Annotated in this window: 55 protein-coding genes and 1 pseudogene (1 of these 56 only partly in view); 23 read left to right on the forward strand and 33 right to left on the reverse strand. The window is 63.9% G+C overall.

Annotated elements, in window-relative coordinates; translation table 11 throughout:
- The 4 genes from ACYSM9_RS12450 to ACYSM9_RS12465 form a co-directional block, all read right to left on the reverse strand.
- Positions 1-808, reverse strand: an 808-nt coding sequence (locus tag ACYSM9_RS12450; RefSeq protein WP_461857277.1) for a DDE-type integrase/transposase/recombinase, incomplete at its 3' end; no start/stop codon positions are given.
- Between the two features lie 363 nt (positions 809-1,171).
- On the reverse strand, positions 1,172-1,570 hold the full coding sequence (locus tag ACYSM9_RS12455; RefSeq protein ID WP_461857278.1) for a hypothetical protein: 399 nt from the start codon (positions 1,568-1,570) through the stop codon (positions 1,172-1,174).
- Positions 1,567-2,808, reverse strand: a complete 1,242-nt coding sequence (locus tag ACYSM9_RS12460; RefSeq protein ID WP_461857279.1) for a serine/threonine-protein kinase — start codon at positions 2,806-2,808, stop codon at positions 1,567-1,569. The genes ACYSM9_RS12455 and ACYSM9_RS12460 overlap by 4 nt, the downstream gene beginning before the upstream one ends.
- Positions 2,809-2,889: 81 nt before the next feature.
- Positions 2,890-4,125, reverse strand: a complete 1,236-nt coding sequence (locus tag ACYSM9_RS12465; RefSeq protein WP_461857280.1) for a MinD/ParA family ATP-binding protein — start codon at positions 4,123-4,125, stop codon at positions 2,890-2,892.
- Between the two features lie 694 nt (positions 4,126-4,819).
- On the opposite strand from ACYSM9_RS12465, the gene ACYSM9_RS12470 reads away from it, so the two are divergent.
- Positions 4,820-5,131, forward strand: coding sequence for a hypothetical protein (locus ACYSM9_RS12470; protein ID WP_461857281.1), 312 nt, complete (start codon positions 4,820-4,822; stop codon positions 5,129-5,131).
- A gap of 435 nt (positions 5,132-5,566) precedes the next feature.
- On the opposite strand, the pseudogene ACYSM9_RS12475 reads toward ACYSM9_RS12470, so the two are convergent.
- The 3 genes and pseudogenes from ACYSM9_RS12475 to ACYSM9_RS12485 all read right to left on the reverse strand — a co-directional run.
- A pseudogene (locus ACYSM9_RS12475) lies at positions 5,567-5,704 on the reverse strand (MBL fold metallo-hydrolase); the annotation flags it as partial.
- An 81-nt stretch (positions 5,705-5,785) separates the two neighbouring features.
- Entirely contained in the window at positions 5,786-7,240 is a 1,455-nt protein-coding gene (locus tag ACYSM9_RS12480; protein ID WP_461857282.1) for an O-antigen ligase family protein, read from the reverse strand.
- Positions 7,241-7,364: 124 nt separating this feature from the next.
- Positions 7,365-8,201 carry an MBL fold metallo-hydrolase gene (locus ACYSM9_RS12485; RefSeq protein ID WP_461857283.1) on the reverse strand — a complete coding sequence of 279 codons (837 nt, stop codon included), beginning with the start codon at positions 8,199-8,201 and terminating at the stop codon, positions 7,365-7,367.
- 429 nt (positions 8,202-8,630) lie between these two features.
- Between ACYSM9_RS12485 and ACYSM9_RS12490 the strand changes: the two genes are divergently transcribed.
- The 3 genes from ACYSM9_RS12490 (at position 8,631) to ACYSM9_RS12500 (ending at position 12,524) form a co-directional block, all read left to right on the forward strand.
- The gene (locus ACYSM9_RS12490) at positions 8,631-10,145 is read left to right on the forward strand and encodes a tyrosine-protein kinase domain-containing protein (protein WP_461857284.1); all 1,515 of its coding nucleotides are present in this window, start codon (positions 8,631-8,633) and stop codon (positions 10,143-10,145) included.
- A gap of 368 nt (positions 10,146-10,513) precedes the next feature.
- Positions 10,514-11,239: a glycosyltransferase family protein gene (locus ACYSM9_RS12495; RefSeq protein WP_461857285.1), complete on the forward strand. Its 726-nt coding sequence runs from the start codon at positions 10,514-10,516 to the stop codon at positions 11,237-11,239.
- Between the two features lie 262 nt (positions 11,240-11,501).
- A complete protein-coding gene (locus ACYSM9_RS12500; protein WP_461857286.1) occupies positions 11,502-12,524 on the forward strand; it encodes an MATE family efflux transporter in 1,023 nt (340 codons plus the stop codon).
- Positions 12,525-12,921: 397 nt separating this feature from the next.
- Here the strand turns inward: ACYSM9_RS12500 and ACYSM9_RS12505 are convergent, their stop codons facing one another.
- Together ACYSM9_RS12505 and ACYSM9_RS12510 are read right to left on the reverse strand one after the other, a co-directional pair.
- On the reverse strand, positions 12,922-13,578 hold the full coding sequence (locus tag ACYSM9_RS12505; RefSeq protein ID WP_461857287.1) for an acyltransferase: 657 nt from the start codon (positions 13,576-13,578) through the stop codon (positions 12,922-12,924).
- Positions 13,472-14,185, reverse strand: a complete 714-nt coding sequence (locus tag ACYSM9_RS12510) for a glycosyltransferase (RefSeq protein WP_461857357.1) — start codon at positions 14,183-14,185, stop codon at positions 13,472-13,474. Before ACYSM9_RS12510 ends, ACYSM9_RS12505 begins: the two co-directional genes overlap by 107 nt.
- A gap of 1,079 nt (positions 14,186-15,264) precedes the next feature.
- Here ACYSM9_RS12510 and ACYSM9_RS12515 point away from each other — a divergent pair.
- The 8 genes from ACYSM9_RS12515 to ACYSM9_RS12550 all read left to right on the forward strand — a co-directional run bounded on the left by ACYSM9_RS12515 (position 15,265) and on the right by ACYSM9_RS12550 (position 24,771).
- Entirely contained in the window at positions 15,265-16,509 is a 1,245-nt protein-coding gene (locus tag ACYSM9_RS12515; RefSeq protein WP_461857288.1) for a glycosyltransferase family 4 protein, read from the forward strand.
- A 42-nt stretch (positions 16,510-16,551) separates the two neighbouring features.
- Positions 16,552-17,577: a GDP-mannose 4,6-dehydratase gene (gmd, locus tag ACYSM9_RS12520; RefSeq protein WP_461857289.1), complete on the forward strand. Its 1,026-nt coding sequence runs from the start codon at positions 16,552-16,554 to the stop codon at positions 17,575-17,577.
- An 8-nt stretch (positions 17,578-17,585) separates the two neighbouring features.
- Positions 17,586-18,548 carry a GDP-L-fucose synthase family protein gene (locus ACYSM9_RS12525; protein ID WP_461857290.1) on the forward strand — a complete coding sequence of 321 codons (963 nt, stop codon included), beginning with the start codon at positions 17,586-17,588 and terminating at the stop codon, positions 18,546-18,548.
- Positions 18,549-18,667: 119 nt separating this feature from the next.
- Positions 18,668-20,041: a sugar transferase gene (locus ACYSM9_RS12530; protein ID WP_461857291.1), complete on the forward strand. Its 1,374-nt coding sequence runs from the start codon at positions 18,668-18,670 to the stop codon at positions 20,039-20,041.
- A 64-nt stretch (positions 20,042-20,105) separates the two neighbouring features.
- Positions 20,106-21,419: a UDP-glucose dehydrogenase family protein gene (locus ACYSM9_RS12535; protein WP_461857292.1), complete on the forward strand. Its 1,314-nt coding sequence runs from the start codon at positions 20,106-20,108 to the stop codon at positions 21,417-21,419.
- A 1-nt stretch (position 21,420) separates the two neighbouring features.
- Positions 21,421-23,298: a DUF4012 domain-containing protein gene (locus ACYSM9_RS12540; protein WP_461857293.1), complete on the forward strand. Its 1,878-nt coding sequence runs from the start codon at positions 21,421-21,423 to the stop codon at positions 23,296-23,298.
- A 171-nt stretch (positions 23,299-23,469) separates the two neighbouring features.
- Positions 23,470-24,063 (forward strand): LPXTG cell wall anchor domain-containing protein, encoded by a 594-nt coding sequence (locus ACYSM9_RS12545; RefSeq protein ID WP_461857294.1) that lies wholly within the window; start codon positions 23,470-23,472, stop codon positions 24,061-24,063.
- Between the two features lie 354 nt (positions 24,064-24,417).
- Entirely contained in the window at positions 24,418-24,771 is a 354-nt protein-coding gene (locus tag ACYSM9_RS12550; RefSeq protein WP_461857295.1) for a VanZ family protein, read from the forward strand.
- 6 nt (positions 24,772-24,777) lie between these two features.
- Here the strand turns inward: ACYSM9_RS12550 and galU are convergent, their stop codons facing one another.
- From galU to paaA, 13 genes are all read right to left on the reverse strand, one after another.
- The gene (gene galU / locus ACYSM9_RS12555) at positions 24,778-25,668 is read right to left on the reverse strand and encodes a UTP--glucose-1-phosphate uridylyltransferase GalU (RefSeq protein WP_461857296.1); all 891 of its coding nucleotides are present in this window, start codon (positions 25,666-25,668) and stop codon (positions 24,778-24,780) included.
- Between the two features lie 116 nt (positions 25,669-25,784).
- Positions 25,785-26,684 (reverse strand): nucleotidyltransferase family protein, encoded by a 900-nt coding sequence (locus tag ACYSM9_RS12560; RefSeq protein ID WP_461857297.1) that lies wholly within the window; start codon positions 26,682-26,684, stop codon positions 25,785-25,787.
- An 8-nt stretch (positions 26,685-26,692) separates the two neighbouring features.
- On the reverse strand, positions 26,693-28,234 hold the full coding sequence (locus tag ACYSM9_RS12565) for a tyrosine-protein kinase domain-containing protein (RefSeq protein ID WP_461857298.1): 1,542 nt from the start codon (positions 28,232-28,234) through the stop codon (positions 26,693-26,695).
- Positions 28,235-28,271: 37 nt separating this feature from the next.
- A complete protein-coding gene (locus tag ACYSM9_RS12570; protein ID WP_461857299.1) occupies positions 28,272-29,483 on the reverse strand; it encodes a PqqD family protein in 1,212 nt (403 codons plus the stop codon).
- A gap of 3 nt (positions 29,484-29,486) precedes the next feature.
- Positions 29,487-29,747: a PqqD family protein gene (locus ACYSM9_RS12575; protein ID WP_461857300.1), complete on the reverse strand. Its 261-nt coding sequence runs from the start codon at positions 29,745-29,747 to the stop codon at positions 29,487-29,489.
- A gap of 23 nt (positions 29,748-29,770) precedes the next feature.
- Entirely contained in the window at positions 29,771-30,364 is a 594-nt protein-coding gene (locus ACYSM9_RS12580) for a hypothetical protein (protein WP_461857301.1), read from the reverse strand.
- Between the two features lie 232 nt (positions 30,365-30,596).
- Positions 30,597-32,714, reverse strand: a complete 2,118-nt coding sequence (locus tag ACYSM9_RS12585; protein ID WP_461857302.1) for an excalibur calcium-binding domain-containing protein — start codon at positions 32,712-32,714, stop codon at positions 30,597-30,599.
- A 269-nt stretch (positions 32,715-32,983) separates the two neighbouring features.
- Positions 32,984-33,775 carry an enoyl-CoA hydratase/isomerase family protein gene (locus ACYSM9_RS12590; protein WP_461857303.1) on the reverse strand — a complete coding sequence of 264 codons (792 nt, stop codon included), beginning with the start codon at positions 33,773-33,775 and terminating at the stop codon, positions 32,984-32,986.
- A gap of 24 nt (positions 33,776-33,799) precedes the next feature.
- The gene (gene paaE, locus ACYSM9_RS12595) at positions 33,800-35,026 is read right to left on the reverse strand and encodes a 1,2-phenylacetyl-CoA epoxidase subunit PaaE (RefSeq protein WP_461857304.1); all 1,227 of its coding nucleotides are present in this window, start codon (positions 35,024-35,026) and stop codon (positions 33,800-33,802) included.
- 10 nt (positions 35,027-35,036) lie between these two features.
- Positions 35,037-35,543 carry a 1,2-phenylacetyl-CoA epoxidase subunit PaaD gene (gene paaD / locus ACYSM9_RS12600; protein ID WP_461857305.1) on the reverse strand — a complete coding sequence of 169 codons (507 nt, stop codon included), beginning with the start codon at positions 35,541-35,543 and terminating at the stop codon, positions 35,037-35,039.
- A gap of 5 nt (positions 35,544-35,548) precedes the next feature.
- Positions 35,549-36,445, reverse strand: a complete 897-nt coding sequence (gene paaC / locus ACYSM9_RS12605) for a 1,2-phenylacetyl-CoA epoxidase subunit PaaC (protein WP_461857306.1) — start codon at positions 36,443-36,445, stop codon at positions 35,549-35,551.
- Entirely contained in the window at positions 36,442-36,750 is a 309-nt protein-coding gene (gene paaB / locus ACYSM9_RS12610) for a 1,2-phenylacetyl-CoA epoxidase subunit PaaB (RefSeq protein ID WP_461857307.1), read from the reverse strand. The genes paaC and paaB overlap by 4 nt, the downstream gene beginning before the upstream one ends.
- On the reverse strand, positions 36,747-37,742 hold the full coding sequence (gene paaA / locus ACYSM9_RS12615) for a 1,2-phenylacetyl-CoA epoxidase subunit PaaA (protein ID WP_461857308.1): 996 nt from the start codon (positions 37,740-37,742) through the stop codon (positions 36,747-36,749). Before paaA ends, paaB begins: the two co-directional genes overlap by 4 nt.
- Positions 37,743-38,109: 367 nt before the next feature.
- On the opposite strand from paaA, the gene ACYSM9_RS12620 reads away from it, so the two are divergent.
- The gene (locus ACYSM9_RS12620; protein WP_461857309.1) at positions 38,110-38,805 is read left to right on the forward strand and encodes an SGNH/GDSL hydrolase family protein; all 696 of its coding nucleotides are present in this window, start codon (positions 38,110-38,112) and stop codon (positions 38,803-38,805) included.
- 183 nt (positions 38,806-38,988) lie between these two features.
- Positions 38,989-39,987 (forward strand): metallophosphoesterase, encoded by a 999-nt coding sequence (locus tag ACYSM9_RS12625; RefSeq protein ID WP_461857310.1) that lies wholly within the window; start codon positions 38,989-38,991, stop codon positions 39,985-39,987.
- Positions 39,988-40,007: 20 nt separating this feature from the next.
- Here ACYSM9_RS12625 and ACYSM9_RS12630 read toward each other — a convergent pair whose 3' ends face one another.
- Positions 40,008-41,207 carry a Fic family protein gene (locus ACYSM9_RS12630; protein ID WP_461857311.1) on the reverse strand — a complete coding sequence of 400 codons (1,200 nt, stop codon included), beginning with the start codon at positions 41,205-41,207 and terminating at the stop codon, positions 40,008-40,010.
- Positions 41,208-41,475: 268 nt separating this feature from the next.
- Complete coding sequence (locus tag ACYSM9_RS12635) at positions 41,476-42,366, reverse strand: helix-turn-helix transcriptional regulator (protein WP_461857312.1); 891 nt, start codon at positions 42,364-42,366, stop codon at positions 41,476-41,478.
- 86 nt (positions 42,367-42,452) lie between these two features.
- Between ACYSM9_RS12635 and ACYSM9_RS12640 the strand changes: the two genes are divergently transcribed.
- The 4 genes from ACYSM9_RS12640 to ACYSM9_RS12655 all read left to right on the forward strand — a co-directional run bounded on the left by ACYSM9_RS12640 (position 42,453) and on the right by ACYSM9_RS12655 (position 45,871).
- Entirely contained in the window at positions 42,453-43,343 is an 891-nt protein-coding gene (locus ACYSM9_RS12640; protein ID WP_461857313.1) for an aldo/keto reductase, read from the forward strand.
- 2 nt (positions 43,344-43,345) lie between these two features.
- Positions 43,346-44,374 (forward strand): aldo/keto reductase, encoded by a 1,029-nt coding sequence (locus tag ACYSM9_RS12645; protein ID WP_461857314.1) that lies wholly within the window; start codon positions 43,346-43,348, stop codon positions 44,372-44,374.
- Between the two features lie 47 nt (positions 44,375-44,421).
- On the forward strand, positions 44,422-45,252 hold the full coding sequence (locus ACYSM9_RS12650; protein WP_461857315.1) for an oxidoreductase: 831 nt from the start codon (positions 44,422-44,424) through the stop codon (positions 45,250-45,252).
- Positions 45,253-45,436: 184 nt separating this feature from the next.
- Positions 45,437-45,871: a hypothetical protein gene (locus tag ACYSM9_RS12655; RefSeq protein ID WP_461857316.1), complete on the forward strand. Its 435-nt coding sequence runs from the start codon at positions 45,437-45,439 to the stop codon at positions 45,869-45,871.
- A 142-nt stretch (positions 45,872-46,013) separates the two neighbouring features.
- Here ACYSM9_RS12655 and ACYSM9_RS12660 read toward each other — a convergent pair whose 3' ends face one another.
- From ACYSM9_RS12660 to ACYSM9_RS12680, 5 genes are read right to left on the reverse strand one after another with little or no spacing between them, the layout of a single operon-like run.
- Entirely contained in the window at positions 46,014-46,547 is a 534-nt protein-coding gene (locus tag ACYSM9_RS12660; RefSeq protein ID WP_461857317.1) for a DinB family protein, read from the reverse strand.
- Between the two features lie 34 nt (positions 46,548-46,581).
- The gene (locus tag ACYSM9_RS12665; RefSeq protein ID WP_461857318.1) at positions 46,582-47,934 is read right to left on the reverse strand and encodes an FAD-dependent oxidoreductase; all 1,353 of its coding nucleotides are present in this window, start codon (positions 47,932-47,934) and stop codon (positions 46,582-46,584) included.
- A 12-nt stretch (positions 47,935-47,946) separates the two neighbouring features.
- Positions 47,947-48,357, reverse strand: a complete 411-nt coding sequence (locus ACYSM9_RS12670; protein ID WP_461857319.1) for an arsenate reductase ArsC — start codon at positions 48,355-48,357, stop codon at positions 47,947-47,949.
- Entirely contained in the window at positions 48,354-49,055 is a 702-nt protein-coding gene (locus ACYSM9_RS12675; RefSeq protein WP_461857320.1) for an aquaporin, read from the reverse strand. Before ACYSM9_RS12675 ends, ACYSM9_RS12670 begins: the two co-directional genes overlap by 4 nt.
- Positions 49,052-49,402 carry a metalloregulator ArsR/SmtB family transcription factor gene (locus ACYSM9_RS12680; RefSeq protein ID WP_461857358.1) on the reverse strand — a complete coding sequence of 117 codons (351 nt, stop codon included), beginning with the start codon at positions 49,400-49,402 and terminating at the stop codon, positions 49,052-49,054. The genes ACYSM9_RS12675 and ACYSM9_RS12680 overlap by 4 nt, the downstream gene beginning before the upstream one ends.
- Positions 49,403-49,520: 118 nt before the next feature.
- On the opposite strand from ACYSM9_RS12680, the gene map reads away from it, so the two are divergent.
- The gene (gene map, locus ACYSM9_RS12685) at positions 49,521-50,294 is read left to right on the forward strand and encodes a type I methionyl aminopeptidase (RefSeq protein ID WP_461857321.1); all 774 of its coding nucleotides are present in this window, start codon (positions 49,521-49,523) and stop codon (positions 50,292-50,294) included.
- 4 nt (positions 50,295-50,298) lie between these two features.
- Here the strand turns inward: map and ACYSM9_RS12690 are convergent, their stop codons facing one another.
- Positions 50,299-50,814 carry a GNAT family N-acetyltransferase gene (locus tag ACYSM9_RS12690; RefSeq protein WP_461857322.1) on the reverse strand — a complete coding sequence of 172 codons (516 nt, stop codon included), beginning with the start codon at positions 50,812-50,814 and terminating at the stop codon, positions 50,299-50,301.
- Positions 50,815-51,004: 190 nt separating this feature from the next.
- Here ACYSM9_RS12690 and ACYSM9_RS12695 point away from each other — a divergent pair, with 190 nt between their 5' ends.
- Complete coding sequence (locus ACYSM9_RS12695; RefSeq protein ID WP_461857323.1) at positions 51,005-51,439, forward strand: hypothetical protein; 435 nt, start codon at positions 51,005-51,007, stop codon at positions 51,437-51,439.
- On the opposite strand, the gene ACYSM9_RS12700 is transcribed toward ACYSM9_RS12695, so the two are convergent.
- On the reverse strand, positions 51,408-53,384 hold the full coding sequence (locus tag ACYSM9_RS12700) for an APC family permease (protein ID WP_461857324.1): 1,977 nt from the start codon (positions 53,382-53,384) through the stop codon (positions 51,408-51,410). The two genes, ACYSM9_RS12695 and ACYSM9_RS12700, sit on opposite strands and share 32 nt — an antisense overlap.
- Before the next feature lie 178 nt (positions 53,385-53,562).
- Between ACYSM9_RS12700 and ACYSM9_RS12705 the strand changes: the two genes are divergently transcribed.
- The 3 genes from ACYSM9_RS12705 to ACYSM9_RS12715 all read left to right on the forward strand — a co-directional run bounded on the left by ACYSM9_RS12705 (position 53,563) and on the right by ACYSM9_RS12715 (position 55,059).
- The gene (locus ACYSM9_RS12705; protein ID WP_461857325.1) at positions 53,563-54,315 is read left to right on the forward strand and encodes a DUF4386 family protein; all 753 of its coding nucleotides are present in this window, start codon (positions 53,563-53,565) and stop codon (positions 54,313-54,315) included.
- Positions 54,312-54,764, forward strand: coding sequence for an SRPBCC family protein (locus tag ACYSM9_RS12710; RefSeq protein WP_461857326.1), 453 nt, complete (start codon positions 54,312-54,314; stop codon positions 54,762-54,764). Before ACYSM9_RS12705 ends, ACYSM9_RS12710 begins: the two co-directional genes overlap by 4 nt.
- Positions 54,765-54,840: 76 nt before the next feature.
- Complete coding sequence (locus ACYSM9_RS12715; protein WP_461857327.1) at positions 54,841-55,059, forward strand: hypothetical protein; 219 nt, start codon at positions 54,841-54,843, stop codon at positions 55,057-55,059.
- 4 nt (positions 55,060-55,063) lie between these two features.
- On the opposite strand, the gene ACYSM9_RS12720 is transcribed toward ACYSM9_RS12715, so the two are convergent.
- Positions 55,064-55,747, reverse strand: a complete 684-nt coding sequence (locus ACYSM9_RS12720; protein WP_461857328.1) for a response regulator — start codon at positions 55,745-55,747, stop codon at positions 55,064-55,066.
- Positions 55,744-56,598: the 3' portion of a DUF4118 domain-containing protein gene (locus ACYSM9_RS12725; protein ID WP_461857329.1), read on the reverse strand. The gene runs 1,719 nt beyond the window's last position; only the last 855 of its 2,574 coding nucleotides appear in the window; its start codon lies off the right edge, out of view; its stop codon occupies positions 55,744-55,746. The genes ACYSM9_RS12720 and ACYSM9_RS12725 overlap by 4 nt, the downstream gene beginning before the upstream one ends.

Raw genomic sequence — 56,598 nt, forward strand, 5'->3', positions numbered from 1 at the left:
GTTCCGCAAAAGAATGCGGCCAGAAACCCGGGATAACGGAATCCTCGGAATAATCGCGGGGTCGTTTCGCCCGGGCCGGCACGATCCCCGTCGAATAGTGCTCGGCCAGCTGCTGGTACCGGGTGTTCAGGACCCGGGCCGGCTCGCCCCGCTTGGGCCGGTGGGTCGAGGTCGCTGGATTGTCCGGGACCACCAGCTGCGGGACTCCGCCATAGAACGAGAAGGCCGCCACGTGGGCGGCTATCCAGGACGCCGATGTCATGTCCGTGTACCCATGGCAGAACACCGCCCCGGAATAGGGCAGCACCGCCACGAACAGATAAACCCCGGTCACCTCGCCAGTGACCGCGTCCACCACGTCCAGGGTGTCGCCGGCCCAGTCCACCAGCATCGCCCGGCCCGGCTCGTGGTGCAGCGTCGCCACGACATCGGTCACTCGGGCATGGTCGGCGAACAGGGCGCAGTACTGTGAATACCCGTACTTCTTCGCGCCGTTCGCGGTGCTCGAGGCCAAGTATCTGCTCCAGGCCTGCTGAAGGGTGAAGTGTCGGTTCTCCCTCATCGAAGCCAGCACCCGATCAAAATCCGGGCGTTCGTATAACTCCGTGACCCTCTTACGGCCATCGGGAAACAATCGGGCGATCTCCTGCGGGGACATCGCCCCGATCTGCCCGGCCGTGAATCCGTAAGCCGCGATCGTTTTCTTCGCCGCGGCCACATCACGGCGTGAACACCCCACCACCGCGACGATCTCGTCATAGCTACGACCAGCAACGGCCAGGGTCATGATGGCCTTGAAATCGGCCATGCTGCCTCCTCACATAGGAAGAGGCGGCGCCCAGTGCACCGCCTCACCCACAGGGCAGCACCCAAAGGCCACGGCAGTACCAACTCACCGGAACAGCAATACCAACAACCCGGAACACGAGTACCAACTCACGCTATCTGCCAGTCAGGACATTTGCGACGCCGCCGCGGACGGTTCCAGGTCGGCGAGCGTGAGTGGGTGGGCAGGCTGTCCGGGGAAGGGAAAGGTGGACGTCACCGCCAGGTCCGGGCCAACGCGCACCAGCTCACCTGGCGTGCTATGGGACGCCTCGGCGGCCACCCAGCCACCAGCGCGAAAGCCACGCTGTGGGTCTTCCCTCTCGACGGCGGGTGGCGCTGACGTTCAGTCGTCTTTGTCCTTTCCTTTGCCCTTGGCAGGCGGTTTGGGTGCTGCGGGGGCGGGCGTCTGAAGAGTCGGGGTGGGGCTGGGGGTCGGCGTCATGGCAGCGAGGTCGGCGTTGACGAGGTCGATCGCCGCCTGGATGTCCTGGCGGCGTGCCGGTGAGATGTTCCCGTTTGCGGCGGCAGCGGAGACGTCGCTGGCGAGCAGGTCCAGTTCGGCCTTGGCGGCAGCCGGGTTTTTGTCGGCGGCGGCCTGGGCCACTGTCTGGAGCCGGGCATTGAGCTTCTCCGCGGCACCGGGTTGCAGATCGGGAGGAGTGGTGGCGCACCCGCTGAGAATGCCTGCCGTCAGCAGGGCCGCGGCCGCGATGCTGGAGAACGTGGTTGGTGTCTTGATCATGGTGTGATGCTTCGCTTCAGCTGCTCGATGTGCAGGCCCAGGTCCCCTGAAATGCTTGGCAAGGGTTGCGGAGCCCGCGGCGACGGGGCTTGGACATTGAGAACGGCAACAACCACGAACGCAAGCACGGCCAGTGCGACCCCTCCGGCGGCGAACACTTTTGCTTTGCGCGATACGCGAGTCAATAGCTTCTGCGGCCCTTGGCGCCCGACCGGCGGACCTGGCGCTGCCGCCACGCTGGAGTACTCATCGGTGTCGCCGGGGAGGCTGGGGATCAGGACGCGGGTGCGGCCCGGGGATGCTCCGATACGGGGCGAACGGTCCGGCATGCCGGGCATTCTCTGTGTCCCCTGCCCGGGGGTGACGGGCAGCACCCCGGGCGTGCCGGATCCGGCTGCGGCCCGAAGCGCTGTTTCGACTTCGCCCGCCGTGGGGCGGGCGGAGGGTACGGTTGCGGTCATGGCGGTGAGGAGGGCACCCCACCGCGGGCCGAGGCTGGCGGGAACCCGGGGCGCGCGGTTCATGCGTGCAACAGCTGATTCGATGCCGGTCCCGGGGTACTCAACCGCCCCGGTGAGGCACTCGAGCAGGACGAGTCCGAGGGAGTAGATGTCGCTTTCCACCCCGAGGCGGGTCCCGGAGACTTGTTCCGGACTCAGGTAGGCGGCGGTGCCGACGGTAGTTCCCGTGGCGGTGAGCCGGGAGCCTTCGAGCAGGCGCGCGATCCCGAAATCCGTGAGTTTGGCGTGGGCAGGGCCGCCCGGCATGGACCCCGGCAAGAGGATGTTGGCCGGTTTGATATCCCGGTGGACGACTCCGCGCCCGTGGATGTAGTCCAGGGCCGAGGCCAGCTCCGCCCCGATCCTGGCAACATTGGCGGCGGGCAGGGGGCCACGGCCCAGCCTGGTGTGCAGGTCGGGTCCGTCGATCAACTCCATGGACAGGAAGGTCCGGGGCATGCCAGGCGCCGTGGTGTCCGTCCCGGCGTCGTACAGCGTTACCAGGGCCGGGTGGTTGAAAGTGGCCAGGAGGCGCATTTCCGCCTCGACCCGCTCCCGGCCGCCGACGGCGCCGGGCTGGGCTCGGAACAGTTTGAGCGCCACCTCACGGCCCAGCTGCTCATCCCGCGCCCGGTACACCGCTGCTGTTGCCCCCTGCCCGATCAGGTCAAGGAGCCGATACCTTCCAGCAATTGGAAGATCCGCTTGTCCAGGAAAGGAATGCTCCGACGTTGCCACTCTCACCTCCTGTTCCTGGACCCGGGCAAAAACCCCGGGCACGGCTTCGCCCAGGTTTTCACAGCTTCTGCTTTGCGTGGTCTATTGGTACCCGTCCACAATAGCGGCGGCGATCTCTTTGTAGGCCCGCCGCGTCTCCGGCTTCAGCACATCAAGGGTCACCAAATCCCCGTCGGCGACACCCCGGTCGTGGGGAACGGCGATCAGTTCGCGGCAGATTCCGGAAAGGTGCTCCTCGATGGCGTCCTTATCCACCCGGGAGGACACCTCGTCCTTGTCCGTGATCACCACAATGGCGTTGCGGGCCAAATCCTCGTAGCCGTGGCTGGCCAGCCACTGCAAGGTGCTGCGGGCGCGCTTGGCGCCGGACACCGCGTAGCCTGCGGCAATCACCAGGTTGTCAGCCGACTGCAGGATCCCGCTCATCGCGTTGTGGGTCACGCCGGTGCCGCAATCGGTCAGCGCAACAGAGTAGTAGCTGGAGATGAGCTTGCGGATGCGCAGGTACTCCTCCGCGGTCAGCGAGTCCGAGACCTCCGGGTCCTGCTCCCCCGCAATCAGGTGCAGCCGGCCCGCGTGGTGCATGTACCGGGCCAGCGAGGTCAGGGAGTCGATGGAGTCGATATTCTCCAGCAGGTCCGTGATGGTCCGCGGGCTGGCCTGCTGGTAGATGCCCTCGCCCAGGGCGCGCTCCACCAGGTCCCCCGAGTCGGGGTTCGCGTCGATGGCGCACGGCGCATCGCCACGGTATTCGGCCAGGGTCAGGCCGACACCCACCGTGGTGGAGGTCTTGCCGATACCGCCCTTGAGGCTCAGGATGGCAGTGTTGTAGCTTCCCTGGAGCTGCCGCGAGATGCGGCGGGCGAGCTCGTCCTCCTGGCGCTGCTTGGGCCCGGGCCCCAGGTTCCACGCGCCGCCGGTCAGGTTGTACAGCGCGCCCCGGAAGCCGCCCACCGGACGGGGCTTCTGTTCCTTGACGAACAGTCCGGGCGAGCTGATGAAGTCCGGCATGGGGCTTTCGGAGATCGCCTCGGCCACGGTGGGGCGGCTGCGGCGGAAGGACGGCGCCTGTGCGGAAGCGTCCGACGGCGGTGCGGTATCGGTGCCGGCAACTTGTCCAGTCCCGGAGGCTGGCACGGAAGCATCAGAGTCCAGGGCCGGACCGAAGCCAGGTTGCCTAGCGGGTTGCGCCGGGGCCGGCGCGCGGGACGGCTTGGTCGCGTCGGCTGCGGCAGCCGCCTCCGCCCAGGACGTGCGGCGGGTAACTGGCGCTCCGATGTCAGACTGGCTGTTCGTGTCAGGGGTTACTGCTGGCATGGTTCCTGTCCAGGCATCGTCCACTGAGCCGTCGGCACGACGAAGGTCGCGGCGTCGGCGCAGTTGCGGCTGCCCTGCATCTTCTGCTGAGGCGCCTGCATTCTGATCCGCCGGTTCTGGCATGTCTGTCCCCCCGGACGCTCGGCAAACGGTTCTGCGGCACTTGGTTCAGACAGTAAGTCTAGGCGCTGGAACCGGGTTGCCCAGCCAGGCTGTCTACTTAGTGGTGCGTGAGGGCGGCGGCTACTACGGCGACAGTGAGGACCAGAAGGACGGTCAGAACGGCGTAGCCCACCCACTTGGGGCGGCCTTTGTGGGGGTTGATGTCGACATAGGGCATGATCAGCGCTGGTTACCTCGGGTTACGGGCCGGAGGGGGATCCGGAGAGCGCGGCGCTTGAGCCGCAGCATCTGATACAGGACAACAAAGGGAACCAGCAGGGTGCCCAGAAGAGCGCAAAGCGCCAGGGCGTACTCAGAAAAAGCCACAACAGCCTCCGTCGATCATGGTGATCCCCATCGCAATGACCTAATCACGAGTCAACGAAATTGACAAATTGCGTCAAAGACTCAAGGTTTCCTCAAGAAGCCGCCCTCCCACCTAACCCTCGGCGGCCTGGTTCCGAAGTCTAGGATGGGAAACAAAACCGCAGGCCACAGGTGTTCCGCTGAAGACAAATCCACGGACAATTCCGTGTCCCGCCGCGACGAGGTTGCGGACCGGGTCAAGTCCTGGGCGCTTCCCGTGGCGGCTGCGGTGCTGGCCGTGGGGTTCGGGGTGGCCAGCATCTCCAACGGACTGGCCCAGCGGGACCGCACCAGCCCGGCCTCGGACCAGAGCATGGCAGCAGGCCAGGGCCCCGCAGCCGGACAAAGCCCGACGGCGGGGCAGGGCACCTGCGCGGCGCCGGACCGCGCCGGCCTGGTGCCGGCGCAGGGCACCTTGTTCGGAGTGAACCTGGACACGGCAGCCAAGCCACTTTCACAGTTCGCCGCGGACCTGTGACACCCCCGCTGTCCACAGGTACCGCGGCGGGCGCGGCGGCCGCGGCGGAGGCGGGCTGGAACGGGACGGCGGCAAGCAGGGCGCAGGTGAGAACAACGCTCCCTGCCCGGAGACATGAGAGCATGCCTCCACCTTGGCGGGGCGAACTCAGTTTACCCTGCGGTGCACACTCAAGGTTGACTCAAGAATGGGTGTTTGTGCAGGTCAAGACTGTTTTTTGGCACAGCGCCCGTGGAGCGACGTTAGCGTTCCACGGCCATCAGCACCACGCCGATGGTGGCCACCGCCAACGCGGCCAGTGCCACATACGAGATGAACCGCAGCCTGCGCTGCCGTGCACCTGCCTCGAGTAGCGAACGCCGTAACTTCCCCCGTGCCTGCTCATGCGCTGACCATAGGGAGCAAAGCTCAAGATTCCCTGACAACTGGCGTTTGTTACGAGGCGTCCTGGGTGTTCCGCCAGTTCTCTTGGAGCCGTTTGATGAACCACCGGGACTGCTCGGGGCCGTACGGCAGGACGGGAATGGCCTTGGTGGCGTCGTTGGGGGTGTCGCGGATGGAATGGCGGGCCTGGCAATTTCTCGCTAAACCGCGAATGCTGACGAGCCGTCCGAATGCGAAAATCCGTCGATACTCTCGGGCATGCAATCCATTTTAGCGACGGCCAGGCAGTAGACCTTGGGACCTGATGCTAGCTGCCAAGGCCCTTTGCGGGGCAGCTTCCTCCACCTCATCACCCTCCTGACTTGCCCTTGCCGCCGCTGAAACAAGCAAAGCAGACAGGGCAACTACGACGGCGAAACCTTTATCTTCAGGGCTAGTGCCGAAAGGAATCAATGCCAAGAGAGTGATCAAGGCCCCGCTCACAGCGGTGTTTTCGTACAGGCTGAGTCCGTCACCACGGCGAATAAAGGCGTGGAAGATCATCAAAATGCCGATGCTGATAACGGCCGTTCCGATTATGCCAAACTTAGCGGGAAGGACCGCCCATGAGTCGAGCGAGAAATTCATAGCGGCACCCCCCGGGTTGGGGTTGGGAAAGTAAAGTCCCAAGCCCTGTCCCATCAGCGGGTGAGCGTTGAAGATTTGGAGGCAGTATTGTGTCGCGCGCTCCCGAATAACTCCAGACGCGTCAGTTGCGAAGCCACTTTCAAGCACGCGGGCCATCTGGTCAATGCGTTGCTGGACGAACCGCTCAGATGAGAATGCTGCGCCCGCAAGCGGAAGGGTCAGAGCCAAAGCTCCAACCCCTAGCACACCACCCATGACCGCTCGACCAATCGGCACACGTTTGTTGGCTCTGAGACCAATGACTCCGACGATGGCAACGGCAAGGACAACCCCCGTGCGCGTACCTGTCACAAGCACTGCCAAAAGGAAGACTGGAGCGAGCAGGAGCCAGCCCCACCGGATACGCGACTGCGCTAGGCCAAGCGCCAAGCACATAGTGAGAGGCAAGGTGAGGGCAGCCAACGAGCCGAGGAGGCCGCCCTGGGCGGATGTGGTCGCACTGACTCCTTCAACCAGTCCGCGCCTCTGGATCCATTCCGTGGCGAAGCCATAGGCGGCGAGTAGTCCCACACCGAGAGTAATCGCCCTCGCCCAGCGGAGCGAAACCTGCCCCGCCGCGTCGAGGCCTATAACTACTCCAGCACTTATAAGAAGATATGTGAGACCATCACGCGCCCACATGCTAAGTGGAACATTGTTCAGAATCACGCTCTGCACCAGCGACGGTACAAGCACCCAGAGGGCTACGAGCGAAGCTCCCGTCAAAGCCGGTTTGACGCGCCTTCGGTAGCTCCGATCAGCCCCTCGGGCGATGTTGTGTGCCGCTAAAACCGCAGCCAAGACTACGCCGGCCAAGTACCCAAGCTTTGTGACGCTGAGGCCGTCACCGCTTTGAAACACGAAGAAGGCGCCTACGACGAAGAACATCAAGCGGAACCATGCCTTCGTCATCCCGTACACAACCAATGCGGCTGGAATAGCTAGAAGAGCCGACGGCATGAGCGTGGTTGCCGTCACGACGACGACCGTAAGGGCGGCAACGCCAACCGCCCAACCGGAGTCGGCGAGACGATGACTGGTTAAGAATGGAACCCCCATGGGGCTGATTCTACCGGGCAAACAAATCACTTTACGTCCGAGCGACTTGGACCCAAGGAGCGAATTAGTGCCGATGAAGCCTCCACTCGAACAACTGTCTATTCGATGAGATGCGTGCCGCTAGTTACATGCTTGAGGACTCACGGCTAGCTTCCCCGTGCGTTTCCTGTAGACGCCTAATAAACCACCGGGACTGCTCAGGGCCATACGGGAGGACGGGAATAGCCTTCGTGGCGTCGCTGGGGGTGTCGCGAATGGACTGGCGGGCCTGGCGGACGGCCGTAGTCATGGTGTTGGCCATTGTTTTGACGAATTGGTCGCTGCAAGGCTTTCCGTGCCCCGGGATCAGGAACTCGTAGCGGTGCCGGAGGGCCGATATGTGCCTGAGGGCATCAGCCCATTCCTCGGGGTAAGAGTCCTCGAAGGACGGGTGGGCACCTTGTTCCACAAGATCGCCCACAAAGAGCGTACTGGGCGTGCCTACCAGCAGGTCTCCATCGGTGTGGCCCCGTCCCAAGTAGAACAGTGTCGCCGTAAGTCCGCCAAGATCCACCAGGACGGGCTGGTCCTTGACAATAGCGTTGGGGACCACAAGCTCGACGCTATCGCCTTCGCCGGTGGCCATCTCAGGCTCAACGGTTCCAACGTGGCGGCGCTGAACGTCGCCGCGTTGATCGATTTCAGTGGCACAGTTTTCGTGGGCCCAGAACTCTGTGACGCCGGCCTCGGCAAAGACAGCGTTGCCAAAGAAGTGGTCGTAATGAGCGTGCGTGTTGGCGACCACGAGGGGAAGGTCAGTCTTTTCCCTGACCGCTTCCAGGACCTCGCGCCCTTGGCGAGGCCCGCACCCAGTATCGATGACCATGGCGCGTTCGGAGCCGACAATCAGGCCGGTGTTCAGCAAGGATCCTTCAGTGACAAGTACATAATTGTCCGTGCCGACTTCGAGCCATTCCGACATTGTTACTCCGTACCTCCGGCAAGCAGTGTGGGTTCGTCTTGGTGACCGATTGTACTCACCTCTTTGGTCCGTTGCGGGGAACGAGAGCGAATCATGCCACCTTCCACACTCCGTGGCCCTGCGGCCAAAATGCTCAACTCAGGTTAACGTCGAGCTATCGGAACTGGGAGCGTTCGAGTCTCTTAACCGACTCGCTTGTGTGACGTCCACGCCTCGACCACACGTTGGCGGATCGCCAGCAGACGCCTTAGAGGAACGGTCACGGGTCAGGGCGAGCCTGGCAACAATCACCACGACTACCAAAGGTGCGACGACGTCAGCGTCAGGCAGTGAACGGCAGCAGGTATGATTGCATCACCGCACTGATATTGCCGTACTGGTGGCTGGCCGGACGGCAGGTCTCCAAAAATTGAACTAGGGGGCCACCAGTTGGATATACGTGACTACTGGCGCATCTTTCGTCGCAATTGGTTGACAATCGCGGCAACAATCTTCTTGGGTTTGTTCGTGGGTGGCGGCATATCGATGTTGATCAAGCCGACCTATACCGCGGACACTCAACTTTTTGTTGCCATCCAGAATTCAGGATCAGCTCAAGAGCTTCAACAGGGCAATACGTTCAGCCAAGCCAGAGTTCAGTCGTACGTGAAAACAGTCGACACACCCGTTGTCCTTCAACCTGTAATCGACGCTCTAGGGCTTGATGTCAGGCCCGAGGCGCTGGCGGAGAAGGTCAAGGCAACAGCGGATCTGAATACTGTCTTGATCACAATCTCGGTAGATGACGTTTCACCAGTACGAGCGTCGGCTATAGCACAAGCCGTCGCGGACAGTCTTATCAAAGCTGTAGACACTCTCGAGCGTCCAAAATCGGGTGGATCCTCCCCCATTAGTCTTTCGGTTATTACTCCGGCCTCCGTCCCGATCGCGCCATCGGCCCCGAACACCAAACTCAATCTGTTATTGGGTCTTGCGCTCGGTCTGATTACAGGATGCGCTGCAGCATTCCTCAGGTCTAACCTTGACAACCGAATTCGGGGAGAAGCTGAGCTGAGGAAAGTTACCGACCTGCCGATACTTGGAGGAATTGCCTTCGACCCTGTGGCAGCTAAGGAGCCCTTGCTGGCCAAACGCCATACCCACTCTCCGCGGGCTGAGTCTTTCCGACAGTTGCGGACCAACTTGCACTTCGCCAACGCTTCGGGGACGGCAACCTCCGTTCTTGTAACTTCGTCTCTTCCCGGCGAAGGAAAGAGCACCACGGCAACTAACCTGGCGATCACGCTTGCCCAGGCTGGGCAAGCCGTATGTTTGATCGACGCAGACCTTCGTAGGCCAATGGTTAATGAGTATCTTGGCCTTGATCGGAACGCTGGATTAACCACGGCGCTGATTGGACAAGCTGAAGTTGTGGACCTTCTGCAGCCCTGGGGGGAAGATAATCTTTTCGTTCTTACCTCGGGCAGAATCCCGCCTAATCCGAGCGAGCTGCTGGGTTCGGAAGGCATGAAGAACCTCGTTGCCGAACTCGAGCAGTCGTTTGACATCGTTGTAATCGATGCCCCGCCGTTGCTTCCCGTGACCGACGCCGCGGTCCTGTCACAAAGTGTTGGTGGGGTTGTACTCGTGGTTGGCTCACAGCGAACTAAGACTCAGGACGTTCAGAAATCTCTCGGATCGTTGGAGTTGGTTGGCGCCCGTATTCTTGGGCTTGTACTCAACCGTTTGCCAGCCAAGGGACCCGACGCTTACGCATATGGTTATTACACCAGCGACGAAAGCGATCGCCGCGGTGCGACAAGCGCAGTCTCTACAGGCGGGTCAGATACGAATAGCCAGGGAAGCGCACAAGGTCGGAGAGTTCAAACTGATTTTGACTCCACTCTCTACGATTACGAAGATGCGCCGGCAACGCGCTTCCCCAGAAACGATTTGAGCCGCTAATGGGCGCAGTTTCGCGGCTACTCCTGGCCGAACCGCGAGTTTCCGGGCACCGCTTGGCGTATGTTCGACTCTTGTTGACAGAAGCTCTGAGCAGAGGAGCTGAAGTCCATATAGGTCTCCCGTCGGGAGCGTCGGAATCAGCTGAATACCAAATCCACCTAAATGACCTGTCCGACAACTTCAGGCTCAGCACTATCGAAGACTTCGGGCTCCGCGAACTCGAACGACTGAGTTTAGAATTCGGGGTCACTCGCACGATCGTTACGGACGCAGACATATTGGCAAGGCAAGTTGCCAGCACCGGCAGTTGGCGGGGTTCCGGGACTCTTTCGATCCTCATCATGAGGGAAAAGGCGCAAGGACGCGCATTGAGTCCCATCACATGGTTGAAGACAACCGCCAAGCACACCTTGATGTACCGAGCATCATCGGTTCGAAATGTGGAGGTGTCTGTCCTCAAATCAGCCACCTGGGAGGGTAGGTCGCTATTCCGCGTAGCGAAGGACCCAGTTGAACTGGAATGTACATACCTAGACGTGGCGGATGTCCGCAGTGCATGGGGACTATCCTCAGGCACTTACTGGTTTGCTGTACTTGGTGCAGTAACCGAACGGAAAAATGTTCCGTTGGTGGTCGAAAGTCTTGCCACCCTCTCCAAAACTGACTACGCCGCTGGACCTCTTGGACTGCTGATCGCTGGAAGCGTTGATGGAGAATTGAAGTCAGACTTGCTGAACTTCCGAACTAAATGTGAAGCTGCAGGTATAGAGTTCGTAGTGATCGATCGGACACTCAGTAATACTGAACTTGACGCCGCCGTAGCCGCGAGCAACTGTCTAGTATTAGCTCACTCTAACGAGGGTCCCAGCGGGCTTCTTGGCAAGGCGGCATGCGCCGGTACAAGGATTCTTGCCGCCGGAGCAAACAGTCTTCGGCACGACATTAGATCGCTCGGCGATATGGCCGAGTGGACTCCGTTGAAAACCTCTGAGTTAAAGTCAGCGATGAAACGTGCTCTCACCAGTGGACGCGGTGAACCCAAGTTGTCCGCCAACAAGGAGATGTTCGTAGAAGCACTAATGCCACGTGCGTAGCGTTGAATCGCCGTACGTGAAGGCACCTGTTCAACACCGCAACCGTAAACATCTGCCGCTACTTCTTCAGACCCTCTTGCTGGCGTCCAGTACCGCGGCAGGCCAAGTTATAGTCGCGGTTGTCTACATCTTGAGCGCTAGATCCATGGGTCCAGAAATATTTGGTCCACTCGTCGCCGCCGTAGGACTTGGTGCGACTCTTGCCGGACTCATAGATTTTGGGTCAAACTCTCTCAGCGTTCGCGAAATGGCGGCTCTGCGAATGGACCTGAACGGCTTCGGTTCAAGACTGAGCGGCAAGCTCCTAATTGGAACCGCCGGCTTGATTTTATGGGCCGTCACATTATTTGCGTTTGCGCGTGATTCTTTTCTCTGGGTGGCTGGCCCGATTGCCTTTTCTCAACTCTTAGGGCAAAGCTTTGTCGTCCCGCTTCGCGCCCGTGGTCGTACAGATCTACTTGCAGCCGCCACGTTAGTTGACCGCCTGACAGTGGCATGTTTCTTCCTGGCACTTCACCTCGTTGATTTCAGCCCTCAGCACACGCTTTGGGTGGCTATGACGGCCGGTCCGGTCGTGTCTGCTTCCGTGGCCCGGTGGATCTTGGCACGCGACCTCAAACCCAATCTCAGTTGGTCCGTATCGGTAAATCCCTGGAGCAATGCAAAGCACTACGGGGTTTCATCTGCGGCTGTAAGTGCACAATCCCTAGACCTTACGATCATGAGTCTCGTCGGCGGCCCGTCCGTCGCTGGCGTCTACGGGGCAGTCAACCGCTGGACTCAGCCAATGAGTCTGCTGGCAGCGGCCTTCACGACCTCCACAGCCCCACTTGTTGCCAAAATGGGCAGCTGGCGCACTGCCTGGCCACTCCTTAAACGTAGTTCGGTGCTCATTGGCGGAGCCGTACTTTTATGCGTAGGGGTTGCTGTTTTCTCAGAGCCGCTTGTCGCAGTCTTGGTAGGAAGTGACTTCGCAGATTCTGCGGCGGTTCTTAGAATTTTGGCTTTCGGCACAATCGGTGCCGTCCTCAACCAACCTCTAGCAGCCTTCTTGCAGGCTCTTGGCAATGAACGGGCCGTCTCTTTCATCACAACTTCTGCAGTCGGGATACAACTGATGCTTGTCGCCCTGCTGACTTGGGCGATGGGATCAGTAGGGGCGGCTCTAGCATTCGCTATCCTGCAGACCATTATATTGATTCTGTTGCTGGTAACCATCGTCGTGTCGCGTCGTCGCAGTCTCATCGTTATCGGCCGACATAGTCGAGGAGTACGTGGCCGTTAGTAAGTCGATGTTTAGACTTTATGCTTTGTCCGCTACGGCTTTAGCAAGGCCGCGCCCAAATTGCGCCCCTCTCCTTAGCTCGAAAGCTCAGGCAGCCCTATCACTTGTTGTCATGCTCTAGCCGAATTCCATTACTGTTCCAAAGACTCACGAGTGCTCGTGAGCAGTGCCCTGCCAATCCGGATTCCGGCGAGAGTGGCAGATCATGTGACCTAAACAGGCACTCCAGCAGGCTCCCTAGCCGGCAGAACCACGCATCGTGCCTTGGACCAATCAGGCCCACCTCAAGAGCCCATACTCTGCCGATGTGTTGCCTCAGATCGGCCCGGCTGGATGCGGCCGAATGGCCATGAGTAGACGGACGCGAATCGTAGGGTTGAACAACCGAAATGGACGCCTACGCCTGACTCGCCCTTTCCCGGAGAACCTGGCTGTGCATTTCGCGCTCGGCTTCTGTTGCAAATCGCATGGCAATCACTCGGGCAGGATTGCCAACAACAATCGAGTAGGCCGGGACGTCTTTCGTGACGACCGAACCTGCTCCGATCACAGATCCTTCACCGATAGAAACACCACCCAAAATAATGCTAGAGGCACCCACCCAAACGTCCCGCCCTATCCTGACTCGGTCTCGCTCCCGCGCGTCACGCTCACCAACCCAAGTTGAATGCGCCATGGGCACACCAACCTCGGCTATCTCGTGGTCTTCTCGCCCTATTATCTGGACATGCATGCCTATAAGGGCGAAATCGCCGATTTCCCCATTCACCTGCACAACGCTGCGAGGACCGATTGAGACCCCTCGCCCAATTCTCAGCCCGTGGGTCGAACCGATAATCGCCCCGCGGCCGACTCTGAAATCGTCTTCAAATTGCACTTTGCCGTGTACACAAAGTGTTCGCAGGACTGCGCGGGCGGCGCCACGTATGAACCCAGGAAGAACTGACCTACTTGCGTTGTCCATTCGAGCCTTTCGCATTATTTGTTGGGCCACCCTGAAGCGCATCTTGCAAGCCGTTTGCCATAGCTTCCGCGGAGTAGCTACTTTCGACATACTCAGACAACTGAGTCTGTGGGGTTAGTGCGCGCTTCTCCCATGCGGAAAGAATCGCCTGGGCTAGAGAGTCTGGCGTATCGGACTGGAAGTACGCCACTCCCCCAGAAGCTTCAAGTTCAATCTCAGGCGAGTGGGGCTCATTGTCGGCAACCAGCATCGGCACGCCAAATCCCAGGCTTTGCGTCAGACCAAGACCAGCGAAGCCCGGAGAAGCTGAACAGAATGCCCTAGAGTAGTACTCTCGCAGGGAACTGAGGTCGTCAATCCAGCCAGGAAAAGTGACTTGCTCCGATATACCAAGCCTGGCGACCATTTCTTTCAGGAGTGTAAGTTCCTCACCGCCACCAATCAGAGTCAGCCTGATTTCGGGTTCACTACGCACGGCAATGGCAAAAGCCTCGACGAGAAGCCGGACCTTCTTTGTTGGCGCGAACCTACCTACATAAATGACAGAGTTCTGGTCCCATCCCTCTGCGGGCTTAATGTCTTCCGCCCGGTACAGAGAATTAGGTGCTACCCATACAGTGCTTCCCGGAATGTCGTTTACAGCCTTTTCAGCATCACGATAAGTGTATGAGATAGTCCCGTCTGCGAGCTTACGCATACCACGGCGAAGGAACGCCGTGGACGAAGATGGACCGGCCTGCGGGTGGATATGTCCCCACACTAATGTACGCCGCCTTAGGAATCGCCGGCTGAGCAGAATTGACCATGCACTCACGCTCCGCGGGTTGAGGTCCAGAATGGTTGTGCCGGCAGCGAGTGCGGTGCGCCAGTGACCCGTCTGCACAAAGGCACGGTTCCCAAGAATTCTTTTGATTGCCACAGTCGTGTACATCGATTCAGGAATCCCGGTACGCACGGAGTTGTCAAGATGTGCGGGACTAACAAATAGGCGCAATGTGTCTCCGAGCCTGTCGGACAAGATACGCATACATTCAGTTCGGTACTTTGGCAATACCGCCAAGTACAGGACGTAAGGGACGGGTGCTGATTCAGCGCTCATAGTCTGGGGATCTCTCTAATATCCTTGGCCGTCGACAGAGAAACGCTTTCCGACAACAGTGGCATCGGGAGTTGCAAGAATGGCTCCGTCCGGGACATTCTGTCCCGCCTTAACGACAGTTCCTGGAGAAACCACGGCGGAAACTCCGATAGTCGAACCGCCTAAGACGATGCATCTTGTGGTCAGCCATGCCCCGGACCGCACATGGATCGGTTTAGTAATCAATGCCATGTCTCTACGAACCGCATGACTACCGGTGGTCAGAAAGGACTCTTGTGAAATAACGACGTCATTTTCTACATAGATGTCATCTTGATTGTGGAACCAAACGCCCTCTCCGATCCAGCAGCGATCTCCAACGTGGAGCTTCCACGGAAACTTAACGCGGGTGCGCGGCCGAAATATGACATTCTCACCAATCTCGGCGCCAAAGGCACGAAGTGCTTTCACTCGCAGTCCGGAACTAATCTGCAACGGGTTTGTGACGATTAATATCTCCGTCAGAGCCCACAGGTAGACGATCGGTCGCGGTCGATCCCATGCTTGTCGTTCACCAGGAGCCAGCGATAGGTCGACGACGGGGACACTACGGTCCGCCGTCCCCCTTACGTTCTGACCATGATCCATATTTCCCCCTCATATTCGCTGCCACCGGCCCGGCCACTATTGTTGCACTCGTGAATCACTCAAAACTCAAGATCACGATCATCGGGCTGCATTATGCGCCAGAACCCTCGGGCAACGCCCCTTACACCACCAGTCTCGCCGAAGGTCTCTCCCAGAGAGGTCACGATGTGACCGTGGTGACCGGGTACCCCCACTACCCGGAGTGGTCTGTGCATTCAGGTTATAGGGGGTGGTCCATAAAGCAGTCATTGAACGGAGTCAGCGTCAAGCGGCTTCGTCATTTTGTGCCGCAGCATCCATCAACCCTGGGTCGTCTCCACATGGAGTTCAGCTTTGGCGTTCGGGTACTGGCAACGAACTGGCACAAGCCGGATGTAGTCGTACTGGTGAGTCCGGCACTTTTCTCGAGTGGTCTTGCGCTGCTCCGTGCCCGATTGCTGGGTAGGCAAAAGGGAACGATTATCTGGGTCCAGGACATATACAGTCGGGGCATTGTCGAAACGGGCGGCAAGCCCGGGTTTGTCTCCAGAGCGATGGCGCTGGTTGAGCGGAAGGTCTTGGGATCCGTTGACGCCGTCGTGGCGATTCACGACAGGTTCGCTCGCTACATCAGCGAGGGCCTCCAGGTACAGCCGGACTCAGTTCATGTAGTCCGCAATTGGACACATCTGCCTCCGAGCAGGCCAGTCGACCGTGAGGCTGTCCGCCAAAAGTTGGGTTGGAATGCAACGGACATCGTTGCTCTCCACTCTGGCAACATCGGAAAGAAGCAGGGCCTGGGCAACGTCGTGGAAGCTGCTCGTTTGGCTGAGAGCACGGGGAGCCGCGTCAAGTTCGTGCTTATGGGCGACGGAAATCAGCGGACAACGCTGGAGACTTCCGCCAAGGGACTGAAACAAATTGAGTTCGTGGATGCACTGCCTCAAGCGGACTTTCAGGCAGCACTTGAGGCAGCCGATGTTCTTCTGGTCAACGAGCTCCCTGGCGTTCGGGACATGTCCGTTCCTAGCAAGCTGACTTCCTATTTCACATCTGGGCGACCGGTTTTAGCGGCCACCGATGAAGGTTCGGTCACAGCCGAAGAAATCGGCAACTCCGGTGCAGGTATCCGGGTCGACGCCGGCGACCCCGCAGCCCTCGTTACGGCAGCGGAATCCTTGGGGGAAAACGCTGATTTCGCGAGTAGCCTAGGTAAGCAAGGCCGCATCTTCCGCGAAAAGACATTGTCAGAAACATTCGCGGTCGGCCGCTATGATGATCTCATCACGAGTCTGGCGTTGTCGCGCGGCCGCTAGGCGGTGCGACTTTTTATTTTCTTTCGCACCACGGGGGGCAACATGACTAAGCGCGCGCTTATTACCGGAATCACCGGACAAGATGGATCATACTTGGCCGAACTCCTACTCAGTAAAGGCTATGAAGTACACGGCCTCATTCGCAGGGCCTCTACATTCAACACGGCCCGGATTGACCATCTCTACGTCGATCCGCACGATCCGCAGGCAAAGCTCTTTCTGCACTACGGGGACCTGTCCGACGGCGCCCGGCTGGTTACTCTCTTGGCGGATATTCGGCCGCACGAGGTGTACAACTTGGCGGCTCAGTCACACGTTAGGGTCTCCTTTGATGAGCCCGAGCACACAGGTGATACCACTGGTGTTGGGACAATACGGCTGCTAGAAGCGGTCCGGATGTCGGGGATCGAAACCAAGTTCTATCAGGCCTCGTCCTCAGAAATGTTTGGGGCAACGCCTCCCCCACAGAACGAAGAGACTCCGTTCTACCCTCGGTCCCCGTATGGCGCCGCCAAGGTTTACAGCTACTGGATCACGAAAAACTACCGCGAGGCCTACGGAATGTTCGCGGTGAATGGAATTCTGTTCAACCACGAGTCCCCTCGCAGAGGCGAGACGTTTGTTACTCGAAAGATCACTCGCGCTGTGGCCGCCATCAAGGCTGGCAAGCAGGATCTCCTTTACATGGGCAACCTGGATGCCGTGCGCGACTGGGGATATGCCGCTGAATACGTCGAGGGCATGTGGCGCATGCTGCAAGCCGACGAGCCAGATGACTTCGTTCTCGCAACAGGTGGGAACTACACGGTCCGCGACTTTTTGCAGATCGCCTTCGAACATGCAGGTCTCAACTGGGAAAATCACGTCAGGTTTGACGAGCGGTACCTGCGCCCCACCGAGGTGGATGCCCTTGTTGGGGACGCATCCAAGGCACAAGAAAAGCTGGGGTGGAAAGCTTCGGTCCATACCCCCGAGTTGGCCCGAATAATGGTTGATGCAGACATGGAAGCTCTCAAACATGCCGGAAACCACTGGATCGACAGCGTAGATCTGGCAAGTTGGAAATGAGCAGTTCGGTGGACTACTCAGTGGGGCCTCTTGATAGGACGGCGCCTTTCTATGTTGCAGGGCATCGTGGCTTGGTCGGTTCAGCGATCTGGCGGAACCTCGAAAATGAGGGGTTCCAAAATCTGATCGGTCAAACTTCATCTGAACTGGATCTAAAGAACCGGGACGCCGTTTTTAGCTATTTTGCCCGGATGAAGCCGCGCTATGTTGTTCTGGCCGCCGCTAAGGTCGGAGGGATTCTCGCCAACAACACGTACCCGGTCGACTTTCTCACAGAAAATCTCCAGATACAGGTCAACGTCCTTGACGCTGCGCGCGAGCACAGCGTTGAGCGGCTCCTCTTTCTTGGGTCCTCGTGTATCTACCCGAAATATGCGGAACAGCCCATCAGAGAAGATTCCTTGCTCACTGGGCACCTCGAGCCGACAAATGATGCGTACGCAATTGCGAAAATTGCTGGAATTATGCAGGTTCAGGCAGTCCGCCGGCAGTACGGGCTTCCGTGGATCTCCGCGATGCCCACTAACTTGTATGGACCTGGGGACAACTTCTCCCCCAAAGGTTCGCACGTACTTCCCGCACTAATCCGGCGGTATGACGAGGCCGTCCAGGCCGGTGCCCGATCAGTCGAGAACTGGGGCACAGGTACACCCAGACGCGAGTTCCTTCACGTCGACGACATGGCCGCAGCATGCCTTCATCTCCTTGAAAACTACGACGGGCCCTCCCAGGTCAACGTCGGAACCGGGTCAGACGTGACGATCAAGGAACTTGCCACACTGGTAGCGGACGCCGTTGGCTACCAGGGTGACATGACCTGGGATACAAGCAAGCCCGATGGAACACCTCAAAAACTTCTTGATGTTTCGCTTCTTGCCAAGGCGGGATGGACAGCCAGCATTCCCCTGAGTGAAGGAATCCGTCAAACCGTCGCGTGGTATCGGGCTAACAGCCAGCACCTTCGAGGTTAGGGTCATAAGGTGGGGGTTATTACGTGGGCACTTCTTTTCTAACGGAGAACGGCCAGACAACCGTATCTAAACGCTGGCGGCGGCGATATACATCGCGCCTCCGATTGGTGGACGCTGGTGTGGTCATCTGGGCGGTGGCCGGGGCTTTCGGTATTCGATTCGGCTTTTCCGATATCAGCGACAGTCATGCGAAGGACACCGACTACGTCATTCTCTCAGTCGCCCTTGTTGCAAGCTGGTGGTTGATGCTTGAGCTTTGGGGCTCCAGGGACCCCCGCGTTCTGGGCTCAGGAACGGAAGAATATAAGCGAGTAATCGCGAGCTCCGTATGGTTGTTCGGTGCTGTCGCGGTGGTTTCGTACGCCCTGCGCATCGATACTGCCAGAGGCTACGTTGGTCTAGCTTTCCCTGCAGGAGCATTCGGGCTGCTGGTCGGTCGCTGGCTTGTCCGGCAGCACTTGACCCTGGAGCGGAGACGCGGAGTGAGCAGCGCACGAGTACTCATAATCGGAGGCGTATATTCGGCTGCGCACCTTGTCCGTTCGCTTCTGAGTGTTCCAGCGGCGGGCTACCGTCCAGTTGCCGCTCACATGCCGGGGGCGGCTGCGGCTGCAGACTTCGCTGTTGTCGGAGTACCGGTGACGGGCGTGGAAACGGACTTTGATTCGATAATGGAGTCCATTCTCAAAGCCGACGTCGACGCGGTGGCCATTTCGGCCGGCGTGAACATTCACCCAAAGGACCTTCGCCGTTTGGGATGGGAGTTAGCAGCCCGAGACATCGGAATGATCCTCGCGCCCGCTCTAACCGATGTTGCTGGACCAAGGATCCATACACAGCCTGTAGCCGGTCTTCCGCTTATCCACGTATCCACTCCAAAACTCACGGGCGGAAAGAAGGTGGCAAAGCGCTCCTTCGATTTGGTTGTGGCTGGCATGCTGGTGGCCATGCTTTCGCCTGTCTTCTTATTACTGGCGATTTTGGTAAAGCTCACCGACGGGGGCCCAGTTTTCTACCGCCAAGAGCGCATTGGTCTACGGGGCACGACATTCAGCATGTTGAAGTTCCGGTCCATGAAGGTTGATGCGGACGCTCAGCTGCAGGCACTCCTGCGGGCCCAAGGATCTGCGGGTACTCCACTGTTTAAAGTTGAAAACGATCCTCGCATTACGCCCCTAGGTCGCGTGCTTCGCAAATTCTCGCTGGACGAGCTCCCTCAGTTGCTGAATGTTCTGGGCGGGAGCATGAGTCTGGTCGGCCCACGCCCTCAGAGAGAAGGCGAGGTCGCCCTCTATGACGATGCCGCACATCGGCGCCTGTACGTGAGCCCCGGCATGAGCGGCCTTTGGCAAGTCAGCGGGCGTTCAAATCTGAGTTGGGAAGAGAGCATTCGGCTTGATCTTTACTATGTTGAGAACTGGTCGTTGATGGGTGACATCATGATTCTCCTGAAAACATTCAAAGCAGTCTTTGCAAGCACAGGTGCGGTCTAAATAGAGGGTGAGTAACTCTCTCAGGTGTAGGGCGGCTAGTGCCGTCTGGTAGGGGAAGAACTAAATGCGTATTTCTGTAATCGGCTGCGGATACCTCGGAGCGGTCCATGCGGCGTGCATGGCCAAGCTTGGACACGAGGTAGTCGGCATCGACGTGGATGAACGAAAGATTTCGGAGCTGGCTGCCGCACGCGCCCCCTTCTTTGAGCCCGGATTGGACGAACTGCTCAAAGAAGTCCAAGCAACTGGCCGTCTGTCATTTACCACGGACATGGCGTCCGCTCAGGGGAGCGCGGTTCACTTTATCTGCGTGGGGACACCGCAGAAGAAGGGCGAGAATGCGGCCGACCTGACCTTTGTCGATGCTGCCACGGCAGCACTCATCCCCTACCTTTCTCCAACCGACGTCGTCGTCGGGAAATCAACTGTTCCTGTTGGAACCGCCAATCGATTGGCGGGCGTTGTGCAAGAGGCCGTACCAGATGCACATTTAGTTTGGAACCCGGAGTTCCTCCGGGAAGGTCACGCAGTTTCTGACACTCTCCAGCCAGACAGACTCGTATATGGCGTCACTGATGGCTCCGAAGAACACGAGGCCGTCCAGGTTCTGGACACCGTATACAGCGTGCCGCTGGAAGCTGGCACGCCTCGTCTGATAACAGATTTACCCACGGCTGAACTCGTAAAGACGGCCGCCAATTCGTTTCTCGCGACCAAAATCTCCTTTATCAACGCCATGGCAGAGTTGTGTGATGCTGCCGGAGCAGATGTGACGCTCCTGGCTGACGCAATAGGCATGGACGACCGGATCGGTCGGAAATTTCTCAACGCTGGTATCGGGTTCGGCGGAGGTTGTCTCCCCAAGGACATCCGGGCCTTCATGGCCCGCGCCGGCGAACTCGGAGCGGATCAGGCGCTCACGTTCCTGCGCGAAGTCGATGCAATCAACATGAGGCGGCGAACCAGGGTTGTGGAACTGACCCGGGAAGTTTGCGGCGGCTCACTCCTCGGTCAACGGATAACAGTGTTAGGGGCAGCATTCAAGCCTGAGAGTGATGACGTCAGGGACTCTCCAGCGCTAAGCATCGCCGCACAATTGCAGTTGCAGGGAGCGGTGGTGACTGTCACTGATCCTGAAGCTCTCGGAAACGCGGCTCGACGATTCCCGGAACTCCATTATGAAGCTTCAACGGACGAAGCGCTCCGCCGGGCGGACGCGCTTCTGCTTCTGACTGAGTGGCGTGAATATCGAGATCTTGATCCCTACGAGACAGCGGCCAAAGTCTCTGGACTGAAGATACTGGATGGCCGGAACGTACTGGACCCAACTAAGTGGCGGGCGGCCGGGTGGACCTACCGCGGGCTTGGTCGTCCCTAGAATGGACGACCAGATAGTCACCAGGCCCTCCTTTTCTGAAGTGCCAAGCCTTTCCACGCGACGCGACCACCGAGCTAAACGGCTTCGCTTTCTGCGCATAGGCCTGCCCATGCTGGCCTTGGGAATCGCGTTGGGAGGGAGCGCTGCATGGTTGGGGCTAAAAGCGACTTCGATCAGAGCGCACCTAGAAGCGGCCGCGGATCTGGTGCCGCAGCTCAAGGAAGAAATCGTTTCGTCCGAGGCGAACCTGGCCGAAGAAACGGTTTCAACGCTTCGGGAACACACATCTGCCGCAAGAGCAGATACTGAGGATCCCTTATGGACCTTGGCTTCAGGTATTCCCTGGGTGGGACCAAACCTTAGTGCAGTCTCCGAAGTCGCCAGGTCTGCTGACGACGTCGCGACTTTAGGTTTGAGCCCGTTGGTGAGCGTTTACGACTCCTTGAACTGGGAATCGTTGATACCTAGTGGTTCAGGCGCCAACCTTGAACCAATCAAGGCGGCAGCGCCGAGCGTTTCATCGTCTGCCTACGCGGTCCGAGCCTCTTGGGAACGGTTGGATGCAATTAAGGCGGACAACTTACTGCCCCAGATCGTTACCCCGCTTCACCAAGCAACCGCGGAGTTGAAACAGGCAAGCGATGTGCTCAATGTCGCTGCTGACGCGACAAACATAGCCCCGTCAATGCTTGGCTCTGATGGGGCACGAAACTACCTCCTGATGATCCAGAATGATGCCGAGGCCCGGGCCTCGGGCGGCATTCCAGGCGCCTTGGCCGTTCTCACCCTCGACAAAGGCAAGCTCTCCCTGGGACCACAGAGTAGCGCAGGGGATGTCGGCATCATGTCCCCTGTGATACCAGTAGATCCACAACAGCAGCAGATCTACTCGACACGGCTTGGAAAGTACTTCCAAGATGTGAATCTCACCCCTGATTTTCCCACTGCTGCGAGCAGCGCACAGGCAATGTGGGAAAGAAAAACCGGCCAACGTGTCGATGGTGTCATTTCCGTAGACCCGGTTGTCCTCAGCTACATCCTCCAGTCCACGGGACCGGTTTCCGTCAATGGACCCGAACTGGCAGCAGTGAAGGCCTCGGGTCTGCCGACGGTTCTCACGGGTGAAAACGTTGTCCCGACGCTTCTCTCCAACGTCTATGCAAAGATCAAAGAACCTAAAATGCAGGACGCATATTTTGCCGGCGTTGCAAAAGAAATCTTTGTAGCGCTGTCCAGCGGGAAAGGCGAAGCCAAGGGGCTGATCAGTGGTTTGTCACGAGGGACTGAAGAAGGACGGGTACTGGTGTGGTCCGCAGATACCTCCCAACAATCCGTCATTTCTAAATACGCTCTTAGCGGCGCTATTTCAGGACCAAGTGTGTCAGCCGCCCAGTTCGGCGCCTATTTCAATGATGGAACGGGTGCCAAGATGGACTACTACGTCAAACGCACAGTCCAACTAGTGAAAGCGTGCCCTGCGGACGGGTACGAACAAACGATCGTCCGCATAACGAGCACCAACACGGCTCCCACCAACGCTGGGTCTATCTTGCCTGCATATGTGACCGGCGGAGGCGATTTCGGTATCACACCGGGTACTGTTCAAACCAACATCGTCGCTTACGGCCCGGCGCACGCAAATGTAGAATCGGCCACGGTTGATGGCCAGAAGACTCCTTTCGCTCCTTACATCCATGCGAACAGGCCTGTAGGCGTCGTCGCCCAGCAGCTTGCGCCTGGCGAAAGCAAGACTGTGGACTTCACCTTCGGGAAAATCGTTCAGCACACCGAACCTAACGTGGTTGTCACACCTACTGTCCAGCATGTAAAAGACGTTATCCTGCCGACGGAAAATGCGTCCTGCGACCAAGGCCAGTGACGGCTGCGTAAACACTATGTAAACCGACTGGATTGAGGTTGGTCACAACCTATCCGGGATGGTACCTTCTTTATTGGGATATCTATCCGTAGTACTGCACACGGTCTCGTGCAGAGGGGACATTCCCCAGAATCGGGTTTCAAAACTTAAACGTCTCCGGGGGGACATCGCATGAAGAAGACTTTCGCTGCACTCGCGCTTGCAGGCTCCATCGCACTGATCGGCTCGGCACCTGCCATGGCCGCAACATACCCGGCACTTCCGCCGCAGGCCGCCGTTTCTGACGGTACCGTTGGCCCGGGTGAAACCTTCGTCTTCCGTGGGCAGGGCTTCCTCGCCGGCGAATCGCTGACCATCAACGTCACGCCCGGCAACCCGCCGGCAGCAACCGGCGCAGGACTGGGCCGCTCGGTCTCCGCAGCGATTCCCGTCTTCACTGCAACCACTTTGGGTGCGACTGCTGACGCACAGGGCGCGGTTTCGCTGCCCATCTCCATCGGGGAAGCAGGCACCTACTCCATCACCGCTACCGGTAACACCTCCGGCATCACCGTCGGCCCCGTCACGGTCACCGTGGCAGCTTCCCTGGCCAACACCGGTGGCACTGCTGCTGGTGCTCCGCTGGCCAACACCGGCGGTCTGGCCAACACCGGCGCCGACTCCGGTCTGGTTCTCTGGACCCTGGTTGGCGCAGGCGCACTGGCCGCCGGCGCAACCTCTGTAGTGGTGGTTCGCCGCCGCGCCAAGGCTGAGGCTGCTGCCTAACGGCGATACCTCCTAGCACCAAAGAGGGTGGGTGGTTCTCCTGTAACGGAGAACCACCCACCCTCCGCCTTTATGGCATTGTGGTATTTATATGACCTATGGGGAGACATTGGCGCAAAGCACCGCGGGAACTCGATTTTTCAATCCCACTACCCCACCCACAGACGCTCCGCTACGCTTTCGTTATCCTACTGGCCGCCTCCGCCGTAGGAACCGCCGCCCTAGCCCTTCTACGGGCCTCCTGAGGACGCTTTGAGGCTCCTTCACCAACAACGGTTCTGGCGGCTCGTTCTCGCGTTCATGATGGTGCCACTGGGGTTGATCGCCTTCTGGCCCAGCCCCGTGGATAAGCCTGTGGCAGGGCAGCTCGCAAGCGTCCTGTATTTTCTTCACCGCCACGGCGTCCCTAACTGGGTCAATTACCAATTCGTCGAGGCATCCGCCAACGTGGCTCTCTTTATCCCGCTGGGAATTGTCAGTACACTCGCATTTCCCAAAAAGTACTGGTGGCAAATTGGTGCGTTCGGGCTGCTGGTGTCCGGCTGCATCGAACTTGGGCAGTTCTTGTTTCTTCACGACCGCTTTGCAAGCCCGTCAGATATCGTGACGAACACGACAGGGGCTGTCATAGGCGCTCTGCTCGCTGCTTTGGCACTCCAAAAAAGGAGGTCCGCTGCCTTCCGGCAACGGACCTCCCACAGTCAGTAGAGCGGACTACCCCACGAAGCCCTTCATCCAGGTCTTCAGGTCCTCGCCGAACTCCACACGCTCTGAAGCGAGGGTGATCACTGCCTTGAGGTAGCTCAGCTTGTCGCCGGTGTCGTAGCGGCGGCCCTTGAAGACTACACCGTACACGCCGGAGCCTTCGCCCTCACCGGCGGCCAGGGTCTGCAGTGCGTCCGTCAGCTGGATCTCGTTGCCACGGCCCGGTTCAGTATTCTCCAAAACCCCAAACACTGAGTGGTGCAGCACGTAGCGGCCGATCACGGCAAGATTTGAGGGTGCCTCGCCAACAGCCGGCTTCTCCACCAAGCTGTTGACGCGGACGTAGTCCTCGCCTTCCACGGCCGTGATGTCCGCGCAGCCATAGGCGCTGATCTGCGACGGATCCACTTCGATCAGCGCGATCACCGAACCGCCGGTCTTCTGCTGAACCTCCATCATGCTGCTCAGCAGGTCCTCAGCCTCGTCAATGAGGTCGTCACCCAGGAGAACCGCGAACGGCTCATCTCCGACGTGCTGCTGAGCGCACAGCACCGCGTGGCCCAGGCCCTTGGCTTCACCCTGGCGGACGTAATGGATGGGGCCCAGGTTGGAGGCGTACTCCACCATGCCCAGCTTGTCCTTGTCCCCCTTGGCCTCAAGAGCAGCTTCCAGGCCCGGTTCGCGGTCAAAGTGGTCCTCGAGGGCGCGCTTGTTGCGGCCCGTGATCATCAGCAGGTCGGTAAGACCCGCATCCACCGCTTCCTCCACCACGTACTGGATGGCCGGGCGGTCAACCACCGGCAACATTTCCTTCGGCATTGCCTTGGTTGCAGGCAGGAAGCGAGTTCCCAATCCGGCAGCAGGAATGACGGCTTTGGTAATAGCTTTCCCCGTAGTCATAGCTGAACCTTAACAAATTTGGTGGGCTAACCGGCAATTGGTTGCTTATTCCGATAGGCCCACCTACCACTAAAAGCCGGCCATTTTTCGGCCATGAGGCTGCCGCGGCGGGACCGTCAGAGGCGTTGAAGGTCCCGCACAAGGCGTGGCAGCGCGCGGAGGAATTTTCCCCATCTGCCCCGGTGCTGGGCAGCGCGGCCGAGCAGCGACATGTCGGCATAAATGTTCCCGCTCAGCAAGGACTCCGGCCGTGGGAAGACAGCCCGGTAGAGCAGCTGCGGTCTGTCCCGCCATGGGGCCTGCAGGATGGCAATCAGTTGCGCGCTGCCGGGTTCTTTGACCATGAGACGGTTTCGCCACTCCACAGAAGGCTCAGGCCACGTGACCGACACTTCTGCCGGCAGGAGTGGCTCAAGGAATGGGCGCAAGGCGGCCAGGGAACCAGTCGCTACTGCAATGTCCATGAGGGAGGACACGTGCGACTGCTCTCGTGTTGCGTGTTCCAGGTGCTCCAGCTCCCGACTGGAAGCGGGCAAGTGGGGCGCACGGAGGGAATGCAGTGCCAGCATCAGGATTCCCAGCGGCTTCGACGGCACGTGCAATTCTTGTCCTGCAAGTTCCAGGATCTCTGTGTTCTCCCACATCTTGTGGAAGCAGTCGGCAGGCGCCTCTTCCATTCCGGGAAAGCGGAAGTGGACGTCGATGCAGCAGGGCCACTCGGGGTGGTGGAGCGTCACCGAGTGCTTCGGGAAAGTCCGGCTATCCGGATCCACGGGACGTTCCAGCCAACCCCGCTCCCGCAGGCCCTGCAGTAGCTGTTCCAGGGCGGAGGGTTCAACGAACACGTCCACATCAGTTGATGTCTTCGGCTGCCGCAGCCCGTGGACGACGCTGGCTGGTCCCTTGATGAAGAAGCACCGGATTCCGAGCGTGTCTGCTACCCGCTGCACCAGGGCGTGGCCCAAAAGGACGCCCTCAGGAATGCCAAGCAGCGCTTCTTCGGCTTCGCCGAGCATGAACAGACCTAGACCTTGACCCGGCGCCCGGCGGGAGCTGCCTCGAAGCCCCGCGGGGACTCCTCCGGGTTCTCAGGCGGCAGGAGCCCGGTGGCAGACGTCTGGGACGCCGCAGACGTGTACGTCCCGTAGTACGAGTAGGCGTCCGTTCCCTTGGTGGGCACGTAGTTGAGGACGGCGCCCAGGACGCGGCCCCTGACCTTGTCGAGGTTCCCCAGGGACTGGTCCAGCTGCTCCTGGGTGGTCTTGCCGGTCCGAATGACCACGATGGCACCGTCGGCCGCACGCGAGAGCACGGCGGCGTCTGTCACGGGAAGCAGAGGCGGGGCGTCGATCAGGACGACAGCGTCCTTGGCCAGTGCGTCCAGCATGTTCTTCATTGCCCGGGACCCCAGCAGTTCGCTGGGGTTGGGCGGGATGCGGCCGGACCCGAGGACCGAGAGGTTCGGCAGGGCACCCCAGGGCTGCAAAACATCCGCCAGCCGGGCGCTGCCGGTGAGCACGTCGGTGACCCCCACTCCCGGAACCAAATTGAAAACATCCACCAGCGTGGGGCGGCGGAGGTCGCCGTCGACCACCACCACGTTCTCACCGGCGGCCGCCATGGTGACCGCCAGGTTGGCTGTCACCGTCGACTTTCCTTCTGCCTGCATGGAACTGGTGACCACGATGATCCGGGGCGGCTCGTCGACGTCAAGGAAGCTCAGGTTGGTGCGCAGTTCCCGGAGGGCCTCGGCCATGGCACCGCCGGCGTCGTGCACCTGCGCCGCGGTGCCGGCGTCAAGGACGGTGCTCTTCCCGTCCAGGCGGTGGTCCACCGGCAGCGTCCCGATCACGGGGATGCCAAACAGGCGCTCGATTTCGGCGGCCTTGCGAAGACGCCGGTCGAGGTGCCGGCGGACCAGGGCGTAAGCCACCCCCAGGGCCAGGCCGACGAGGGCGCCCAGGGCCAGGTTGAGCTTGATGTTCGGTGATGTGGGGCTGGTGGGAAGGACCGCCTTGCCGAGGGGCTGTACCCGGACAGCGCTCGGCGTACTGGCTGTTGCCGCCTGCCCTGCTGCATCCGTGGAGGGAGTGGTCTCGATGGCCTCCACCTGCGCGGCCAGGCCGTTCACCCAGGCATCGGCCACGCGCTGGGCAGTGGCCGGGTCGGTCGACGTCGCCGTGACCCGGATTTCGGCGGTGTCCAGCGGCACCTTGACGCTGATGCTGCCGAGCAAGGCGTCCGCACCGGTTTTCAGGTCAAGGGACGCGATGACCCGGTCAGCGACCAGGCGCGACTTCGCCACCGACTCGTAGTTCTTGACCTTCGCCTTGGCCAGGCTGTCCCCCGCCAGGGCCAGGCTCACGTTGTCCGAGCCCGGCGTGACCACGATGCCGCTGGAGTCGGAGGAGTAGATCTTGGGCTGGAGGACGGTCCAGCCGGCGGCTGCCAGGGTAGCCAGCAGGGTGAAGGCGGCAATGGCCTTCCAGTAGACCGGCAGGATGTTGAGGTAGTCCGCCAGGTCCAGGCCGGAGGGCGCCTCCGTGGACGCGGTGGTTGTGCTCATGATGGTTCCTTAGGTTCAAGTTTTGTGTGCGCGGGGGTCAGTTTCCGCCGCGTTCCAGGACTGTCCTCGCTACCAGCTGCTCCACGGCATTGACGACGGCGGCCCGGTAACCTTCGGGCGCGCCGTGCACCTCCGCGACGTAATCCACGATGCGGTTCAGGTCCACCGGGCTGGCGCAGGCCTCCCAGATGGCCGGGCCGATCCCGCTCACCCGCACGATCTCGTGGTCCAGCATGACCAGCAGGTCGCCGCCGATGGCCACGGCGTCCTTCGGGATCCGGCGCCGGATGCTGCCGCCACGGAACTCGCCGGAGCGGTCGGTTCGGGTCGCTGCCGGTTCCCATGAATTTCCCGACGGCGGCTGCACCTGGAACAAGGGCTCCAGGGCCGCCGGGAGGTCGGCAGCCTCCGAATAGGTCACCTGCCACACTCCCCCGACACTGTCGATGAGGCGGCACAATGACTGCAGCGGCTCCACCACTTCGGCCTGCGAGGAGGAGTCCGGGATGAGCGCCAGCAGTGCGTCGGCCAGCGGTACCCGCTCCAAGGCTGGAGTGGTGGGGCCGGGCACGCGGTTGAGGAGCACGACCGACTGGATGAAGGGCATGCCCGGCGCAGGCTGCAGCCCGAATTCGTCCGGCCCCACCTGGCGCTTGGGTCCGCCGGCCTTCTGCTTCACCGACAACGGCTTGGGGTACGGGACCACCGAGCCGTCCCAGCCGATGGCCACCGTCTCGTCCGTGACATAGCCGTACGTTCTGGCAAGCACGGACGCCGCCGTGGTCTTCCCCGTTCCCGACTTCGCCACCAGCGCCACCACTGCCCCAGTCCCGGGGTCAGCCACGCCGCAGGCGTGCAGCATGGTCAGCTCGCCGGCGTTGTCCAGGATGGCGGCGACCGTAAGCCGGGACGTGAGGTTCTCAGCCAGCTCCTCAAAGGAGGCGGCCTGAAGATGGAACGGGCCGCCGTCGTCCTTTATCGACGCGCACGCGACGGACGCCGTGAACGGCCGCTCATCCGTGGGTTCCAGCGGCACCGGCGGAAGCACAGGCTCCTCGGCGCTGGCACACCGCGCCCAGGCCGCGCTCATGGCGATCCGCTGCTGCCACGTGACGGCAGAGCCCCAGCGGACAACGAACCGCCTGCCCAGCACATCCAGGCAGAGCAGGTCGCTGCCGCGTGCCAACTCCTCGAACAGCCGCTGCTGCCATGGCGAGCGGACGCTCCCCAGGATTCCCGTGGATGCCACGGGCTACCGGGACGTGCCGTGGGCAGCCTCGATCAGGCGCTGCGCTTCGAGGTTCGCCAGGAACTCTTCCACCTGGGCCTGCATTTGGCCTGTTGCGTCCTCAAAGGTGTCCTCGAGTTCTGTGAAGATTTCCTGCTGGGTCCGTTGGCCGTCGATCAGGTCCCAGATGACGGCAGCCGGGCCTTCCAACACAACAGGCTGGGTTGCGTCGAGGTGGAGCAGGGCGACGCGGGCCCTTGGCTTCGTACAGACCTCGGCGACCAAGCCGCCACGTTTCCAGACCATCGTCAGTAGTTGACGCTCAGGGCGCCGGTCATGATCCGGTCCGTGCCGTCGGGGAGCCTCAGCGTGATGGTCAGCGTGTAGTTGTAGGTTGTCTTGCTCGGAGACGAGCCGGTGAGGCGCTGGTACTGGAAGGACAGGGGGAAGCTCAGGGTTTGGCCACTGGTAAGGCCGCCCGCATAAGTAAATGTGGCGTTGTATTCGAACGTGGCCGAGTAGGCCGGGTTTGCGGGCGTGAGGGTTCCTGGGGTCAGGGACTGGATGCCTGCACCGGCGGTCACCGTTCCGGTTGGCTTGATGTTGATGGTGCCGGTGATGGAACCTGTGACTGCAGAGCCACTGTTGTAGATCTGGAAGCCCGTAGGCCCCGTGCCGGTGTGGTTGGTGCCTGTGCCCGTACCCGTTGAGCTGACGAAGGAAATGCTTGAACCCGGGGCTACCAGCGAAGCTGTGGCTGAGATACCTGAAGCCGCAGCAGCCGGAGCGGCGATGGCTGTAGCGATCACCGGCACGGACCATGCAACGCCGGCGACCACGCGGCGTCGGCTGACACCACTTTCTTCTTTTGCATCAATATCGGCGTTCAAAACTTCAGACAATTGTGCCCCCATGAGTAAGTCTCTCAACGCCGCTGCCTATTTGAGACCGGCAGCGGGCATCGGCCGGAATTCTCCGGCTTCAACTACTCTTTCGAACGCAGATAAAGATTCCTTCAATGGGCCTTCAAGGTTGACTCAAGAATTCTTCAAGCGGTCTTGAGCTTCCTCAAACGAGCCAGGTGCAAAAAAGCCCCAGCCTCGATGATCGAGGCTGGGGCTTTCCACTGGTTGCCTATTCGCAGGCGATACCGTCCAAGTCCCGATCCAATGCGGTGCGGTAGCCGGGCTGCCACCAGTAGAGGGGCGCTGCCCCTGCAGCACGCACAGCATCGCAGTTCGCGTAGTAAACCGGAGCCGGGGCGGGAGCGGGCGCAGGCGCAGGCGCCGGAGCCGGGGCCGGGGCGGGAGCAGGCGCGGGCTGGTAGGCGTCGGACGCGTACTCGATGCTGACGCTGCCGGAGCGCCACGTGATCCGGCCACCCTGGTAGTCCTGCGAGTACCCGCCACCGCTGGCACCATACTCATTGGTGGTCGGGTAGCCCAGACGCCCTCCTTCGGAGCCCTGGCCGACCCACGCTGCCCTGATCCCACCGGTCATCACGCGCGCACCCGAAGCAGGAGACCACACCACCTCTCCGCCTTGGAAGTACTGCTTTGCACCGCCGCCGACAAGGCCACCGACCTCATCGGAGGTGGGGTAACCGAGTCCGCTGTTAGGGCCGCCAGCATTGATCCACGTCTGGCCGATACCGCCCTTGATGAACCGGGAGCCCGTGGCAGGCGACCAGACGATCTGCCCGTACTGGAACGCCTGCGTCACGCCTCCATTGGCGGTGGCGTACTCGTCCGTGGTGGGGTAGCCAAGGCCACTGAGCGGACCTCCTACTTTGTCCCAGGTGGCACCGATGCCGCCCTTGGTGATGCGGGACCCGGTTGCAGCGTTCCAGGAGATCTTGCCGTACTGGAACCCTTGCATGACGCCGCCGGGCATCGGCGCATATTCATCCGTCGTCGGATAGCCGAGACCGCTGAGCGGGCCGCCCGCGTTATCCCAGGTGACGCCGATGCCACCCTTGGTGATCCTGGACCCGGTGGCCGGGTTCCACGAAATCTTGCCGAACTGGAAGTCCTGCATCACCCCGCCGGCCATCGGTGCGTACTCGTCAGACGTCGGGTAGCCGAGATCGCTGTTTTGGGCGCCGATTGAGTGCCATACGGCATTGATGCCGCCGATGACCATGTAGGCGCCGTACTGCTGGAGGTAACCGATAGTGCCACGCTCAAACAACTGGTAGGCCCCGCCGAAACGCTGACCCGTGAATTCCTGGGACGTTGCAGCGCCGAGCACCGCGGACGCTGCCGCGTACTTGGCACCGATCGCGCCCGACGTCGTGAAGCTACTCTCAGCCGCCGGGGCAGGTGTTTCAGCCTTGGGCGGCAACGCAATCGTCGCGCTGCCGCAGATACTTCCCGACAGGTACCGGCTCAGTTCCCCCTGTTCAAGGGTGTCAATGGTGAGGTTCCAGCGGTACTTCACGGCGACCCACTGCTGGGCGTAACGGCATTGGTCCAGGGCGGGGAGCCACGCGGCAAAGTCGCTGCCGCCCTTGGCCTGGTTCACGTTGTCCGTTACGGCCTCCAGGCTGCCGCCGTATGCCAGATCGTTCGCGAATGCCTGGCGCTGCTCCGCCGTCCACGCCCAGGCGCCCGACTTCCACGCCTCGGCCAGCGGCACAAAGTGGTCGATGTCAACGTCGCTAGGGTTGGTCCACGTCGCACCGTCGTACCAGGAGTTCCACTGGCCGGACGTGACAGTACATCCCGCTCCAACGGTGGCGGGCACGACGGACTCGGCGATGAGCACCTCAGCGCGCGTATCGCAACCGTTACCGTCTGCGTCAATCCAGTGGTTGAAATTTGCCCGATCGTAAGCCAAGGCCGAAGGCGTTGCCACCGTCAGCTGGCCCAACAGCGATGCGGCGGTAGTGGTTGCTCCACCCGCCACGGCCTCAGGCCGGGCTATCTGGGCTGGCTGGGCTGCTTCCGTTACGGGAGCTGCCGAAGCTGTGGGCTCCGCTGATGCAACAGCGTTGCCGCCGGGCGCTTCGGCTGGTGCTTCCGTGGCTGCCGCTGTTGGTGTGTCCGTGACGCCCGCTGTGGGCGTGGCCGGTGCCGGGCTTTCTGCCTGCGGTGACGGCGCTGCTGTGGGTTGGGAAGTTGGTTCCGTGACCTGGTCGTTGGTTACGGTGGTTGTTGGTGCTGCGATGGCCGGTGCAACATAACCGAAGCTGCATGTTGCGATGGCAAGTGAAGCAGCGGCGGCGAGAAGCCGCCTCTGAGAGGCCCCCATGTTTGATTCTTTTCTCATTCGAGCTGCCGCGGCACATCGACAAGTGATCCAAGCATTCGTTGCGGAAGCAACAGACCGATAACTCCCGGCGTCAATGCTGAAACGGTGACAAGGCGAGTCCTGCGCCACCCATCGAGTCGCCGCTTACCCCGGCCTGATTTTGCTTACCGACTCAGTGCAGCGTGCTTTGACCTGGTTTATCCAGGCTCGCTAACTCTTTCGAAGATGAATCAAGGCATCCGCAGGGGAAACTCAAGATTGGATCAAGATCACGAACCAACGCCGCCCGTGAACTTCGGCTCCCGCTTCTCCTGGAACGCCCGGAAACCCTCCGCGTAGTCCTCGGTCTTGCAGAGGCGCGCCTGCTCCTCGTTCTCCTCCTGCATGGCCTGCCACAGGCCCAGGCGCTGGTCGCGGATGTGCGCCACCAGCTCCTTCGACGCAACAAACGCTCCCGTGGCCCCGGCAGCCACCCGCGCAACGATCTCCCTCGTCGACTCCAGCAGGTCACTGGCCGGCATGGCCCGGCTGAACATCCCCTGCGCCACTGCCTCGGCGCCCGAGATCAGATCCGCCGTGTAGATCAGGTCCAGCGTACGGTGCATGCCCAGCCGCTCCGTGAAGTACCAGTGGCCGCCCGAATCCAGCGTTGCCCCCAGCTTGGCGAACGGCGAGCCGAGCTTCGCGGTCTCCGCCACGTACACCACGTCCGTGGCCAGCAGCAGCCCCAGCCCCACGCCCAGGCACGCCCCCTGCGCGGCAGCAAACGTCGGAGCCGGGAACGCGGCCATCTTCTTCAGCAGCGGTTCCACCAGCCCGCCCAGGTACGCCGCGGCGTCGTCGCTCTCCGGGGTGACCCCCGCGATGTCCCGGCCCGCGCAGAAGGCCCGGCCCTCTCCTCTCAGCAGCAGCGCCCGCACCTCGCCGCGCGAGGCGGCGGCAGCAGCGTCGTCGTACGCCTTGCCGAGCTCCTTGAGCGCCTGCTCATCCAGCGAGTTCAGCTTCTGCGGCGCGTCCAGCACAACCTCGGCGATGCCGTTGCTGATGGAAAGGGAAATCATGAAGCTCCTTCTTGAAGAAAAGACTTAGACGTCGAAGTCGACCGTGACTTCCTTGCTGGTGGGGTGGCTCTGGCAGGTCAGCACGTAGCCCTTGTCCAGCTCATCCTGCTCCAGCGCGTAGTTTTCGTCCATGGTCACGCTGCCGGTGACCACCTTGGCCCGGCACGTGCCGCACACTCCCCCGGCGCACGCGAACGGCACGTCCGGGCGCACCCGCAGCGCCGCGTTCAGGATGGACTCGCGGGCGTGCGTGGGGCTGGCCACCTCGCCCTGCAGGCCGTCCAGCTTGAACGTGATCTTGTACGTCTCCTGGCTCTCGTCCACGATGACGGGCCGGCCGGCGTGCCCCTCCGGGCGGTCCGGCTTGCCCGACGTGAACAGCTCGAACCGGACGTTCTCCGGCTTCACCCCGCGCTCGGCCAGGGTGTCCCGGCACAGCTGCACCAGCTCGAACGGCCCGCAGAGGAACCACTCGTCCACGTCGTCCGCGTGCAGGGCGGTGCCCAGCAGCTGCTGCAGCTTCTCCGCATCGATCCGGCCGGACAGCAGCGGCGCGATCCGCTGCTCGCGGCTCAGCACGTGGTGGATGGCCAGCCGCTGCGGGTACTTGTCCTTCAGGTCCGCCAACTCCTCCAGGAACATCACGTCCATGGCGGCCTTGTTGGCGTAGATCAGGTCGAACCGGGTGTCCGGATTGGCGGCCAGCAGCGTCCGGGCGATCGCGATCACCGGGGTGATGCCGGACCCCGCCGCGATCGCCACAAAGTTGCCTGCCTCCCCCGCCAATTCTTCGGGGTGGTTCATGGAGTTCATGACGTTCTGCTCCACGGCCCGCCCGTCGCGGCCGTGCTTGGACACGAACGCGCCCATGGGGCTCATCACGTCCAGGGTGTCCCCCGCCTTCAGCTCGGCGTTGGCCCACGTGGAGAACAGCCCGCCCAGGTCCTTCTTGATGGCCACCCGGATCTCGCTGGTGCCGTCCGCGAAGCTGCGCGGCTCGGCGCAGATGGAGTAGCTGCGGCGGATCTCCTTCGGCTCCCCCGTCTCGTCCGGGAGCGTGGTGCGCAGGGCCACGTACTGACCCGGCAGGTAGTCGAACTGGCCGGCGAGCTCCGCGGGCACATGGAAGCTGACCTCGATGGCGTCCTCGGTGAGCCGGCGCACCTCCTTCACGGCCAGGGTGTGGAAGGACGGACGACGGCGGCCGGTCACCTCAGCCTCTTCGGCGGCGGTCTGGCGGACAACAGGCATAGGGGCTTCCTTACAGGACTTTGAAGTAATCGAACGGTTCCTTGCAGTCCTGGCACACATACAGCGCCTTGCAGGACGTGGAACCGAAACGGGTGAGTTCCTTGGTGTTGAGGCTGTTGCACTGCGGGCATTTCACGGCCATCTTGAGCCTGATGGCACCCGTATGGCCGCCGGCTTTGCTGTGCCCGGTGGGCGGGGCGATGCCGTACTGCTGCAGCTTCTGTTTCCCGGCCTCGGTCATCCAGTCCGTGGTCCAGGCCGGCGAGAGGACCAGGTCCACCTGGACGTCCTCGTAGCCCTCCTTGTGAAAGGCGGTGTACAGGTCGTCGCGGATGGCGTCCATGGCGGGGCAGCCCGAGTACGTGGGGGTGATGGTGACCCGCACGCCTCCGTCCGTGCCGACGTCGACCTTCCGCAGGATCCCCAGGTCCGCGATGGTGAGGACCGGGATCTCCGGATCCACCACCGTGGCCGCGACGTCCCAGGCCTGCTGCTGCGTTTCCTGTTCGGTGATCATGACGGTCACCAGCTCGCCCCGGGATGCTCGCGGGCCAGCACCTGCATCTCCGCGAGGATGTAGCCCAAGTACTCCGAGTGCTTGCCCTGCCGGCCACCGCCCGGGGCGCCCGGAACGTCCGGCACCTCCAGCTCGGCCTCGCTGAGGACCGCGCCGGTCAGGCGGTCAAAGTCTTCTTTCAGGCTGGAAGGCGCGACGGCGGCCCCCGCCTCGGCAAGGCGCGTCACCAGGTCATCGTCCTGGAAGAGTTCGTTCACGTACGGCCACATGGTGCGCAGGCCGTGGATCATCCTGGTCCGGGATTCCTCCGTGCCGCCGGCGAGGCGCAGGACCCACTGGGCGCTGTGGTCGCGGTGGTAGTCCACTTCCTTCACGGCCTTGGCGGCGATGGCGGCCAGCGTCTCGTCGGTGGATTCGGTGAGGCGGCGGTAGAGCTCGTACTGGTAGTAGCTCACCACGAACTGGCGGGCGATGGTGGCGGCGAAGTCGCCGTTGGGCTGCTCAAACAGCTGGACGCTGCGGAACTCATGTTCGCGGCGGAAGTAGGCCAGGTCGTCCTCGGACTTGTCCCAGGCCGCGCCGGCGTAGGTCAGGAAGCTGCGGGCGTGGCCCAGCTGGTCCAGGGCTATGTTGCCCAGGGCGATGTCCTCCTCCAGCTCCGGGGCGCGGGAGATCCAGTGGCCCAGGCGCTGGGCGAGGATGAGGGCGTCGTCGCCGAGCCGCAGGGCGTACTCCGCGATATCTTCTGTCGGCTTGACCAGGCCCGTTTTGACCTCGAGGGCGATGTCCTCCGGGCGGAGGGCGTTGCCGGGGGTGATCCTTGTTGCGGAGGCGTTGGAGTCGCCGCCGGCCACACCGGTGGAGATGTCGCCGTGGCCTGTTGCCGTTTCGGGGGTGCTCACAGGTGCTTCACTCCCTCGCTCTTGGTGTAGTACGTGGCGTGCCGGTAGTCCTTGCCCTGCGGGGACTCGAAGAAGCTGCCCTTGGAGTCGGGGTCGCTGGCGGCGATGGCGTCGGCCGGGACCACCCAGATGGAGACGCCCTCGTTGCGGCGGGTGTAGAGGTCGCGGGCGTTGCGCAGGGCCATGGCGGCGTCCGGAGCGTGCAGGGACCCGGCGTGGACGTGGCTCAGGCCGCGGCTGGACCGGACGAAAACCTCCCACAGGCCCCAGGCGTTTCCAGTGGACTCGGCGGTTGACTCACTCATGCTGCGTATTCCTTCTGCTGCTTGGCTGACTGTTTTGCTGCATAAGCCGCAGCTGCTTCACGGACCCAGGCGCCGTCGTCGTGCGCTTCCCTCCGGCGCTCAAGGCGCTGGGCGTTGCAGGGGCCGCGGCCGGCGAGGACCTCGTGGAACTCGTCCCAGTCCAGCGGGCCGTGCTCCCACTTCCTGGTGTCCTCGTTGAAGCGGATCTGGTCATCGGGGAGGGTGAGGCCCAGGACCCTGACCTGCTCCACCATCATGCCGACGAACCGGCTGCGGAGCTCGTCATTGCTGAACCGCTTGATGTTCCAGGCCATGGACTGCTTGGAGTTGGGTGAATCGTCGTCCGGCGGGCCGAACATCATCAGGGCCGGGGCGTACCAGCGGTTCACGGCGTCCTGGGCCATCTGCTTCTGCGCTTCCGTGCCGTTGGAGAGCTCCAGCAGGATTTCGAAGCCCTGGCGCTGGTGGAACGACTCCTCCTTGCAGATGCGGACCATGGCGCGGCCGTAGGGACCGTAGGACGCGCGGCACAGCGGGACCTGGTTGCAGATGGCTGCGCCATCCACTAGCCAGCCAATGGCGCCCATGTCCGCCCAGCTCAGGGCCGGGTAGTTGAAGATGGACGAGTAGCGGGCCTTGCCGGCGATGAGGTCGTCCATCATCTTGTCCCTTGACTGGCCAAGGGTCTCGGCGGCGCTGTAGAGGTAGAGCCCGTGGCCGGCCTCGTCCTGCACCTTGGCCATGAGGATCGCCTTGCGCTTCAGGCTCGGGGCGCGGGTGATCCAGTTGGCTTCCGGCTGCATGCCGATGATTTCCGAGTGCGCGTGCTGGCTGATCTGGCGCAGCAGGGTCTTGCGGTAGGCCGCGGGCATCCAGTCGCGGGGCTCGATGCGGGAGTCCTCGGAGATGATGCGGTCGAAGTGGGCCTGCCCTGCGGCGTCCGCCTCCGGGGTTAGCTCATCCGGCACTGACTGCAAGTTCTGCGCTGCCATGGTTGCTCCTATGCAAGACCTGTCGGGCGCCTTTTTCCGCGGCGCCGATTTATTTACCGACCGTTCGTTCAGGATATGTTGGCGGGTGCGCGGCCGTCAAGCGCCCCGGCTGCTTTCCGGGGCTTCCCTTCAAGACCGGCCCGCAGCCGCATGAGCGCCGCTGGCCCCCACCGCTCATGCGGCTTGGGGCCGGTTATGCGATTTCCCGTCCCTCCCCCACAACGCGCCATCACGTACTACGGGGTTTCCACATAGGCGCCATCACGTACCGCAGCTTTCCCACAGACCTGCCCGGACCCGCCCATTTGCTGCTGAGTCGCGGCCTAGCATGGGCCCGTGCTTCCCGCTTCCAGGGATTGGAGGAGTGGTGGACGGATCATCGCGAGTTGCGCTTGCGGGTATGGCCGCCGGCGCTGCCCTGTTCCTTGCCGCCGTCACCGGATGCGCGCCGCCGGCCGGCATCCAGGCCATGGATGCCAGCGCGCCAGCCATCCGGGTGGTGGTGATCGGGGACTCGCTGAGCACCGGATTCGGAACCTCCGCGGACGAGGCCTGGCCGGTGCTGCTGAGGTCCGTGCCGCTGCCCGGCAACCGTTCGGTCCAGGTGACCAACGCGGCGGAGAACGGCAGCGGCTACGTGGTGCCCGGCGAACGCGGGGACACCTTCACCTCGGAGGTCCAGGCCGCGGTGGGCGCCGACACGGACGTGGTGGTCTTCTTCGGCTCCGACAACGACGAAGGAACAGACCCGGACGCGCTGCGGGAGGCCGCGGCGTCAGCATTCGCCGAAGCCTCGGTGCTGGCCCCGAAGGCGGTGCTCGTCGCCGTCGGTCCGCTCTCCGGCACGGACGAGCCCGATCCCGAGCTGGCCAGCGTCCGCGACTTCACCGCTTCCGCGGCGCAGGACAAGGGCGTGCCCTTCATCGATCCCATCGCCGACCAGTGGCTGGAAGGCCGCGCCGACATCCTGCTGGGACCGGACCGGGAACACCCCAGCATCACCGGGCAGGAGCTCCTGCGGGACAAGATGCGGGCGGTCCTCACCACGGCCCTGCAGGACTGACGGCGGGGCAGCCAGGCCGCGCGCCGCCGTCGTACTTCCCTGCCCAGGCGCGGGACGCCTGTGGATGACCTGCGGGAACCCCTCTTGCCCGCGCCGAAACCCCCACGCTAGCTTGTTGCTACCTAAAGCAGACCTGGGGATGGGGGCAACGTGGCGGGCTGGCGCAGCTGGCAAAGACGGGGCGTGGCCGGGCGGATTCGAGCCGCCGCCATGGTCCTTGCCCTCGTGGCGGCCGCAGCGCTCACCGGATGTATCCCCGGGCCCAAACCCCCACCGGCTGAGCGGACCGTGCACTTCACCGCGGCGGGCGACATGGGGATGCAGGACGGCGCCAAAGCCGTACTGGACAAGATCAAGGAAATCCAGCCCGACTTCAACTTCCACCTGGGCGACCTCTCCTACGGGCAGGGCACCGAGGAGGAGTTCTGCAAAATGGTCACCGACAAACTCGGCGACCTGCCCTTCGAGCTCGTGGCCGGCAACCACGAAAGCAACGGCGAGGGCGGCCACATCCGCAACTACGTCAAGTGCCTGCCCAACAATCTGCCGGGGTTGGAGGGCGAATACGGCACGCAGTGGTACGTCGACATTCCGCAGGAGAAGCCCCTGGTCCGGCTGATCGCGGTGTCGCCGGGCATTGCCTTCGACCAGGGCGACCTGGACTACTCCGAGGACAGCAAGCGCTGGCAGTGGACCGAGGACGCGATAGATGGCGCCCGCGCGGACGGCATCCCGTGGACCGTGGTGGGGATGCACACGGTGTGCTTCAGCATGGGCGAATACAGCTGCGAGGCCGGGACGGCGCTGACCGACCTGCTGATCCAGAAGAAGGTGGACCTGGTCCTCACCGGCCACGAGCACATCTACCAGCGCACCTTCCAGCTGGGTATGCCGAACGACTGCTCCACAGTCCTGGCCCGGGGCAAGTGCGCCGTTGACGACGACAACTCGTTCGCCAAGGGCGCCGGGACGGTCTTCGCCACCTCGGGCCTGGGCGGCAAGAGCATCCGGGACATCAACACCGAAGACTCGGACAGGCCCGTTTTCGCAGCCTGGGCCGGGAGCAACAAGGACCCCGCGTACGGCACCCTGGACATCAAGCTCACGGGTTCCCGGATGGACGTGAAGTTCGTCCCCGCGGAGGGGTACAGCTTCACGGACTCGTTCAGCATCGCGAAGTAGGCGCTGCCGCGTTCCGCCGGTCAGGTTCTGGTTCGCCGCCCCGAGCGGGCCGCGAAAGCATCCAGCGCGGCCAATATCTCGTCGCTTCTCCAGTGCCGGCCACGCTTGAACTTGTCGAAACCCTGGACCACAGCAGCTTCTTCCAGGACCTGCATCTGGCGCCAGATCGTGGGGCCCGACAGCCCAAGCCGGTCCTCCAGAAGCTTGGCGTTTACAACCGGCTGGCGCGCCAGCAGATCTGCGATCTTCCATGCGGCTGCGTCTTTTCGGGCCTTGATGGCATCCTTCCACCGGTTCCTGGCGCTCGTGATGTCCGTAGCGAGCTGGCGACCATTCCCGATAGCGCGGAAGGTGGCCTCCGCGGTGAGCAAGATGATGTGGTCCGGGTTGCCGTCCCGGTACGCGGTCAGGGCGCGGTGGTACCCCTCGACGTCACTGAGCAGCCCCGCTGAGACCGGCACAGTCACCGCGCGGGTCAACCCCTTGTTGCGAAGCATGGCATGAAGCAGCGCCCGTCCGGTCCTGCCGTTTCCATCCGTGAACGGGTGGACGGTTTCGAACTGGGCATGCGCAATCGCAGCCTGGACCAGGATCTGGATATCGCTCCGGCGGGCGTAGGCCATGAGGTCATCCATGAGTTCCGGAACCCGTTTCGCGTCGGGAGCCACAAAATCAGCACCGACAGGGCTGGCGCTTGAGGTCCCGATCCATACCGGTTCGGAACGCCATCGCCCGGCGCCCTTTGGATCGGCATGGAGCATCAGGGTGTGGTGCATTGCGAGGATAGACGCCGGCTCCAGCGCATCGGCGGTGGCGAGGGCCGCGTTCATGGCGGCCACGTTGTCCACCACCAAAGTTGCGTTGCGCTTGGAATCATCACCAAGTTCAGCCATGCCAATGCTCCGCGCGTTGGCAGTAACGTTTTCGATCTGCGACGACGAGACCGATTCAGTGCGGAGCAGAATGGCCGAAAATGGCGCGACGTCGTTGCCGAACTCGTGGTCAAAGTCCCGTATAGCCAAGGCAGCATCTTCGGCCGCTGCTGTCACCGCGCTTGTGGGGATGTAGGTGATCTCCCGTATGCGAGGGGGAACTGCCGCCTTGTAGGGAATGGACGGCGTTTCCGTGATGGAACGAGGTCCCACGGTGGCCTTGGTCTCCCACAAAAGCCTTTCCCATTCGAGCGCTGGCCACCCGGATGCGGTGCGGATTGGGTCCAACGTTGCTCCTTCGCGGGCTCGCTTGGGAAAGGGTTCCGCCTCAACTATTTCACTTTCTGCAAAAAGTGAAAAGAGCCGGTAAGGATTCTTTCACTTCCTGCTCTAGCCCCACGCCCACCGAAGCCTGCCCTCACCGGTGACTGCCGCCGTCGTGCATTCCAGCCCAGTTGCCTCTGGGGCACCCCGCCGGCGCGCCACAGACGACGGCGTGTCCCGGCTTTGTGGACCCGCGCGGCCGGAAGTAACTGGGCTGGAACGCACGCAATCCTCAGGACCGGCGCTCCGTTGCGCTCGGCTCCCGGATCGGCCCGCTCCGCTGCGTGGCCGCCCAGCTGGCCAGGACCTTCAGCGCATCCTCCGAGGGCGTGCCGGGCTCGGCCGTGTAGATGTTGATCCGCAGCCCCGGGTCCGCGGGCAGCTCGAGGGCTTCGAAGGCCAGGTCCAGGTCCCCCACCACCGGGTGGTGCAGCCGCTTCCGCCCGGTGCGGTGGTACTTCACGTCGTGCCTGGCCCACCGGGCGCGGAACTCCTCGCTGCGGGTGGACAGCTCGCCGATCAGGTCCGTGAGGTCCTTGTCGAAGGGGTTCCTGCCCGCGGTGGAGCGCAGGACAGCCACGATGTCGTCAGCGGTGCGTTCCCAGTCGCGGAAGAACTCCCGGGCCCTGGGGTTCAGGAACGTGAACCGTGCACTGTTGGGCGGCGCAACCGGATCCGCCATCATGTCCAGGTACAGGGCCCGGCCCAGCTCATTGGAGGCCAGGACGTCGCCGCGGTCGTTGCGGACCCAGGCCGGCGCCGTCGTGATGGCATCGATGACGCGCTGCACGCTGGGGCGCACGGCCTGCGGGCTGCGCTTGCGCCGGACCCGGGGGGCGGTGGTGGCCGCGCGGGCGAGGTCGAACAGGTGGGCCGTCTCGGCGTCGTCCAGCTGCAAAGCCCGCGCCAGCGACTCCAGGACGCTGTCCGAGGCGCCTGACAGGTTCCCGCGCTCCAGCCGGATGTAGTAGTCGATGCTCAGGCCCGCAAGCATGGCCACTTCCTCGCGCCTGAGCCCGGCCACCCGCCGGTTCCCGCCGTACGCCGGCAGCCCGGCCTCCTCCGGCGTGAGCCTGGCGCGGCGGGAGGTGAGGAACTTCCGCACGTCGTCGCTGTTGGTCATGGCCTCCACGGTACGCCGCCCCCGCGCGGCGAGGGAGGCACTGGCAACCCCTCCCATAAGCGCCGCCGGCGAAATACCGTGAAGGCATGGAATTGAAACTCAACAGCGGCGTCACCCTCCCAGCGCTTGGCCTTGGCGTCTTCCAAAGTCCCCCGGAGGAGACGACGGCGGCCGTCCAGACCGCGCTGGCCACCGGCTACCGGCACATCGACACCGCCGCCGCGTACGGCAACGAGCGCGAGGTGGGCGAAGGCATCCGCCGCTCCGGACTGCCGCGCCAGGACGTGTTCATTGAAACCAAGGTCTGGGTCAGCGACTACGGCTACGACGAGGCGCTGCACGCCTGGGACAAGGCCGTGGGCAAACTCGGCGTGGAGCAGCTGGACCTGTTCATCCTGCACCAGCCCGCGCCGGACCGGTTCGAGAAGACGCTCGCCGCGTACAAGGCCCTGGAAACCCTCCTGGAGGACGGGCGCGTGCGGGCCATCGGCGTCAGCAACTTTCTGCCGCACCACCTGGAACAGCTGCTCCAGGCCACGGACGTCGTCCCCGCCGTTAACCAGGTGGAGCTTCACCCGTACTTCCAGCAGCGCGGGGTCCAGGCGGCCAACGCGGAGTACGACATCCTCACCCAGGCGTGGTCGCCGATCGGCGGCATCACGTTCTACCCCGGCTGGGGCGAGAACCGGAAGAACGTCATGCGGGACCCGGCGATTGCCGCCGTCGCCCATGCCCACGGTAAGACCCCCGCCCAGGTGATGCTGCGCTGGCACCTGCAACAGGGCCGCTCGGCCATCCCCAAGTCCACCAATCCCGCCCGGATCGCGGAGAACTTCGACGTGTTCGACTTCGAGCTCACCGCCGCGGAGCTCGCCGCCATCGACGCCCTGGACACCGGCATCCGCAGCGGCCCCGACCCGGACGTGCCCCGCCCGGAGCGGTTCGCCATGGTCATCCCCGAAGCCGAAGGAGCATAACAATGGAATACCGCCCGCTTGGCCGCACCGGAGTGCAGGTCAGCCCCCTCTGCCTCGGCGCGATGATGTTCGGCCCCTGGGGCAACAACGACCGCGCCGATTCCACCCGCATCATCCACCGCGCCCTCGACGCCGGCATCAACTTCATCGACACCGCGGACGTCTACTCCGGCGGCGTCTCGGAGGAGATCGTCGGCGAAGCGCTGGCCGGCCGGCGCGACGACGTCTTCCTCGCCACCAAGTTCTTCATGCCCATGGACGAGGACCGCCCCAACATGCGCGGCGGGTCCCGGCGCTGGATCATGCGCGCCGTGGAGGACTCGCTGCGGCGGCTGAACACCGACTACATCGACCTCTACCAGGTGCACCGTCCCAGCCCCGAGACCGATGTGGAGGAGACCCTCGGCGCGCTCACCGACCTGGTCCGCCAGGGCAAGGTCCGCTATATCGGGTCCTCGTCCTACTCCGGCTCGCAGATCGTGGAGGCGCAGTGGGCGTCCCGCGAGCGGAACCTGGAGCGGTTCGTCACCGAGCAGCCGCCCTACTCGATCCTCACCCGCGGCATTGAGGAAGACGTCCTGCCCACGGTGCAGCGCCATGGCATGGGCACCCTGACGTACAGTCCGCTGGCCGGCGGCTGGCTCTCCGGGCGGTGGCGGAAGGACTCTGCGTCCCGGCCCACGTCCTCGGCGCGCCCGAGTGCCCGGTTCGACATGAGCCAGCCCGCCAACCAGCGCAAGCTCGACATCGTGGAGGAGCTCGCCCAGGTGGCCGAGTGGGCCGGGGTGACCCTGATCGAGATGGCCATCGCGTTCGTGATCAACCACCCGGGCGTGACGGCCGCGATCGTGGGCCCGCGGACGATGGAGCAGCTCGAGTCCTACCTCCCGGCCGCCGACACCCACCTGGCCCCCGAGGTCCTGGACCGCATCGACCAGCTCGTGGCACCCGGCGTCACGGTCAACCCGGACGACAACAGCTACGGCGCCCACGAACTGACGGCACACGCACGACGGCGGCAGCGGGCTTAGCTGCCCGGCCGCACCTTCGCTTCAACCCACCCACGAAAGGAAAAACCATGGCAACGTGGCTCATCACAGGCTGCTCCACCGGACTCGGCCGGGCACTCGCTGAAGCCGTGCTCGCGTCCGGGCACAACGCCGTCGTAACCGCCCGGAACGCCGAGGCAATCCAGGACATCACCGCCGGCTTCCCGGACACGTCGCTTGCCCTCCCCCTCGACGTCACGGACAAGGCGCAGATCAGCGCGGCGGTCAAGCAGGCCGAGGACCGCTTCGGGGCGATCGACGTCCTGGTGAACAACGCCGGCTACGGGTACCGGGCCGCCGTCGAGGAAGCGGACGACGCCGACGTCCGGCGCCTGTTCGACACCAACTTCTTCGGCGCCGTGGACATGATCAAGGCGGTGGTGCCGGGCATGCGGGCCAACAAGTCGGGGGCCATCCTGAACATCTCCTCGATCGGGGCGCGGATCACGCCGGCCGGCTCGGGGTACTACGCGGCCACGAAGGCGGCGCTGGAGGGCATGTCCGGCTCGCTGCGCAATGAGCTGAAGCCGCTGGGCATCCACGTCACCGCCATCGAGCCCGGCGGCTTCCGGACCGACTTCGCGGGCCGTTCGCTCACGCAGTCCGCGACCCCGATAGGAGACTACGCGGATACCGCCGGCAAGCGCCGCAAGGAGCACGACACCGCACACGGCACCCAGCCCGGCGACCCGGACAAGGCAGCCATGGCGATCATGGCCGTCGTCGAATCCCCCAACCCGCCGGGACTGCTGGTGCTGGGGACGGACGCGTTCGGGGCCTTCGGGATGGTGGCCGACGCGCAGCGCGCCGAGCTGGACCAGTGGCAGGAGCTCAGCCTCAGCACCGACATCACGGACTGACCCAACTAGGTAGCAGTAGTTGTCGTTTTCGCGCGTCAAAACGACAACAACTGCTAGTCAGTTGTAGGGGATGTGGGCGGTTGTCGGGGCAATGCAAAATCGAGTACCGCCTACTCATGACATGGCCCGCGTCCGGTGGGACAGTGGATGCCTAACGTTCCATCACTTCGCAAGAGGAAGCAGCATGGCATCGAAACGGCGCCGCTCAGGAAGCGGGGGTGCCGGCGGCATCGGGTGCGCCCCCTTCCTGGTCCTCATCGTCGTCGCGCTCATCATCCAGTACTGGTGGGTCCTCCTGATCGCGGCGGGCGTGGTTGCCCTGACGGTGGCACTAGTACGGACGGCAAAAGCGCCGCCCCGGCCGGCCCCGGTGCCCCCGCCCAGGCCGCAGCCCGTCATTGCCCAGCCCCGCCCAGTCCCGAGCGGCGACGAACTCACAGCCCAGATGCGGGCCCGCAAACAGGCACACCGCGTACGGGACCTGCAGGAGTGGGACTACGAGTGGATCCGGCTGGCCCACCCTGGGAAGAGTTTCCACGAGGTCAATGAGATCGCGAACGCCCATTTCGCCCGGGGCCGTTCCATCGGGATCGACGACGAGGACCCGTCCGCCCCGTAGCTCTGCAATGTGCGTTCCTGCCCGGTTACCCTTCCCGGCCCCCCCCGGCGGCGCGCCGTCAGAACCGGCGCGCCCTGGCTCCTACCCCGGAGAAGGCCGGGAGTAACTGGGCGGGAATGCACGCGCCCGGTGGGCAGCACTCTCAGGACGGCAGCGTGGTCAGGCTCAGCTGGGCGCGGTGGTGGCGGTAGTGCTTGGGTGCCCAGGCCAGGACGTCTTTGCGGTCCATCCAGGGCGCAAAGTACGGATCCCACCGCGTCGGCATCGTCATGCCGCGCCCCAGCGCCCGGCTGTCCGCCCGGTCATACCAGGCCACGAGGATCCGCGTGGTCCGCTCCATCATGCGCAGCATGCCCCGTGGTGTCAGCACCTTCCCGCCGGCGGCGCTTCCGGCCCAGTTCACCCAGTTGTAGGGCCCGGCGCAGGCATCGAGGAGCCGGCTCCAGTTGCGCGACGCCGACGGCGGCAGGTGCGAGAACAGCCCCAGCAGGGGTATCCCTGCGAGCGCGATGTTCTGCCCAAGCGCCATGTGGAAGAGCAGCTGCCGGTTGGTCCACCGCGTCCCGTTGGACGGCCGGTCCAGCTCCTCAAACGGAACAGCCAGGATGATCTTCCGGAAGTCGGCCGCGATCCACAGCAGGTCCTCCCGCACAGGGTCCTTCCCGGAAGCGCGCACCAGAACCTCCTCTAGTTGTCAGCCCTCGAGACCGTTATACCCCGGCTGACTCGCCGGTGCGCCCGTGCCGGAAGCCGGTGGCGAAGCCGATCGTCACGGGCACCGGAGCGGAGCCGCAGCAGGAGTCGTCGGCGTCGCCGGATGCATCCGGCAGGTTCGTGGAGCACACGCCCGTTTCCGGGAGTTCAAGCTCGACGGCGTCCGCGGACTCGGTGTCACCGGCCAGGGCCGCCGCGATGGAGCGGACCTGCTCGTAGCCGGTGGCCATGAGGAAGGTGGGCGCCCGGCCATAGGACTTCATCCCGGCGAGGTAGAAGTCCTTCTCCGGCTGCGCGAGGACCCTGGCGCCGTGGGCCGGGACCGTGCCGCAGCTGTGGAAGTCCGGGTCGATCAGCGGGCCCAGGGCCTTGGGCGCTTCAACGGCCGGGTCCAGGTCCAGCCGCAGCTCCGAGAGCATGGCCAGGTCCGGCCGGAAGCCGGTGGCCGGGATGACCCGGTCCACGGAGACGCTGCGCCCGTCCGCGGCGTGCACGGTGACGGCGCCGCCGTGCACATCAAGGGACGCAGTGTGGAAGTTGGCCAGGAGCTGGACGGCCCCGCTTTCGACGGCGGTGCGGAGCCGGGCGCCGAGCTGGCCGCGGGCAGGCAGCTGGTCGGCGTCCCCGCCGCCGTAGGCCCGGGCCGGGGTGGCGGCTCGGATGGCCCACAGGACGTCGGTTCCGGGGTTGGCACGGGCCACGCGGGCCAGGTCCAGCACCATGTTGGCGGCGGAATGCCCCGAGCCGATCACCAGGGTGCGGCGCCCGGCAAACCCGCCGGCGGCAACATCCGGGAGCGGACCCGTGATCAGCCCGGCAGCACGCGCCTCGGCCTCCCCGGGAACGGGCAGGCCGGAGGATCCCAGCGGCGCCGGGCTGGCCCAGGTGCCCGAGGTATCGATGACGGCGCGCGCCGTGACCTCGGTGACCTTCCCGCCGTCGTGCTCTATGCGCAGGAGGAACGGTGCCTGCTCACGGCCCTGGCTGCGGCCCTTGTCCATGCCCTGCCGGGTGACGGCGACAACACGGGCGCCGGTCCGGATCCGGTCCCTCAGCTCCGGCGTCGCGGCCAGCGGTTCCAAGTACTCGGACACGATCTGGGACCCGTACGGCAGCGCGGTGGGCCGGGGCGCCTCCCAGCCGTTGCGCTCCAGCAGCCGCACCGAGGCGGCGTCGAGGTTGTACTTCCAGGTGGAGAACACGCGGACGTGTCCCCATTGCCGGATCGCGGAGCCCACCGCGGGACCGGCTTCGAGGACGAGCGGTTCCAGCCCGCGTTCGAGCAGGTGCGCGGCCGCGGCCAGGCCGACCGGTCCGGCGCCGATCACGGCAACGGGAAGTGCTTCCATGGCGTCCACCTTTCAGGCCTGGGCCGGGATCAGGGATTCGATCAGGGCTTCGACGCGGGCCTTGATCTGGTCGCGGATGGGCCGGACGGACTCCACGCCCTTGCCGGCCGGATCCTCCAGGACCCAGTCCTCGTAGCGCTTGCCCGGGAAGTACGGGCATTCGTCGCCGCAGCCCATGGTGATCACCACATCGGATTCCTTGACGGCCTCGGTGGTGAGGATCTTGGGGATCTCGGCGGACATGTCGATGCCCACCTCGGCCATCGCCTCGACGGCGGCCGGGTTCACCTTGTCCGCCGGCTGGGATCCGGCAGAGCGGACCTCGACGGCACCCTTGGAGAGGGCGGTGAGGAATGCGGCGGCCATCTGGGAGCGGCCGGCGTTGTGGACGCAGACGAACAGGACGGAGGGCTTGCGGCTCATGAGGGCACCTTTCGGCCGGCCGTGGCGACGGCGGGGGTTGCGATTGTTGGGTAGAGGAAACGGACCAGGACGTACCCGGCGGCACCGCCCAGCAGCTGCGCCAGGATGAAGGCAGGGGCCGACGGCGGTGCGATGCCGGCGAAGGTGTCCGTGACGGTCCGGGCGATGGTCACCGCCGGGTTGGCGAAGCTGGTGGAGCTGGTGAACCAGTAGGCGGCGGTGATGTACCCGCCGACGGCGAAGGCCACCCGGTCCGCGCGGCCCGAGCGGACGGTGCCGAAGATGACCACGAGGAGGCCGATGGTTGCGATGACGTCGGCCAGCCAAAGCCCCGGCCCGGTGCGCTCATGCGTTGAGAGGGTGACGGCGTCCAGCCCGAACATCAGGTTCGCGGCCACGGTACCGGCCACGCCGCCCAGGAACTGGCCGCCAATGAGGCCGGCCGCCGTGCGGGTATCGATCATGCCCAGCGCCCGTTCCACCAGGGTCACCACGGGATTGAACGACGCCGACACCGGCTGCAGGGCCACGATCAGCGCCACCAGCGCGGCACCCGTGGCGAGGCTGTTCTGCAAAAGCTGCAGGCCGGCGTCGTCCGGTGAAAGCCGCGACGCCATCACGCCGGAGCCCACCACGGCCATGACCAGGAAGGCGGTACCGACAAACTCGGCAGCTGCCCTGCGGACCATCTCGCTCATGCGGCCTGGCCCCCGATCAGGGCCGCCAGGTTCTGCAGCGCCTCGGTGCGGGCGCGGTAGTAGACCCACACGCCGCGCTTCTCCCGGTCCAGCAGGCCCACCTCGTGCAGGATTTTCAGGTGGTGGCTGATGGTGGGCTGGGACAGCTCAAACGCATCGTTGAGGTCGCAGACGCAGGCTTCGCCGCCCTCATGGGAGGCCACCATGGACATCAGGCGCAGCCGGACCGGATCCGCCAGGGCCTTCAGCAGCGGGGCGATGCCCTCCGCTTCCGTTTCGGACAGGGGCTCCCTGGCGAGCGGCGAACAGCAGGCCACCGCCTGGACGGGGGTCAGTTCCAAAGACATAGACACACGTAAATATTTACACTCATCTATGTCTTTGGCAACAGGCGCTTGCCTGCGCTTGGGGCAAGGCCCATAGGATGGCCCCTACAGCTTGTGGCCACAGCAGAAGGGCGCCCCGATGATCGAGATCCTGAACCCCGCCGAAGTGGAGCGCGCACGGGTCACCGGCGCCCTGGTGGCGGACATCCTGCAGGCCATGAAGAGCCGCGCGGCCGTGGGCACCAACCTGCTGGAGATCGACCAGTGGACCAGGGAGATGATCGAGGAGGCCGGAGCCGAGTCCTGCTATGTGGGCTATGCGCCGTCGTTTGGCCGCGGACCGTTCGGCCACTACATCTGCACCGGCGTCAACGACGCCGTGCTGCACGGACTCCCCCACGACTACGCCCTGGCCGACGGCGACCTGCTCACCCTGGACCTCGCCGTCGTCAAGGACGGGGTTGCCGCGGACGCCGCCATCAGCTTCCTCGTCGGCGATTCCCGGCCGGCGGAGAGCGTGGCGATGATCGAGGCAACAGAGCGGGCCCTGGCGGCGGGAATCGCCGCGGCACAGCCGGGCAACAAGATCGGTGACATCTCGTACGCCATCGGCCGGGTCCTCATTGATGCCGGCTACCCGGTCAACACGCAGTTCGGCGGCCACGGCATCGGCTCCACCATGCACCAGGACCCGCACGTGCCCAACACCGGGCGGCCCGGGCGCGGGTTCAAGCTGCGGCCCGGGCTGCTGCTGGCGCTGGAGCCGTGGATCATGGCGGACACGGCGGAGCTGGTGACGGACGACGACGGGTGGACGCTTCGGAGCGCCACCGGCTGCAGGACGGCGCACAGTGAACACACGGTCGCCATCACGCCGGACGGCGCCGAGATCCTGACGCTGCCGTTGCGGTAGCCGGCTATTCCGTCCCGGCCACCGGGCTGCGGCGCTCCAGGAGCAGGGTGTCCTGCCAGTGGCCGGCCCTGGGGCCGTGGCTGATCCGGGCGATCCGTTCCCGGGTTCCCACCACCCGGAACCCGAGCTTCTGGTGGAGGGCCAGGCTGGCCGTGTTCTCCGGGAAGATGCTGGACTGGATGGTCCAGATCCCGGCGGCCTCGGTGGAATCGATGAGGGCGCTGAGCAGCAGCCGTCCCACACCGCGGCCCTGGGTCTGCGGCGCCACGTAGATCGAGTGTTCGACGACGCCCCGGTACACCTCCCGCGACGAAACCCGCGACACCGCGGCCCAGCCCAGGACCCGGCCACCGTCGTGGGCGATGAGCCGGTGCTCACGCAACCTCACGCCGTCGAACGCCTCCCAGGTGGGCGGCTCGCTCTCGAAGGTGGCCTCACCGGTGGCGATGCCCGCAGCGTAGATGGCGTGGACGGCGTCCCAGTCGTCCGGGCACATAGGGCGAATCTCTGGGCTGGTCATGGGCCCATTATGGATGACGCCTTGGCTTGGCCGGCTCCGCGAGATGGCAGCTCACGGCAATGTTCCACAGAACAACTGCCGTCAAATGCCATCTCGCGCCGGGGGAAGGGAGGCGTAAAGAATCCGTCAATTAACCGCCCCTGCGGCCCCGGTGGAGCGGCTCCGGTCCTTTGATGGATCCATAGGGGACATGTGGACGCAGGGAGCGCAGATGCGGTGGGATGAGAAGCCTGAGGACCGCGGCCGGGTGCGGTTTGCCGCGTCAGCCGAATCCGTGGAGGGCTACGGCGGCCGCGGGCTGAACGGCCGCGCCCTGCATCCGAAGGCGGGCTACCTCTTCCCCGACCGGTACGGCGAGCCGTGGTGGGTCATCTTCCAGCCCTCGCCGGACCAAGACGGGCAGGGGCGCAAGGTTCCCGGCGACATCCTCGCCTGCAACGATTCCTACGGCGACATGGTGCACGTTTTGGTGCTGGCCGCGGGAGTCTGCGAGGACGACGCCGAAGCGGCCTTCCGCGCGCACGTTCCGTCCACGTTGGCGGACGCCGCCCGGGTGGCGGCCGGCGTCCCGGTTGCCGCAGTCGTGCCGCCGGTCAGCCCACGTGCACCCAGGGCCGCTGGGTAACGTCCGGGACGGCCTCGCGCAGCACCTCACGGGTCACCGGCGCTATTTCGCCCTCGCCGAGGAACAGGAACCGCACCAGGTTGGTGATGGGGTTGCCCTCCGTCCAGCGGAAGTAGATGTGCGGCATGAGGCCGGTGACGTCCCGGATGTGCAGCAGCACCGAGGCGATGGTGTTGGGGACCACCGGCCCGTGGACTTCGAGGATGTGGTAGCCGTGCCGGTTCACGCCGCGCACGTGCAGTTCGGTTTCGAAGTCCGAGGAGTCGTCCACCACCACCTCGAGGAACAGGGCCTCCCCTGCCAGCGGCAGGTGGCTGACCTCGATGGCCGACTCGAGCTTGTCCCGGTACGCCTCGGCGGACAGGCGCAGCGGCTCGTGCGCGATGATGGCGATGGGCCCTTCCAGGGTGCTGGACATGAACTCCAGGGCCTGCTGGTCCAGGTGGACCCGGGTGGCGTGCAGCTCGAAGGAGCGGCGGACCCGGGAGAGCAGCGAGATAACGATGATGCCCAGGATGAAGATCCCCGCGATCCTGATGCCCTCGGGGCGTTCGAAGATGTTGGCCACCGTGGTGTACGCGAACACCACGGTGATGGCGGTGAAGCCCAGGGCGAGGTTCCGCTGGCCGCGGCGGCGGGCGGACAGCGTGACGGCGACGGCGGCGGAGGTCATCAGCACCAGGACGCCGGTGGCGTACGCACCGCCCTGGGCGTCGACGTCGGCATCGAAGATGAAGGTGATCAGGAACCCGATCAGCGTGAAGACCAGCACCAGGGGCCGGACCGCCTTGGCCCAGCCCGGCGCCATGCCGTAGCGCGGCAGGTACCGGGGCACCAGGTTCAGCAGGCCGGCCATGGCGGAAGCGCCGGCGAACCAGAGGATGGCGATGGTGCTGATGTCATAGACGCTGCCGAACCCGACGCCGAGGTATTCGTGCGCGAGGTAGGCCAGGGCACGGCCGTTGGCCTGGCCGCCGGGCTGGAATTCCTGTTCCGGGATGAGGACCACCGTGATGAAGCTGGTGGTCAGGAGGAAGGCGCTCATGATGACAGCGGCGGTGGTGAGCATGCGGCGGGCACCGCGGATGCGGCCCTGCGGATGGTGCTCGGTGTCGTCCGCCGACCCCTGGACCTGGGGCATGACGGCGACGCCGGTTTCGAAGCCGGAGAGGCCCAGGGCCAGTTTGGGGAACACCAGCAGGGCGATGGCCACCGCCATCAGCGGGTCACCGTGGGACGTCCAGAGGTTCGACCACCAGTCGCCCATCGCCGCGGGGTGGGCCAGGACCTGCATCAGGGTGGCCACCACCACCACGGCGTTCAGGCCCAGGTAGAGAACCACCAGGACGACGGCGACGCCGATGGCTTCCCGGAATCCGCGCAGGAACACGGCGGCCAACAGGGCCAGGAGGATGAGGGTGACGGGGACGTTCTGGTCCTGCAGCCAACCGGGGGCGACCGGGTTGTGGATCAGGTGGGCCGTGGCGTCGGCGGCCGAGAGGGTCATGGTGATCATGAAGTCGGTGGCGGCGAACCCGAGCAGGACCAGCACCAGGAGCTTGCCGCCCCACTTGGGCAGCAGCCGCTCGAGCATGGCGATGGACCCTTCGCCGCGGGGGCTCTCGCCCGCCACCCTGCGGTAGACCGGCAGGGCGCCCAGCAGGGTCACCGCCACCAGCACCAGGGTGGCCAGCGGGGAAATGACGCCGGCGGCCAGGGCGGCGATGGCCGGCTGGTAGCCCAGGGTGGAGAAGTAGTCCACGCCGGTCAGGCACATGACCTGCCACCACGGGTGCTTCTTTTCGTGCTGCGTGGGCACGCCGCCGGGGCCCGGGTGGGCGCCCTTGCTGTCCTGCAGCCCGAACAGCAGCCAGTCCTTCAGCGCCTCTTTTCCGTGCGGATGGGGCGCGGACGGGTCCGCCGGGGGCCTGCTCAACGTGGTCATGTCTGCCTTTCCGCGCTGCCCTGTGCACCGCGACCACTGCGAAGCTAGCACCGGCGAAAACGGCTGACCTGCGTAAAGGGCCTTTATTGACGAATCCTTTACGCCCGGAATTTACGACGGCGGCCGGGAGGACTTTCGCCCCAAGCGTGAGCCATCGCTCCGCGCCTAGCATCAAGGCATGTCGGCGCGATTGCCCAATGCCCAGGCGTGGTCTCCGCTGTACCGCATGGGTGGTGCTGCCGGGCTTTTGTTGGTCGCCTCCGGCGTGGCGGCGCTCGCCCTCTACGCGGTAAATCCGCCCCCGATTTCCGGCGGAGAGGCGACACTGCAGTTCATCGCGGACCACAAGGCCCCGTACATCGCCCAGCAACTTCTCTGGCTCGTCCCGTCGCTGTTCGGGCTGGTGGTCTTCGTTGCCCTCCTGGTCGCCCTGTTCCCGGCCAGCCCCAGCCTGGCGGTCCTGGGCTTCGCGGTCGGCGTAGCCTCGTGGACTGCGCTCCTGGCCGTGCCGGTGACCAGCGAAGGAACCCTTTCCCTGGTCTACCTGAGCGACCAGTACGCGGCCGCGGACGCTTCCGGCAGGCCGGCCTTCGTGGCGGCCGCCGAGGCGTTCGTGGCCGAGAACAATACGGTCTCGCTCGCGGGGGCGCTCACGCCGCTGGGGATCTTCCTGATCTCGCTGCCCATGGTGCGGGGCGTCCTCCCGCACTGGGTTGGGTGGCTCGGGCTTGCGACGGGAGCCCTCGGCCTCGCCAGCGAGGCCCTGCGGTTCATCATGCCGTCCCTCTACGCCGTATACGGCCCGCTCCTGTGGGCTTGGTTCGCGGTTGTCGGCGTGTCGCTCCTGCGGCTGTCCCGCCGCACCGGCTCCGGTGCCCGGCCATCCCGGCGGCCGCCGCTGCGGGCTTACAAAGGAGAGCGCACGGCATGACAGTGATCAACGGGTCCATCCTCATCAGCCGCCCCGTCGAGGAGGTCTTCGACTTCGTTGCAGACGAGCGCAACGAGCCGGCCTACAACCCGCAGATGCAAAGCGTCGGGAAGACCACCCCCGGACCCATCGGGGTCGGGACCCGCTGGCAGGTCGTGACAACCTCCGGGAGGCGGACCACGCCGTTCGAACTGGAGGTCACCGAGTACAAACGGCCAAGCCGCCTCGGATCGGTGACCCGGATGGCCACGGCGGACATTACCGGGGCCCTCACCTTCGTTCCGGCCGCCAGTGGGACACTTATGAGCTGGCGTTGGGATCTCAGGCCCAAGGGCATCCTGAAGCTCGCAGGCCCGCTGATCACGGCAGTGGGCCGCCGGCAGGAGCAGCGGATCTGGTCCAGCCTCAAGGCGCATCTCGAAGCGGGCGAAGATAAACGGAGCGTGTGACATGGAGAAGGGCCTTCCGGTGAGCCACGGGCTGGGCCACGCGACCGCGGCCTAGCTCATCGCCGGCGCTGCTGCCGTGCCGGCCTCGGTCCTTGGGCTGGCCGGCGGGGCGGGCAGGGATGCCCTGTCCCAGTCAGTCCTCGTCTCCCTTGGTGCTGACGCGGCGAACCTGCGGACCGACGACGCGGTGATCGTGGTGCACCTGGTGATCTGTGCAGCCAGCCTGGGGGTCCCCGCGTGGTTCCTCATCGCAGCGTATGGTGGTGCGCCAAGGATCCGAACGGCCGCCGCCTGACCGGTCACGGCTCGAAGCGGTACCCCATTCCGGCCTCGGTGAGCAGGTGCCGCGGCCGGGCCGGGTCCGCCTCCAGCTTGCGGCGCAGTTGCCCCATATAGACGCGCAGGTAATGGGTTTCGTTGTCGTAGCCCGGCCCCCAGATTTTCGCCAGCATCTGCTGCTGGGTGATCAGCCGTCCCGGGTTGCGCACCAGCAACTGGAGGATGGCCCACTCCCGCGGGGTGAGCCGGACCGGGGCTCCCCCTCGGGTCACCTTGCGGTTGGCCAGGTCCACTTCGAAGTCGCCCACGTCGATGGCGGGCATGTCCTCCGCCACCTCCGGCGTGCCGCTGCGGCGACCGGCGACGCGGAGGCGGGCGAGAAGTTCGTCGAGCCCGAACGGCTTGGTCACGTAGTCGTCCGCGCCGGCGTCCAGGGCCCGCACCTTGTCCACGGACCCGTGCCGGGCGGAGAGCACGATGATCGGCGTGCTGCTGGTGCGGCGGATCCGGGTGATTACGTCCACACCGTTGATGTCCGGCAGGCCGAGGTCCAGGACGATGGCATCCGGGTGGCCGCCCTCCGCGTGCTTGAGCGCACTCGTCCCGTCCAGCGCGGTGAGCACCTGGTACCCCTCCGCCTGAAGGTTGACCTGCAGGGCGCGCAGCAGCTGCGGCTCGTCGTCGACGATCAGGATGGTTCTCATACGGTGCTGCTGCCTGCTTCCCGGCGGAGGGTGGACACTGCCGGTCCGGTGGAGAGCGGCAGGCGGATCACCATGGTAAGCCCGCCGCCCGGAGTGGGTTCGGCCAGCAACTGGCCGCCCATGGCCTCGGTGAAGCCTTTCGCGACGGCAAGGCCCAGCCCCATGCCGAGCCCTTCCGGCGCATCGTCGAGCCGCTGGAACGGCTGGAAGATGCCCTCGACGGCGGCAGCGGACACACCCTGCCCGTGGTCGACGATGCGCAGCTCGCCAAAGGGAGTCCCGCCGTCGGCCGCTGCATGCGACGCACCGGAGACGCCCACGATGACGACGTCCGACCCCGGCGCGTATTTCAGCGCGTTTTCCACGATGTTGGCGATGACCCGCTCCAGCATCCCCACGTCGGCATCCACCACCGGCATGTTGGGGGCGAGCTCAACCCGGATGCGGTCCGCCGGGAGGCCGCGCAGCGCGTCCTCGATGGCATCGCGCCAGGTGACCGGGCCCGTCAGCGGCGCCGTCGAACCGCTGGAAATCCGGGACATGTCCAAAAGGTTGGAGATCAGGGCGTCCAGCCGCTCCGTGTAGGACTCGATGGTGGCGAGCATCTCGGCCTGCACCTCCGCCGGCAGTTTGCGGCCCTGGCGCCGCAGGGCCGTCACGGCCAGCTTTATCCCGGCCAGCGGGGTGCGCAGGTCATGGCTGACGGCCCGGAGGATGGAGGTGCGCACGCTGTTGCCCTCGGCCAGTTTCGTGGTGCTTTGCAGCGTGCGCTGCAGGGCATGGCGCTGCAGCAGCAGGAGCAGGTGGGCTCCGTGCGCCGTGAGGAGGAGCCGGTCGCCCGCCGTCAGGGT

The sequence above is a fragment of the Arthrobacter sp. C152 genome (genome assembly GCF_054890965.1).

Bases quoted from the DNA above. Each gene is read 5' to 3' on its own strand.
- ACYSM9_RS12510 (WP_461857357.1), bottom strand. From the start codon at position 14,185: ATGCGTAAGCTCGCAGACGGGACTATCTCATACACTTATCGTGATGCT.
- ACYSM9_RS12640 (WP_461857313.1), top strand. From the start codon at position 42,453: ATGGAATTGAAACTCAACAGCGGCGTCACCCTCCCAGCGCTTGGCCTT.
- ACYSM9_RS12545 (WP_461857294.1), top strand. From the start codon at position 23,470: ATGAAGAAGACTTTCGCTGCACTCGCGCTTGCAGGCTCCATCGCACTG.
- ACYSM9_RS12500 (WP_461857286.1), top strand. From the start codon at position 11,502: ATGGACCTGAACGGCTTCGGTTCAAGACTGAGCGGCAAGCTCCTAATT.
- ACYSM9_RS12670 (WP_461857319.1), bottom strand. From the start codon at position 48,357: ATGAGCCGCAAGCCCTCCGTCCTGTTCGTCTGCGTCCACAACGCCGGC.
- ACYSM9_RS12635 (WP_461857312.1), bottom strand. From the start codon at position 42,366: ATGACCAACAGCGACGACGTGCGGAAGTTCCTCACCTCCCGCCGCGCC.
- ACYSM9_RS12645 (WP_461857314.1), top strand. From the start codon at position 43,346: ATGGAATACCGCCCGCTTGGCCGCACCGGAGTGCAGGTCAGCCCCCTC.
- galU (WP_461857296.1), bottom strand. From the start codon at position 25,668: ATGACTACGGGGAAAGCTATTACCAAAGCCGTCATTCCTGCTGCCGGA.
- gmd (WP_461857289.1), top strand. From the start codon at position 16,552: ATGACTAAGCGCGCGCTTATTACCGGAATCACCGGACAAGATGGATCA.
- ACYSM9_RS12560 (WP_461857297.1), bottom strand. From the start codon at position 26,684: ATGCTCGGCGAAGCCGAAGAAGCGCTGCTTGGCATTCCTGAGGGCGTC.
- ACYSM9_RS12565 (WP_461857298.1), bottom strand. From the start codon at position 28,234: ATGAGCACAACCACCGCGTCCACGGAGGCGCCCTCCGGCCTGGACCTG.
- ACYSM9_RS12665 (WP_461857318.1), bottom strand. From the start codon at position 47,934: ATGGAAGCACTTCCCGTTGCCGTGATCGGCGCCGGACCGGTCGGCCTG.
- ACYSM9_RS12465 (WP_461857280.1), bottom strand. From the start codon at position 4,125: ATGCCAGCAGTAACCCCTGACACGAACAGCCAGTCTGACATCGGAGCG.
- ACYSM9_RS12505 (WP_461857287.1), bottom strand. From the start codon at position 13,578: ATGTCGAAAGTAGCTACTCCGCGGAAGCTATGGCAAACGGCTTGCAAG.
- ACYSM9_RS12655 (WP_461857316.1), top strand. From the start codon at position 45,437: ATGGCATCGAAACGGCGCCGCTCAGGAAGCGGGGGTGCCGGCGGCATC.
- ACYSM9_RS12675 (WP_461857320.1), bottom strand. From the start codon at position 49,055: ATGAGCGAGATGGTCCGCAGGGCAGCTGCCGAGTTTGTCGGTACCGCC.
- paaA (WP_461857308.1), bottom strand. From the start codon at position 37,742: ATGGCAGCGCAGAACTTGCAGTCAGTGCCGGATGAGCTAACCCCGGAG.
- ACYSM9_RS12480 (WP_461857282.1), bottom strand. From the start codon at position 7,240: ATGGGGGTTCCATTCTTAACCAGTCATCGTCTCGCCGACTCCGGTTGG.
- ACYSM9_RS12540 (WP_461857293.1), top strand. From the start codon at position 21,421: ATGGACGACCAGATAGTCACCAGGCCCTCCTTTTCTGAAGTGCCAAGC.
- ACYSM9_RS12585 (WP_461857302.1), bottom strand. From the start codon at position 32,714: ATGGGGGCCTCTCAGAGGCGGCTTCTCGCCGCCGCTGCTTCACTTGCC.
- paaB (WP_461857307.1), bottom strand. From the start codon at position 36,750: ATGAGTGAGTCAACCGCCGAGTCCACTGGAAACGCCTGGGGCCTGTGG.
- ACYSM9_RS12705 (WP_461857325.1), top strand. From the start codon at position 53,563: ATGTCGGCGCGATTGCCCAATGCCCAGGCGTGGTCTCCGCTGTACCGC.
- ACYSM9_RS12650 (WP_461857315.1), top strand. From the start codon at position 44,422: ATGGCAACGTGGCTCATCACAGGCTGCTCCACCGGACTCGGCCGGGCA.
- ACYSM9_RS12485 (WP_461857283.1), bottom strand. From the start codon at position 8,201: ATGTCGGAATGGCTCGAAGTCGGCACGGACAATTATGTACTTGTCACT.
- ACYSM9_RS12695 (WP_461857323.1), top strand. From the start codon at position 51,005: ATGTGGACGCAGGGAGCGCAGATGCGGTGGGATGAGAAGCCTGAGGAC.
- ACYSM9_RS12590 (WP_461857303.1), bottom strand. From the start codon at position 33,775: ATGATTTCCCTTTCCATCAGCAACGGCATCGCCGAGGTTGTGCTGGAC.
- ACYSM9_RS12700 (WP_461857324.1), bottom strand. From the start codon at position 53,384: ATGACCACGTTGAGCAGGCCCCCGGCGGACCCGTCCGCGCCCCATCCG.
- ACYSM9_RS12710 (WP_461857326.1), top strand. From the start codon at position 54,312: ATGACAGTGATCAACGGGTCCATCCTCATCAGCCGCCCCGTCGAGGAG.
- ACYSM9_RS12720 (WP_461857328.1), bottom strand. From the start codon at position 55,747: ATGAGAACCATCCTGATCGTCGACGACGAGCCGCAGCTGCTGCGCGCC.
- ACYSM9_RS12535 (WP_461857292.1), top strand. From the start codon at position 20,106: ATGCGTATTTCTGTAATCGGCTGCGGATACCTCGGAGCGGTCCATGCG.
- paaE (WP_461857304.1), bottom strand. From the start codon at position 35,026: ATGCCTGTTGTCCGCCAGACCGCCGCCGAAGAGGCTGAGGTGACCGGC.
- ACYSM9_RS12690 (WP_461857322.1), bottom strand. From the start codon at position 50,814: ATGACCAGCCCAGAGATTCGCCCTATGTGCCCGGACGACTGGGACGCC.
- map (WP_461857321.1), top strand. From the start codon at position 49,521: ATGATCGAGATCCTGAACCCCGCCGAAGTGGAGCGCGCACGGGTCACC.
- ACYSM9_RS12455 (WP_461857278.1), bottom strand. From the start codon at position 1,570: ATGATCAAGACACCAACCACGTTCTCCAGCATCGCGGCCGCGGCCCTG.
- ACYSM9_RS12680 (WP_461857358.1), bottom strand. From the start codon at position 49,402: ATGTCTTTGGAACTGACCCCCGTCCAGGCGGTGGCCTGCTGTTCGCCG.
- paaD (WP_461857305.1), bottom strand. From the start codon at position 35,543: ATGATCACCGAACAGGAAACGCAGCAGCAGGCCTGGGACGTCGCGGCC.